Origin of the sequence: Paenibacillus sp. P32E, assembly GCF_001909085.1 — a bacterium.
Classification (GTDB): domain Bacteria; phylum Bacillota; class Bacilli; order Paenibacillales; family Paenibacillaceae; genus Paenibacillus_AQ; species Paenibacillus_AQ helianthi.
Genome location: NZ_LVYY01000012.1, coordinates 1 through 55,208, shown reverse-complemented (window position 1 = coordinate 55,208; position 55,208 = coordinate 1). Strand labels below are relative to the sequence as shown.

Genomic DNA, 55,208 nt, shown 5'->3' with positions numbered 1-55,208 from the left:
TATTGCCGAGGGACTGGAAGTACACCCCTCCTCTGTGACCAAGATGATCCAAAAACTGGATAAGGACGAATATCTCATCTATGAGAAATATCGTGGGCTTGTCCTAACAAGCAAAGGGAAAAAAGTGGGAAAACGTCTCGTTGACCGTCACCAGCTGCTGGAGGAATTTCTCGGCCTCATCGGAGTGCAGCAGGAGCATATTTATAAGGATGTCGAAGGAATCGAGCATCATTTGAGCTGGGACTCCATTACGCGTATTGAGACGCTAGTGGAGTATTTTCGCCGTGATGAAGCGCGCCTGCAGACCTTATACGATATTCATCTTGAACTCGTCAGCGACTCATAAATGATGCAGTTTTTGTATGTATACCGCAACCTTTCCAGTTTTTTTACGTCATAACGGGTAACGTTCTTTTTTTGTTTTCAGGACTCCGTTTGACAAGTGAAACGGCCGTCTCCCTTTAACAAGGACGAGAGGGCCGTTTTCTTTTGTTTATACCACAATCTTATATTATACCGGGGAGGAAATATGAACTACCGTAAATGGATGCTAGGAGTGTTAGTGTTGTTGTTGTGCCTGCCTATAGGGATGACCGGCGTTAGAGCAGCGGCCCTGCAAATCACGATTGAGCTGGATGGTGAGACGCTAAGCCCTGATGTGCCGCCTTATATTACATCATCGAATGTAACTATGGTGCCTGCAGGTGTAGTCAGCAAGGGGCTGGGTGCAGCAGTAGAATGGGATCAGAACACCAGGACGGCGACGATCAGCAAAGGGGAGAACGTACTTAAACTGACCAGCGGCTTAAAGACTGCACTTGTCAATGATAACGCAGTAGGCCTGGATACCTCGGTACAAATTGTGCAAGGACGGGTGATGGTTCCTCTGCGCTTCGTGAGTGAACAGCTTGGGCTGCAGGTGGTATGGAATCAGGCAGCTAAACATATCGCGCTATATTCTAACGCCGAGATTGGCGGACCCTCCACACCGTCAGTGCCTGCAGTGCCAACACCAAGCGTACCAACTCCGACCATGCCGAAACCGACGGTACCACCAACACCGACGGTTCCTTCAATTCCTGGGGCGAAGACGTCCAAAGAAATGAAGGGTGCCTGGATCTCCACAGTGTTCAATCTGGACTGGCCGTCTACATCTTCAGCAGGCAATGAGACCAAGCAGAAGAAGGAGTTCGACACTTTGCTGGACAAGCTGCAAAGTGCCGGATTTAACGCTGTATTCGTACAGGTCAGACCCTCTGGCGACAGCCTGTATCCTTCTGTGCTCGTTCCCTGGTCCAAGGTGCTGACCGGGACGCAGGGTAAGAATCCGGGTTATGATCCACTGGAATATATGGTCAGTGCCACCCACAACCGAGGCATGCAGTTCCATGCCTGGTTCAATCCGTTCCGTGCGACTACAGATGCCAGCACGTCAGGCCTGGCCAGTAATCATGTGGCGAAAGCCCATCCGGAGTGGGTCGTCTCAGCAGAGAACAAGCTCTACATCAATCCAGGTATTCCTGAAGCGCGTCAGCATATCATCGATACCGTAATGGAAGTGGTAAAAGGATATGACATTGATGGCGTTCATCTGGATGATTATTTTTATCCATCCGGTGTATCTTTTGCCGACGACGAGGCATTCAAGGCCTATAATCCCAAAGCGATCAGCTCCAAAGGGGATTGGCGAAGGGATAATATCAACGATTTCATCAGCCGGCTGGGTCAAGCGATTCATGGAGTGAAGTCCAATGTCTCTTTTGGTGTCAGCCCGTTTGGGGTCTGGCGCAACAAGAAAGCCGACAGTACCGGTTCCGACACCACGGCAGGTGTATCTGCTTATGATGACATGTATGCAGATACGCGGACCTGGATACGCAGCGGCTGGATCGACTATATTGCACCGCAAATTTATTGGAGCCTGTCCTTCAGTGCCGCCCGTTATGATAAGCTGGTGGACTGGTGGGTGAATGAGGTGAAGGGTACGGGAGTCAAGCTGTACATAGGACAGGCCACCTACAAAGTAGGAACCGACAAAAGTGCCGAATGGCAAAGCGGAGAACAGATTATCAACCAGCTGAAATATAATGAGAAATATGATGAGGTAGCCGGCAGCATTATGTTCAGAGCGAATGATATTGTGACCCGTGATCCATTTGGATTAGCCAGTTTACTGACCTTTTATTTCAAGTCATGAAAATTCCCCCGTGCTCATAGATAAGCTATAGGATCTATGGAACGGGGGATTGCTGTCTATGGAGATCAATGCCGTGTTTGAAGGCGGGGGTGTCAAAGGGATCTCGCTCGCAGGAGCAGTTCAAGCTTCAGAGCGGGCGGGGGCGGTGTTTAAGCGGGTGGCGGGAACCTCTTCAGGCTCCATCATCGCCTCGCTGCTTGCGGCAGGTTATGACGGGGAGGCGATGAGCCGGATCATTAAGGGAACAAGCTTTTCCTCTTTTTTGAAACGGGGAGCGCTCTACAATACGGCTTATGTGGGCCCTGCAGTGCGCGTGTTGATCAAAAAAGGGCTGTATTCCGGAGAGGCACTGGAGTCGTGGATACGGGGGATTCTGAAGGAAAGGGGGCTTGTCACCTTTGGGGATTTGCCCCGCGGCAAGTTATCTATTATCGCTTCCGATATTACAAATGGGCGTCTTATTGTACTGCCTGATGACTTGGAACAGTATGGTATATCACCGGAAGGCTTCGAGGTATCCAAAGCTGTGCGGATGAGCTGCAGTATTCCGTATTTTTTTGATCCGGTGAGGCTGCGGCTGAGCGGAGAGGCAGCCAAGGGTAAGCCATTTGCCGACCAATTTGTCTATATGGTGGACGGGGGCCTGCTCAGTAACTTTCCGCTGTGGCTGTTCGATGAGAAAGAAGAAGGCTTCAAGAGCCCTGGACGCAGAGTTCCAACCGTAGGCTATCAGCTGATCGGCAGAACAGAACCGCAGCCCCATCGGATTACGGGACCATTCAGCATGCTGCAGGCGATGGTAGGCACCATGTTATCCGCCCATGATGAACGATACATTGAAACTGAGAAATTTGTGCGTACGGTCAAAATCCCCACCTTGGGCATCTCGATGACTCAATTTAATATCTCAACAGAGAAAAGTGACGAGCTTTATACCGCAGGGTACAAGGCTGGGGAGGATTTTTTCAAAAATTGGCGGCCGATTCCGAAGCCAACGATTTTCTAATAGGCTTATTAGTATAAAAAAAGGCCTTTCCACATTAGCTATAACGTGGAAAGGCCTTTTGAAATCTATCTTTTAGAGGACGGAGAAGCTTCTAATGATATTTGGGAAGCTGCTCGTCGTTCTTCCCCTTGCTGCCTTCAATCACCTGAAACGGATAGGTCTTGCGTTTCCCCGTTGTAACTGGCTGCGTCTTGCGAAGACCGGCGACCTTGGCCATGGTTTTTTGCGAAGGTTTTACTTTGGTTTTGGATCTGCCAGAACCCTGTCCATAGCCCGTCTTAGCTGACCGGTAAGCATAAAACACAATCCCTAAAAGCAGTAACGGTATAATCAAAGACGTCAGTGCCCGGAACCCAAACATCATAAACTGTGATACTAGACCCAATACCGCAAGTGATACTGTTATCCAAAAAATCAAAGCATGTTTGATCATAGACCACTCATCCTTTCGCAGGATCCAAAATTCCGCCTGACACACTTGCTTCCGAATAAGCCCCTGCTTCGATTGCGGCATCCAGCTCCCGCATCCGGTTGAACGAGGCGATGGAGACCTCTACCATTTCATCTTTGGGTTCTTTGGTAGTGAGCAACTGCAGCCACAGTCCGGGATAGCCCAGGTACTTCAGTCCCGGAATATCTCTCACGGCATTGGTCCCTTTCAGAACCTCAAAGGAGATGCCGATTACGACCGGCAGCAGTACAATACGCTGCACTACACGTTCCACCAGGCTATCCCAAGGGAACACCGAGTAGATGATGACACCCAGGATGATCGTCAGCATCATGAAGCTGCTTCCGCAGCGGTAATGCAGACGACTGTATTTCTGGACATTCGCTACAGTGAGCTCTTCACCGGCTTCAAAAGCGCTGATGACCTTGTGCTCGGCACCATGGTACTGGAACAACCGCTTGACCACAGGAGTCTGGGAAATAGCCCAGAGATAGACGAGCAATAGAATCAGCTTAATTCCGCCTTCTACGAGGTTGTGCAGAATGTAGTTATCAAATGCATCCTTAAACAAAAAAGTTTCTACAAAGACAGGAACAAGGGTGAAGATCAGCTTGCCGAAGAGGAATGATAAAATACCCATAACTGCTACGCCAAAAATCATCCCCAGGCTCCAGCCCTCTTCCTTCTTCTTGGCTTTCTCCTGCTGTTTGGCTAGATCTTCAGGCTCTGCAGAATCCTCTGCATAGGATTCTGCAGAGTAATTCAAGTGTTTGGAGCCTTTGGCGCTGGAATCTATAATACTGACAAGGCCGCGGAGAAGCGGAATCTTGCGCAGCTTGACAACCCAGCTCTTATCGCTTCTCGGCACCTCCAAAAATGTGATTTCCTGATTCTTCCTTCTTACGGCTGTTACGTTAATATGCTTGCCGCCGAACATAACGCCTTCAATGACGGCCTGCCCGCCGTAACTTGGAGTTTCTTGGGACAACCAATTCACCTTCCCGTGTATTAATGTGATTTATATAATACATTGTAACTAATTTATGCTGACATTGCTAGTTGGATTGCCTTTTGCTGTACATACTAGGAACAGGGAGCAGAGAGACAGCAAAAGCATTCCATCCATTGAAAGTGAGGCAGCAGAATGAGCAAACCCTATACACAAAAATCGGAGCATACCAACCTATGGACTTTCTCCTTGGAACTGGGTTATTTCGCCGGACTGATCTGGGGAGGAGCGCGCTGGCTGATGTATGCCATGCATTTTACAAAAGTGCTCCCCGGATTTTTGGCCGAGCCTTTTTTTAAACATGATTTTTTGAAGACTTCGGCGGGACATCTTATAGGATATCTATTTTTTATTGCCTGTTCGGTTATAGCCACCTTGCTCTATGTACTGCTCTTCCGCAAGCTGAAGGGGCCGTGGCCAGGAATGATATACGGGGTGCTGTGGTGGTCGGTGATCTTCCTTGCCGGATCATGGCTGTTCCTCCAACAGCGGCCATTTCGGCTGCCGTGGAACTCCGTAATCAGTGAGTTCTGCATCTTTTTACTCTGGGGATTATTTATTGGATATACGGCGGCAATCGAGTATACGGATGAACGAAAACGTGAACAGCAGACAAAGCTTGCCTGAACGCCCGAAAAAACTTCTCAAGGGCATGACCCTATGTTAAAATACAATGTGGCTATTTCGAGAGGAGAATGAAAATGGGCAACAAGCGTGTCTCCAAGCTGCGGAAGGTTTTGCAGGAACAGGGATTGGATGCAATCTTAATAACCAGCGGCATTAACCGCCGCTATTTGAGCGGATTCACCGGTTCTTCCGGTTATGTTCTGGTTACTGGCGATGACAGCTATCTGCTGACAGACTTCAGGTATATGACGCAGGCGGCGGAACAGGTAACAGGCATGAAGATTGTTCAGCATGGTTCGAAGTTTATTGACACTGTCCGCGAGCTGCTGCAGGGTGCGGATGTCCGTATCGGCTTCGAGCAGGATGATGTGACTTTCAGTGCCTATACAGCTTATGCGGCTGCATTGCAGCCGGCGGTGCTGGTGCCGGTCTCCAAGGCTGTAGAGAATCTGCGGGCGTTCAAGGATGAAGACGAACTGGCGGTTATGCAGCGTGCGGCCGATCTGGCGGATGCTACGTTCAGCCACATCCTGAATGTGATCAAGCCCGGCATGACTGAACGTGACGTGGATCTTGAAATGGAATTCTACATGCGCACCCACGGCGCAACCTGTTCTTCGTTCGATACGATTGTCGCTTCCGGTGAACGGTCGGCGATGCCGCATGGTGTGGCAAGCAGTAAGGTCATTCAGAACAATGAATTCGTAACCTTCGATTTCGGTGCACTGCTGGACGGCTACTGCTCGGACGTAACTCGTACCATAGCTTTGGGTTCTCCGGACCCCAAGCTGAAAGAAATTTACGATATTGTGCTTGAAGCTCAGCTCCATACGCTGGCAAATATCAAGCCGGGAATGACCGGACGGGAGTGCGATGCGTTGGCGCGTGATATTATCACCCGCTATGGCTATGGGGAATATTTCGGACACAGCACAGGGCATGGTTTGGGTATGGAGGTTCATGAATACCCTCGGTTGTCCAAGCTGGCTGATGAAATTATGCAACCGGGCATGGTCGTTACTGTGGAGCCGGGCATTTACTTGTCCGGACTTGGCGGTGTGCGGATCGAAGATGATATCGTAATCACCGAGAGCGGTATTTCGCTGCTGACTCATTCTTCAAAGGATTATTTGGTACTGTAAGACTGCTTTAATCAGGTAAATTATTGATTCCAGGAGGGATTTTTAGTGATTTCAGTTAACGATTTCAAAACAGGCTTGACCGTAGAAGTAGAGGGTGATATTTTTACTGTCATCGATTTCCAGCATGTGAAGCCAGGTAAAGGTGCCGCATTCGTGCGCTCCAAGCTTAAGAACCTGCGCAACGGCAACACCGTTGAGCGTACCTTCCGTGCAGGTGAAACCATTGGCCGCGCCATCATCGAAAACCGTGGAGTACAATATCTGTATGCAAGCGGATCGGAGCATGTATTCATGGACAATGAAACCTACGATCAATTCGAGCTGTCCGCCAAACAATTGGAATGGGAGCTTAACTTCCTCAAAGAAAATATGACCGTAAATATCGTCAGCTTCAAAGGTGAGATCCTAGGTATTAACCTGCCTACCAGCGTTGAACTGAAGGTTACCGAAACAGAACCGGGCGTTAAAGGGAACACGGCGCAAGGCGCAACCAAAGCGGCTGTACTGGAAACAGGCCATACGGTTCAGGTTCCGCTGTTCATCAATGAAAACGATGTTCTGCTGGTTGATACACGTGAAGGTAAATACATTTCCCGCGCGTAGGAACTTCCCAGAGCAGAGATGCCATTTTTTCTACACCAGCCTCCCCGCATATGCGGAGGGGCTTTTTTGGTACTATTCGGTTAGGCAGAAACTGTGTTGAGATTAGAATTTTTCTGAAACCATTAACGCATGAGGTGTTTTTCGTATTATACTGGTTTAAAGCACGAAATTAATTCTAGGCTGTTACATAGACCGAAATAGGGAGTGAAATGGACTTTGTCACTTTATGTCATGAAATTCGGAGGCAGCTCCGTCGGCGACATTGAACGAATGAAACGCGTTGCGGGGCGCATCGCAGCCAAGCAGGATGAGGGTCACCGCTGTGTTGTGGTTGTATCCGCTATGGGAGATACTACGGATGAATTGATCGATCAGGCCAAGCAGCTGAACGGGCAGCCGCCTGCACGCGAAATGGATATGCTAATGACCACCGGAGAACAAATCTCAGTGGCACTGCTCTCCATTGCCCTGCATGGGATTGGCCGCAGCGCTGTATCCTATACAGGATGGCAGGCAGGCTTTCGGACGGACGAGACACATGGCCGGGCACGGATCAATGAAATCGTTCCACGTCGCGTCCTAGAGTCACTGGAGCGTGAACAGATTGTAATTGTGGCCGGTTTTCAGGGGATGACCCTGGACGGTGAGATTACCACACTGGGCCGTGGAGGCTCGGATACCACAGCAGTAGCGTTGGCCGCTGCCATCAAAGCGGATGTCTGTGAAATCTACACGGATGTGGACGGCATTTATTCAACGGATCCGCGTATTGTAAAGACAGCGCGCAAGCTGAAGGAAATCTCTTACGATGAGATGCTGGAGCTGGCTAATCTGGGAGCAGCTGTGCTGCATCCACGGGCTGTAGAATATGCGAAGCGATATCAAGTGAAGCTGGTCGTCAGATCGAGCTTTAATCATAATGAAGGTACTGTTGTGAAGGAGGAAGCAAGCATGGAGCAGGGTGTAGTAGTTAGCGGAATTGCTTATGACAAGAATGTGGCGCGGATTAGTATTTTGGGCGTGCCCGATGAGCCGGGTGTGCTGGCCCAGGTCTTCGGCAAGCTTGCCGAAGAGGGGGTTGACGTCGATATTATCGTACAGAGCGGTGTTCAGAACGAGAAGGCTGACTTCTCCTTTACCGTCGCACTGAGCGAGCTGGCGCATGCCAAAGAAGTGATCGAGGGGCTCCATAGCGCGCTTCCTTACCGCGAAGTCACTTCCGAGGATAATCTGGTCAAGGTATCCATTGTCGGCGCGGGGATGGTCAGCCATCCTGGTGTAGCGGCTCAAATGTTCGAAGTGATCTCCAAGGAAGGTGTGAGCATCAAGATGGTCAGCACCTCCGAGATCAAAGTGTCGTGTGTCATTGAGTCCAGCAATCTGCAAAAGATCATCCAGGCGCTTCACACCGCCTACAATCTGGATACAGAAGAGCAGGCATTTGTGGGTGGACCCAAAGACCGCCGCTAGAAGCCTTACTCATATGAAATGCCCCGAAGCCTTAATTGGCCTCGGGGCATTTTTTTATCCCAATCTTCTGAACCGGCCAACAATCTCCACAGTCTCCAATACGTTGACGAACGATTTGGGGTCTGTCTCAAGGATTGTCTTGCGCAGCTCTGCCAGTTCGTAGCGGGTGGTTACGGTCATGAGCATGGTATTGCCCTCGTGGCTGTATCCGCCTTCCGCATTGACTACAGTGACGCCATGGGGCAGACAAGTAAGACGGCTCAGCATCTTTTCGCGCTCCTTGGTGACAATGAAGCAGGTCAGCTTGATATGACGGATATGGATCATATCGACTACACGGCTTTTGACGAAAATACAGAGCATGGCGTACAGGGCGGAGTCCCAGCTTTTGAAGAAGCCCAGGCTCAGTATGACCAGTCCATCCATTACAAACAGTACTGTGCCCATCGGAATATCGCGTTTGCGGGTAATGATGGAGCCCAGGATATCAAATCCCCCGGAAGATCCTCCGGCACGAAGTGAGAAGCCTACCCCCCCTGCGATGATAACTCCGCCAAAGATACTTGCCAGAATAGGGTCTTTGGTCAGCTTGATTAACGGAATAATGTTGAGAAACCATGTGGTCGACACGACCGACAGCAGACTATAGCAGATGTATTTTTTTCCCACAGCGACAAAACCCCAAATCAGGATGGGCAGATTGATGGCGAAATAATACAGTGAAATGTACTTTGGATGGGTTAGATAACCGATGACGGATGCCGTTCCCGCAACTCCGCCGCTCAGTAGCTGATGCGGAATGAGGAACAGGCGCAGCCCGCTCGCTAACAGAAAGGCCGAGAAAATAATGATAGCGACTTCTTTGACTTGTTTGGCTACGGGCCCTGAAACGAGCGGCACTACAACATTGCGAACTTGCATGACATGAATCCCCTCTTCTTCCGATGTCTAAATAGTCTGTCCAACAACGAACACTTATATTTTCCAAATCAACTTATTTGAAACGTGCAAAATTTATTTTATCATACTGATGATATTTTTTTATAGAGGGGGGCACTATGATTTCTTTCACACTTTGATTGGTATAATCGTTCATTTCTTCTTGTCTAAAGCGAGCCCGTCCCGCATATCTATGGATAACAGCACGAAATATCGTGAGAATCCTAGGATAAGATTTTTGGAAAGGAGTGAAAAGGATTGGACAAGTATGTGAGCTGGATGGCAGCGCTGCGGTTGCTCTCGGGCAGTGTGGAAATAGCGGCGGCCCTGATCATGTTGAAGCTGAACCAGGTGGACAAGGCACTGGCGGTTAATTCCGGACTGGCTCTCGTAGGACCGACTATTCTGATTTTGACTACGGCGGTCGGTCTGACGGGGATGGCGCAGGAGCTGTCATGGGGCAAGCTTGGCTGGATTGGCTGCGGGGTAGCCTTTCTCTTAATCGGAATTCTAAAAAAATGATAGATGATAGTCATAAAGCACGCGTACAAGCATAAGTATGGATTAAAGCTATTAAAGAAGAGGACAACTTGGGGGTACTCTGCATGGCTAATGAATGGCTGCTATTGTTTCCTGAAAAAGTTAGGGCGCTGCTGAGAGGCTTACCGGCTCCGCTGCTCGAAAAAGTGGAAGAGATCCGCGTCCGCGAAGGACGTCCGCTGGAAATTAATTATTCCGGGGGCAAATACCATTTTCTCGGCCCAAGTGGAAGTCTGACGCTGAACCCTGAAGAAGCGTACAAGCCGGACCGGGAAGATGCGCACCGGCTGCTGGACCTGATCAGCAATCATTCGCTCTATACAATGGAAGAGGAGCTTCGCAAGGGGTTCATTACGATCCCCGGGGGGCACCGGATTGGATTGGCCGGGCGGACTGTGCTGAGCGGCGGGGGCGTGGAGCATCTACGGGACATTACCGGTTTCAATGTGCGAATTGCACGGGAGGTGCCGGGCATTGCCGACGGCGTTCTGCCTTACCTGCTCGACAAGGGCCGGCAGCGGATCATGCATACGCTGATTCTCTCGCCGCCGCAGCATGGCAAAACCACTTTGCTGCGCGATCTTGCCAGACAGATCTCAGCAGGTGGAAAGAACGTGCGAGAGGGCAGCCGGCCCGGTCTGAAGGTCGGCATCGTTGACGAACGCTCTGAAATCGCCGGCAGCCGCCGCGGCATTCCCGCTTTTGATGTCGGACCCCGGACAGATATCCTCGACGGGTGCCCCAAAGCCGAAGGCATGATGATGATGATCCGTTCGCTCTCGCCCGATGTGCTGATCGCCGATGAGATCGGCCGCCTTGAGGATGCCGAAGCGGTGACCGAAGCGCTGCACGCGGGCATCTCGGTCGTAGCTTCGGCTCACGGCAAGGAAGTATCCGAGCTGGCCCGGCGGCCCGGCCTGGGCGCACTCTTGGAGCATCGGATGTTCGAGCGCTATGTCATCCTGCACCGGGCAGAAGCGGGATTGACCTTCCGGATATTGGACGGGCAGAAGCGCAGCCTGCTGCTGGTCTCGCCTGGGGAAGCGCTGGGCGGTGAACGCCATGCTTAAGCTCTTCGGAGCGGTGCTTATCGTCCTGGCAGGCACGCTGGCCGGCTTCAAGCGGGCTGCACAGTATGCAGACAGGCCGCGGCATATCAGAGGCCTGATTGCAGCCCTGCAGCGGCTGGAGACCGAGATTCAGTACGGCTATACCCCGCTGCCGGAAGCGCTGCGCCGCATCGGGATGCAGTCGAAGGAGCCGCTGAAAGCTTTTTTCACCACTGCGGCCGTGGAGATGAGCCCCCCGCTGGACCGGAGCGCCGAAGAAGCGATCTCGAAGGCGATGGAGGAGCACTGGAAGGCGGCTTCGTTGAAAGGCACGGAGAAGGAGATACTCCGTCAGCTCAGCTGCACGCTGGGCACAAGCGACAGATCGAATCAGAGCACTCACATCGCGCTGGCTTTGCAGCAGTTGAAACAGGAGGAGACAGTGGCCAGAGAAGATCAGGGCAAATATGAAAAAATGAGCAAAAGCCTGGGTCTGCTGCTTGGAGCATTGATCGTCATATTGATCTTTTAGCGAGGTGCCAGGAATGAATATTGAAGTCAACGCAATCTTCCAAATTGCCGGCATCGGCATCATTATCGCCATGATCCACACGGTGCTAAAGCAGATGGGCAAGGAAGACATCGCCCACTGGGTAACCATTGTCGGCTTTATCATCGTGTTGTTTATGGTCATCCGCATGCTGGACGGCCTGCTCCAGGAAATTAAAACGATTTTTCTTTTTCAATAGGCCAAGGCTATGGAAATCATTCAAGTGGTGGGAATTGGGCTCTTGTCGACGGTCCTGATACTCGTACTAAAGGAACAAAAGCCGATGTTCGCCTTCCTGCTGACCACTGCCGCAGGCATTCTGATCTTCCTGTTCCTGATCGGCAAGATCGGAACGATTCTGGGGACGCTGGAGCGGGTGGCGGAGTCCTCGGGAATGGAAATGATCTACATCAAAACCGTATTCAAAATTATCGGGATTTCCTACATCGCAGAGTTTGGAGCGCAGATTGTGCGCGATGCCGGGCAGGAATCCATTGCTTCCAAGATAGAGCTGGCCGGCAAGGTGCTGATTATGGTGCTGGCCGTGCCGATTATCAGCATTATTATCGAGACGGTGATGAAGCTTCTGCCGGCATGAGCTAGCCACTTGACGGCAGAAGAAGTTAGAAGCAGAGCGGGGGAAAGGGTATGTGCGTGCGCAATGTTTTTCGGCCACCAAAACTAAAAACAATCCTGCTCCTTCTGCCCTTCCTCTTGTTGCTGCTGTGGGGCTCAGGAACGGCCTTTGCAGCCCCCACTACACCACCTACACCTTCACCGCAGCCCTCAGCTCAGGGAGGTTCTTCCGCAGTAGACCACTGGGTGAAGGGGCAGGTGCAGAATCTGCCTACAGGCGAGGTAGAGTCATACTGGAATCAGCTGATGAAGGACTACGGGGGATTTTTTCCGGAAGGCAAAACACCTTCGCTGATGGATATGCTGCTTCCGGGAGACAACGGCCTAAGCTTCAAAAGCGTAATGTCCGGCCTGACCTCCTACATGTGGCATGAGGTGCTATTCAATGGCAAGCTGCTGGTAACGATCGTTATGATCAGTGTGCTCAGCATGATTCTTGAGACCCTGCAGACCGCTTTTGAACGCAAATCGGTTAGCAAAATCGCCTATATGCTCTGTTACATGGTTGTGCTGGTCATTGCCGTGAACAGTTTTAATGTAGCTATAGGATATGCAAAGGATGCCATCGACCATATGTCTGACTTCATGATGGCCATGATCCCGCTGCTGTTCGCGCTGCTGGCATCCATGGGGAATATCGTGACAGTCTCCGTCACCCATCCGCTGATTGTATTCATGATCCATACCGTGAGCACGCTCATTCATACCGTGATTTTCCCGCTGTTCTTCTTCTCGGCGGTGCTGCATCTGGTGAGCGCGATGTCGGAGAAATACAAGTTAACCCAGCTCGCCAATCTGCTGCGAAATGTCGGTGCCGGACTGCTGGGTGTACTGCTGACCGTGTTTCTTGGAGTCATCTCCGTCAGGGGAATTACCAGTTCGGTGACGGATGGAGTAACCCTCCGCGCCGCCAAATATATTACAGGAAACTTTGTGCCGGTCATCGGCAAAATGTTCGCGGATGCCACCGATACGGTGATTTCTGCATCGCTTCTGGTGAAGAACGCCATCGGGCTTTCAGGTGTCATTATCATTTTGTTCCTTTGCGCATTTCCGGCCATTAAAATACTCGTGCTCGCCCTCATCTACAACGTGGCTGCAGCCGTAATGCAGCCCTTGGGCGAGACGCCGATTGTTACTTGTCTGCAGACGATCGGCAAGAGCATGATCTACGTGTTCGCGGCACTGGCCGCCGTATCGCTCATGTTCTTCCTGGCCGTCACGATTATGCTGACCGCCGGAAATGTCACCGTCATGATGAGGTGAGGCACAAACTGTAGGGAGGAAAGACAATGACCTGGTTGGGCGGTTGGCTTAGGGAACTTATTCTGGTGGTGCTGCTGGCCGCTTTTGTGGAAATGCTGCTGCCTAGCAAATCCATGGAGCGGTATGCCAGGCTGGTGCTTAGCCTTCTGGTGCTGCTGACCCTGCTTAGCCCGATTGTGGCCCTGCTGAAGGGGGATGTCACCGGAGAGCTTAGCCTGGCTATGAATCAGCAGGAGAAGAAAGGCGGAGTGTTCTCGGGAGCAGGGAAAGGAGCCGGTTCTCTGGAGAAGATTCTGGCAGACGGCCGGGTGCTGGCGGCAGGAGCGCAGGAGCAGAGCCTGAAGCTAGCTGCTGAAGAGGTTGCCGGGCAGATGCGTAACCAGATTGCCGGGATCACTGGGGTGCAGGGTGCCAAGGTTACGGTGACACTGGGGATGGGAAAAGCCTCTGATACCACTCAGGGTGAAGCAGTGCCGGTGATAGCTTCGGTGAAGGTTTCTTTTCCACCAGCAGTCTCTGCCTCAGGCAGCGGCAGCGGGCCGGCGGCGGGCACAACAACAGGCTCCCCCTCAGAGTCAATTGGTATTACACCAGTAGAGCCGGTACAGGTTAATCTGGGCTCTGATACCGATGAGGATTCCGCTGCAGCATCCGCAACATCCTCACCTGACATACCGGAGGGCAGCAGTGCCACACCTGGAAAAGGGATGGACCAAGACCAAACCGAGTCGATCATCAAGCTGCTGGAGCAGAACTGGAATCTGAGCCGGGAAGTCATTCAGGTGCAGAAGAGCACTGCCGGAGAAGCAAAGCTGTAAACCTGACCAATCACGTAAATGCAGGGAGGATAAGAGATGGGCAACTGGCTGAAAAAACTGGAGCAATGGGCAGGAGGCGGCGGTTCCGGCAGTCCGAAGAGGAGTCATACCTTCCGCTGGCTGATCATTCTCGGGCTGCTCGGCGCTGCGATTATGCTGTTCAACTCCTTCGTGAATGTGAAGAAGCTGGACAGCGAGAATACGGGGCGTGAGCCACCGCCAATCGAAAGTTCACAGGCGACCCTGCAGCAGGGGGATGGAGCAGCCTCTAATTCTTTTGGCACCATTGAACAGGCGATGGAGAACCGCACCAAAGAGATTCTGGAGAAAATCGTCGGCGTCGGCACAGTGGACATCATGGTTACTGTGGATTCTACAGAGGAAATCGTAGTACAGCGCAATATGAACGATTCCCAGCAGCAGAGCGAAGAGACGGATGCCAGCGGCGGTAAACGTCATACCACACAGTACACAAGGGATGGCGAAATCGTCACCTACAGCCAGTCAGGCGATGAAACTCCGATTATTACCAAGCGGATCAAACCCCAGGTGCGCGGTGTACTGGTTGTCGCCAAAGGGGCAGAGAACAAAATTGTCAGGGGTCTGATTGAAGAGGCGATAGAGAAAGGCCTGAACGTGCCAAGCTACCGTATTTCCGTAGTTCCGCGCAAGCAGGAATAGCCGATTCATAAGTACTGAAGTGCATGCTAACAAAACTAAGCGAATGCTTCCGGAGTGAGTTTTGTACGAAGTGAATCCAGGGAGTAGATGCTAACAAAACTTTTAGGAGGAATTAAAAATGAAGGGCAAACGACAGACAATTTGGTTGGTTTCCATGCTCAGTTTGATGGTGGTTCTCTCCGCATACTATTTATTCACGGAAGACTCGGGCGTCTCTCTCCCCAAAGAAACGGCTGGCAGTATGCAGGTGGATAATATTAAAAGCGGAGCTGACGGAGCCCAGTCTCCTGCTCTGGACAGCGGACTGGTTATCAACGAAGTATCTACCCAAGGGGTTGCCGGGGATGCAGGCAATGCCACAGTGAAGAAAGACAGCAGCACAACTGCCGCTACAGATGACAGTAGTAAGGCGGCCACATCGAATGATAAAGACAAGGCTGCCAATGCAGTAACCGATGAGGCTAGCACAGCCGCTGATGCCGGCAATTCCGCAGAAAAAGCGATTACAGCAGAAGCCGATAAGACACCGGCTCCGACTTCAGACCCTACTGCAAGTCCCTCCAAAACAGACAAAAATAACACGAAAACAGGCAAAGACAGCGCAGCCGCCAATACGGAGAAGAATCCAGCTAAAGGCGACGCTGCAATCCTGGACGAAGTAGCTTCACAAAGTGTTTCAGCCAGCAGCCTATTTACCAACTATCTGTACGAACGCGAGCAGAAGAATCTGAAAGACCAGAACGATCTGCTCGCCACAATCAATAACATGGATAAGACCCCTGCCGAGAATGCGGCAGCCAATGAGCAACTGAATAAGCTGGAGGAAAAGGAATCCAAAATCACCAGCGTTGAGGATCAGCTGCAGCAGAAGTACGGTGAAGCCATTGTCAAAGAGGAATCCGGCGATACCTATACTGTTGTTGTCCTCAGCGACAAGCTCGATGTGAAGCAGGCGGTTGGAATTGTAGACCTCGTTATGAAGGAACTGAGTGTTCCACAGGATAAGATCAGAGTCCAATATGTATCCGAGCAATAATATCCATTTGAGAAAAATAACAGAAAATGCCGAAAGAGCTCGGGTTATCCCGGGCTCTTTCCATTTCTAGCGTTTGTGATATAATACATAAAGTTATCTTGGAATATAAGAAGAATAAGTGACACATTGTTTTTCTTTTTTATATTTCTTGCAAGAAGCGGGTATCTGAAAGCGTTTCGGGTAAAACTGCATGTCATTTGAAGCATACGCTTCCTGAGAAGAACGGAGAAGCCTTTTTTGCTTGTGGCTTCGAGAGAAAGCTGAAGGAGTGAACTATTGAATGTTCAAGTTAAGCGAAATTAAGGAATTGATTAAATTGCTGGACCAAACCTCCTCCGTACACGAACTGGAGATTGAAAGCGAAGGAATGAAGCTTGCTATCCGCAAACCGGATCGCTCTGAAGCGGATGCAATGGCGATTCAGGCGACTCCCTATGCCTATCCTTATACGCCAGCCCCTCAGCCGCAAAGCCAGCAGTATGCTGCACCTGCGGCAGTGACCGAAATTCCGGCAGCAGCTCAGCAGCCGGTCTCTACGGAAGGCACACTGCATAAAATTGTCTCGCCGATGGTAGGGACCTTTTATAGTGCCGCTTCTCCAGAAACCCCATCCTTTGTCAATGTGGGCGACCGGGTTAGTGAAAAGTCAACGGTCTGCATCATTGAAGCCATGAAGCTGATGAATGAGCTGGAGGCGGAAGTCAGAGGCGAAATCGTGTCCGTACTCGCGGAGAATGGCCAGCTTGTTGAATATGGCCAGCCGCTGTTCCTGGTCAAACCGGAATAACAGCCGCGAGAATCATGAGGAGCTAGCTAGCTTCGTTAAACTTTGGGAGGAAACGCATGAACATTCAAAAAGTGTTGATTGCCAACCGCGGTGAAATCGCGGTCCGCATTATCAGAGCTTGCCGTGAACTGGGCATATCCACCGTTGCGGTTTACTCGGAGCCTGACCGGGATTCATTGCACGTCCGGCTGGCTGATGAAGCGTACTGCATTGGCCCGATGCCAGCCAAGGACAGCTATCTGAACTTTACCAATATTATGAGTGTAGCTACATTGACGGAATGCGACGCCATTCATCCCGGTTACGGATTTTTGGCCGAGAATGCGGATTTCGCAGAGATTTGTGAATCCTGCAACATCACTTTTATCGGACCTTCGCCGGATGCCATCACCCGCATGGGTGACAAGGCTGTGGCCAAGGAAACGATGAAGCTGGCAGGTGTTCCGATTATTCCGGGCTCTGACGGGCTTGTGGGCGATGTGGAGGAGGCAGTCATGCTGGGCCGCGATATCGGCTACCCGATTATCGTCAAGGCTACTGCAGGCGGCGGAGGCAAGGGCATCCGCATAGCCGAGGATGAGGAATCCCTGGTGAAGCAGATCACAGCTGCCCAGCAGGAAGCGCAAAAGGCCTTCGGCAATGCCGGGGTTTACCTGGAGAAATTCCTGACGGGTATGAAGCATGTGGAGATTCAGATTATTGCCGACAACCATGGCAATGTGGTGCATCTGGGGGAACGGGACTGTTCTGTGCAGCGCCGGCGTCAGAAGCTGATTGAAGAAGCACCTTGCTCGGTTCTGACTCAGGATATCCGCGATGCCATGGGCCAGGCTGCCGTACGTGCGGCACAAGCCGTGAATTACTCGGGTGCGGGTACACTCGAATTCCTGCTTGGACCGGATGGCCAATTTTATTTCATGGAAATGAACACCCGGATTCAGGTTGAGCATCCGGTAACAGAAATGGTCACGGGTGTCGACCTGATCAAAGAGATGATTTCTGTTGCGGAAGGCAACCCTTTATCCTTTACCCAGGAAGACATTCATATTAATGGCTGGTCCATGGAATGCCGGATCAATGCGGAAGATCCGGAGAAGAACTTCATGCCTTCACCGGGCAAAATCGGCTTTTATCTGCCGCCGGGAGGTTTAGGTGTACGGGTGGACAGCGCAGCATATCCGGGGTATACGATCTCCCCTTTTTATGACTCGATGATTGCCAAGCTAATTGTATGGGCTCCGACCCGCCAGGAAGCCATCGCCAAGATGAAGCGGGCGCTCTCCGAATTTGCTGTGGAAGGCATACATACAACGATTTCATTCCACCAGAAATTGCTGGAGCATCCGGTGTTTTTGGACGGTAATTTTGATATTAAATTCCTGGAGGATTATGAAATTTAGGACGGCTTTGCTTTGTTTGTCATAAAGTTCGCCAAATGATATAGTATGTTTAATAAGAGACGTGCTTTGCGCTTGAAATATTGAACAACTTTTTCTTTGAAAGGTGTGAGTCCACAATGAGTACATTGCCGACAGAATACGAACGTACGGAAATCGGTGAAATCCAGATCGCTCCAGAAGTGATTGAGGTAATCGCAGGTTTGGCAACCGTGGAAGTTAAAGGCGTGGCAGGCATGAGCGGCGGTTTTGCCGGAGGCATTGTTGAGCTTCTTGGCCGTAAGAACCTCTCCAAAGGTGTAAAGGTAGAGGTTGGGCAACGCGAAGCTGCAGTGGATGTGTCCGTGATTATCGAGTACGGCAACCGTCTCCCGGAAGTGGCTGCTGAAATTCAGCGCAACGTGAAGCGTTCCATTGAGACCATGACTGGTCTGACCGTAGTTGAAGTGAATGTGCATATTCATGATGTTCAGTTCCGCAGCAATACCGCTGTAGACAAGAACGAAGAAACGGACGCGGTTCTCCGCGTGAAATAAAGCCAGCTTTCTTCCATAAACCCCCGACAGCACCGTCGAGGGTTTACTCTAATTTAAGGAGGTTATGAGACTCGTGGCAAAAATTTTGGACAGGCTCCTGCTGTTCCTCTACAGCTTATGCATCGGAATATTATCTGTAATTGCCATCCTCCTGTTAAGCGGTGCCATTCCGGACTCCTTTGAAATGCTGGACAGACCTGAGGCATATATAGCTGCCATAGCTGTTGCTGTGATTTTGTTCCTGCTGAGCATCCGTTTCTTCTACATTTCACTGCGGCGTGACCGGGCATCCTTGCCTTCGGTCGATCAGCGCACAGAGTATGGTGACATTCAAATCTCCATGGAAACGATTGAGAACCTGAGCCTGAAGGCTGCCGGCAAAGTCAAGGGCATCAGAGATCTGAAGTCGCGAATCCGGGTTTCGCAGGCGGGTCTTGAGATTATGATCCGCGCAGTGGTGGACGGGGAGCATTCCCTTCCGCTTCTGACTACCGAGGTTCAGCGTCAGGTGCATGATTTTGTGCAGGAAACGACCGGTATTCCGGTAGCGGACGTCTCGGTATACATTGCTAACCTCACACAGTCTCCAAGCTTCAAAAGTCGAGTGGAATAGAGGTGAGTTTCCCTTATGTTGTGGAAAGCAGTATGGGAAAGTCACGGGGGTAGAATTGCCGGAGTCACCTTCGGTGTCGTTCTCGGGTTGATTTATTTGATTAGCGGTTTTTGGGATATGCTGTTCTTTGCACTGGTTGTGTTCATAGGATATACGCTTGGCAAAAGAAAGGACACCGCTCAGCCCCCGCTGTTTCAGTGGCAGGAGCTGGTTGGGCGGTTGTCCGGACGCTGGCGTCCTTTCAAATGAACCGCGATAGTTTTTCTTCCGGAGCCTGGAACCCGTACGTATGAGTTGCCTGATGCCGGAGGAAGGGCTGCGCGGTTTTTTTTGCAGTTGGTGCTCTCTTAGAGGATAGAACCTGCTCCATTAAGCTTACAATAGTTGCAGGAAGAAACAATGATACACCCAATATAAGCAAACAAGATATGTTTGTAGGAGGAACACATGAAAAGACGTTTAGCAAGAGAAATTATTGTCCAAAGCCTGTATCAGATGGAAATGAATGAAGTGGAAAGTTCGGAAGCGGTGGAAATGCTGATAGCCGAAGCTTCGGAAGAAAATGAGACCGAGCGTGTAATTACAGACGAAATCGAGCTGAAAGCATATGTTGTAGCGCATGTGAACGGTGTGTGGGAACATAAGATGGCCATTGATGATATGCTGGAGCATTACCTGAAGGGCTGGCAGATGAGCCGGCTCTCACGGGTGGACCGCCAGATTCTCCGTCTCGCTACTTATGAGATGGTCTTTGCGAATGATGTGCCAGCCAAGGTTTCTGTCAATGAAGCCATTGATCTGGCCAAACATTTTGGCACTGATGATTCCGGAAAGTTCGTTAACGGTGTGCTTGGGAAGATGATTCAGGAGATTGATACGCTTAAGACGGATCTGTAAAAGCTGTTTTTTTCGAAATATAAGAATGTACAGGTTTCACGCTTCATCCAAACTTTCAAAGCAGATAAAAGGGGAGAGAATTACATGACAGCAGCAATTATCAGCGGTAAACAAGTATCTGACGAAATTCGTATCGACATTGCCCGGGAAGTTGCCTCATTAGCCGAACGGGGCGTAAAGCCTGGTCTTGCTGTTGTGCTCGTTGGCGAAGACGCTGCATCTCAGGTCTATGTGCGCAATAAAGAAAAATCCAGTACTGAACTGGGGTTCCATTCCGAAGTGCACAGACTGGATGCTGCGACAAGTCAGGAAGAGTTGCTGGCGCTTGTAGCTGAACTGAACCGCAGGGATGAAATTGACGGTATTCTGGTTCAGCTTCCGCTTCCAAATCACATTGACGAGAAGGCTGTAATTAATGCCATTGCTGTGGAAAAAGATGTGGACGGCTTCCATCCGATTAACGTCGGCAATCTGGTTATCGGGGATGACAGCCTCTTGCCCTGCACGCCTGCGGGTGTGATCGAGCTGATCAAACGCACAGGCACCGGAATGTCCGGCAAGCATGCAGTCGTAATCGGACGGAGCAACATTGTCGGCAAACCGGTATCCCTGCTGCTTCAGCGCGAGAATGCTACGGTAACGATGTGTCATTCGCGGACTGCGAACATGGCTGAACTTAGCCGTCAGGCAGATATTCTAGTTGTTGCTATTGGCCGGGCCAACTTCATTGACGGCTCTTTTGTGAAGCCGGGCGCGGTAGTTATCGATGTTGGAATGAACCGTCTGGATAACGGCAAGCTGGCTGGAGATGTGGACTATGAAAGCGCGAGGGAAGTTGCCGGATACATTACTCCGGTACCTGGTGGCGTAGGACCGATGACCATTACCATGCTGATGGCTAATACACTGACTGCAGCCAAACGCCGCCGCGGCCTGGATAAGGAATAGGTAGCGCCCATGGCGGCAGATCGGCAGGTTTATTCAATTAAAGAGCTTAACCGTTATATTCGCATGAAGCTCGATTCGGATATAGTACTCTCCGATGTATGGGTTCGCGGGGAAATCTCGAATTTCACCCACCATGGCAGCGGTCATATGTATTTTACCCTTAAGGATGAGAGCAGCCGGATCAAGTCCATCATGTTCGCTTCCCATAACCAGCGGTTGCCCTTTGTGCCGAAGGAAGGGACTAAGGTGATCGCAAGAGGCAATGTGACCGTTTACGAACGGGACGGGCAGTACCAGTTTTATGCCACGCATATGCAGCCCGATGGTATCGGGAGTTTGTACCTGGCCTATGAACAGCTGAAGAATAAGCTGGAGCTGGAAGGCCTGTTCGCGGCGGCACGCAAACGGCCGCTCCCTCGGTTTCCCCGCTGCATCGGGGTAGTCACTTCCCCGACAGGTGCGGCTGTGCGGGACATTATCATCACGCTGCAGCGGCGGTTTCCGCAGGTTGCAGTTGTGCTGTATCCAGTCCTGGTACAGGGGAAAGGTGCAGGGCCTTCCATTGTGAAGGCGATTGAGAATCTAAACGCTATGGGCGAAGCCGATGTACTCATTGTCGGACGAGGGGGCGGCTCCCTGGAAGAACTGTGGGCCTTCAATGAGGAGGTCGTAGCCCGCGCAATTGCGGCGTCCCGTATTCCGGTCATCTCGGCCGTAGGCCACGAGACCGACTTCACGATCGCCGACTTCGCCGCCGATCTTCGGGCGGCAACCCCGACGGCGGCGGCCGAGCTGGCCGTGCCGCATGCCGCGGAGTTGGCGGCGCAGCTCCGCACGGCGCAGCAGCGCCTGCGCCAGGGGCTGCTGCGCCGCTCGCAGCGTGGCGGCGAGCGCCTGGCCTCGCTGCAGCGCTCGCTGGCGCTGGTCGGCCCACGCCGCCAGCTGGCCCAGCACGCGCAGCGGCTGGACATGCTGCGCGGGGGGCTGCTCCGCGCAGCGAGAGACCGGCACGGCCGAGCGCGGGAGCGCCAGGCCGTGCTGCATCACAGCCTGCAGCGCTTCCACCCGCAGGCGAGTGTCAGCGCGGCGCGGCGGCGCACCGAGAGCATCACCCGCGAGCTTGCGGGTGCTATGCAGGTGCGCCTGCAGGAGAAGCGCTCGCGCTTTGCTGCCGAGCTGCGCCATCTCGATGCGCTCAGTCCGCTTAAGGTGATGTCGCGGGGGTACAGTCTCGTCTATGACGAGCAGGAAGAGCACTTAATCAAATCGCTGAACGAAGTAGAACTTGGCGATATGGTCAACATAAAGCTGAATGACGGACAGCTAAGCTGCCAGGTATGGGGAATGAAGGAGGATGGCATAACGAATGGCGAAGGAAGCTGAATTGGACTTTGAAGGAGCCATGGAGCGGCTGGAAGAAATCGTGCGTGAGCTGGAGCACGGCGACGTTCCCCTGGAAAAGGCAATCGATTTGTTTCAGCAGGGCATGAAGCTCTCGCAGCTGTGCGGAAGTAAGCTGGAGCAGGTGGAGCGCAAAATCGAAATGATCACCGAGATGGACGGAGAACTGCGTAAGAAACCATTCGGTGCCCGGCTGGAAGGTGACGGCGATGAGTCGCTTTGAGCCCAAACAGGCGGCAGAGCTTACGGGTAATCTGCAGCGTCAGCCGCTGAGTGAATATATTACGGAGATCAGCGGCCTGGTTGTGAAGGAGCTGGAGGCGGCCTTACCTGAGCATTGGAAGGTACCCGGCAGTCTGAAGGATGCGATGAACTATTCCCTGCAAGCCGGGGGCAAGCGTCTCCGCCCGCTGCTGGTGATCGCCGCCTGCGAGGCACTGGGAGGCAGCCGTGAAGCGGCTCTGCCGGTAGCAGCTGCAATCGAAATGGTACATACCTATTCGCTGATCCACGATGATCTGCCCGCTATGGATAATGATGATTACCGGCGCGGCAAACTGACGAATCACAAGGTGTTTGGCGAGGCTACGGCGATTCTGGCCGGAGATGCGCTGCTGACACATGCCTTTTACAGCGTTGTCCAGGCTTCACGGAGACATGGCATTTCAGCGGACAGGGCCCTTTCCGTTGTTGAGGATCTGGCAGAAATGGCAGGCCCGCGGGGCATGGTTGGAGGACAAATCGCCGATATGGAGGGCGAACAGGGGCTTACCGATCTCCAGCAGCTTCAGTACATCCACCAACATAAGACAGGGGATTTGATCATCTTCTCCCTTGTGGCAGGCGGACGAATTGCAGGGGCAGACAGCAGACAGCTTGAAGCATTGCGTGATTTCGGAACCCATATCGGACTGGCCTTTCAGATTCAGGATGATATTCTTGATCTGGTCGGGGACGAAGGCAAGCTCGGCAAAAAAACAGGCAGCGACGTTAAGCAGCAGAAGGTGACTTACCCGTACTTTATCGGGCTGGACGCCTCCCGCGAAGAAGTCCAGCGGCTGACAGCGGCCGCCCGCAGTGCAGTACTTGAAGGCGGTTTTCACGACAGTACCCGCCTCTTGGACATCGCGGAATACCTGATGAAGCGTGATCACTAGCATGAATTCCGGGACGGCTGTATTTCGACAGCCGTTTCGTTTGTGTTATAATGGGGTTTATATATATTTTACAACATCTAGGAAAGCGGGGAATACTCGTGCTGCTTCCACAAATAAATGATCCTCAGCAACTTAAATCTTTGTCAGTCGAGGAGCTGGCTACCCTTGCGGAGGAGATCCGCAGGTTTCTGATCGAGAAGCTTACTGCAACCGGCGGGCACCTCGGCTCCAATCTGGGGGTAGTGGAGCTCACGCTGGCCCTGCACTACTGTTATGATAGTCCCCGGGACAAAATGATATATGACGTAGGGCACCAGGCATATGTCCATAAGATATTGACCGGCCGCCAGGACCGTTTTGACACGCTGCGCAAAAAAGACGGATTGTGCGGCTTTGTTAAGCGTTCGGAGAGTGAACATGATGTCTGGGAAGCCGGGCACAGCAGTACTTCGCTGTCAGCGGCAATGGGTATGGCCATGGCCCGTGATCTGAAAGGCGAAGACAACAAGGTTATCGCTGTAATCGGGGACGGAGCGCTGACCGGCGGGATGGCGTTTGAAGCACTTAACCATATCGGCCACGAACGCCGCAAGCTGATGGTTATCCTCAATGACAACGAAATGTCGATTGCGCCGAATGTGGGGGCAATGCACAACTATTTGAGCAAAATCCGTTCGGACCGCCACTACCTGCGTGCAAAGGATGAAGTCGAAGGACTGCTGAAGAAGATTCCTGCCATCGGTGGAAGGCTGGCCAAGACCGCCCAGAATGTGAAAGACAGTCTTAAATATATGATGGTTCCCGGCGTGTTGTTCGAGGAGCTTGGCTTCACATACCTTGGACCGGTCGACGGTCATGACATGGAGAAGCTGATTGACACCTTCCATCAAGCCGATAATGTATCCGGTCCTGTACTGGTGCATGTTCTGACTACTAAGGGCAAGGGGTACAAACCTGCTGAAACCGATTTCTACAAATCACATGCGATTTCTCCTTATAAAATTGAGTCCGGACAGTCCTTAAAAGCTGTCGGGAATCCTATGTATACTGAAGTGTTTGGTCAGACATTAATTGAACTGGGCCGTCAAGACAAGCGGCTGATCGCAGTGACTCCGGCGATGCCTGGCGGCTCAGGACTGTTCCCTTTCGCCAAGGAATTTCCCGACCGGATGATTGATGTCGGTATTGCTGAGCAGCATGCGGCAACTTTATGCGCAGCCTTGGCGATGGAGGGGATGAAACCTGTGTATGCAGTGTATTCTACCTTTATGCAGCGGGCCTATGATCAGATTGTGCATGATATCTGTCGTCATAACGCCAATGTTATGTTCGCTATCGACCGTGCAGGCTTTGTCGGTGCTGACGGCGAGACACATCAAGGGGTATATGATATAGCCTTTATGCGCCATATTCCGAATATGGTGATGATGATGCCGAAGGATGAGAACGAGCTGCGCCATATGATGAAGACAGCTCTTGAATATAATGATGGTCCGATCGCTTACCGGTATCCGCGGATTGACGGCACCGGTGTTGACATGGATACCGAGCTGCAGGTACTTCCAATCGGTTCCTGGGAGCGGCTGCGTCCAGGCGATGACTACGCTGTACTCGCCTGCGGACCTATGGTTCAGGTGGCTGAAGAAGCGGCAGAGCAGCTGAAGCGGGAAGGCATTCAGTTGAGTGTTGTCAACGCCCGCTTCCTGAAGCCCCTTGACAGCTCCATGCTATTGGATCTGGCCCATGCGGGCACCGGCATGATTGTACTGGAAGAAGCCAGCCAGGCGGGAAGTCTAGGCAGCGCGGTGCTTGAATTTTATGCGGAGCATGAAATTTATGATGCCCGTGTTCATTTGATGGGCGTGCCGGATATCTTTGTAGAGCATGGCTCAATCAAAGAACAGCGCCAGCAAACCGGATTGACTGTTGAAGCAGTAGTCAGCCGGATCAAGGTGATGAAGGCATCGAGCTCATTTGCCTATAAGACGACTTCAACCTCCTGAACAGGACAGTTGAAGCGGCAAGCCTAAGAACAATCAGGAGATGACCATGGAACACCCTAAGGAACGGATCGACGTATTGTTAGTGGAACAAGGATTTTACGAGAGCCGTGAGAAGGCCAAGGCTGCTATCATGGCTGGGTTGGTACTTGCGAATGAGGAGCGGATTGAGAAGGCCGGGATGAAGGTGCTGCGTTCCTCCGTCCTACGGGTAAAAGGTGCAGTGCACCCTTATGTCAGCCGTGGCGGGTTGAAGCTGGAGAAGGCGCTGCGGCAGTTTGGCATTGACCTGAACGGGCGCACCATGCTGGATATCGGTTCTTCAACAGGAGGCTTTACCGATTGCGCACTCCAGAACGGAGCAAGCCATGTCTACGCTATTGATGTAGGCTATAATCAGCTGGACTGGAGTCTACGCAATGATGAACGGGTAAGTGTGATGGAGCAGACGAATTTCCGTTATATGACCCCACCCGACCTTCAAGGCCCTGTTCCCGATTTTGCCAGTATAGATGTATCATTTATTTCTTTGAAGATTATTTTACCGCCGCTGATGGCGCTTCTTGAACGCCCTGCAGATATTGCCGCACTGATTAAGCCGCAGTTCGAAGCCGGCCGGGAAAAGGTCGGGAAATCCGGTGTGGTCCGCGAACCGGCTGTCCACAAAGAGGTGCTCATGAACGTTCTGGGCATGGCTGCAGAACTGGGCTACCAGCTGAAAGGCTTAACCTTCTCCCCCATCACTGGCGGTGAAGGCAATATCGAGTTTTTGGCCCACTGGAAGCTCCTGCCTGAGGCAGTGGAGTCCGGCGATGAACAGCCTTCAGGAGAACTACAGCCGGACAATTTCGCAGCACTTGCTGAGGCCGTGATCAAGGAAGCGGCAGCAACCTTCAAAGTCAGCAAATCTGGAAACTCATCCAAGTGATGAGTTTCTTTTTGACTGTACCAAAGCTTTTTTGCAATATACAGAGGAATAAGGTAGTCTAGCCTTATCTTTCCTCTATGTGGAATTGCTACAATCACTTTCAACTACGATTTCGGCTGCCAAAGCAGGATTTTAGCGGGGTTCACGCGAATTAATCACCGAGGTGATGAAGGTGGCGGGCTCTGATAAAGCCGTAATGGTGCTAATTGGACTGGCAGTCGCAATATTTATCATTTATCGGATTTACATATGGCTGCAAAGCTCCCCGCGTTCGTTCATTAAGGACAGGCTGCCGCTGAATAAAGTCATTTTGCCTCATCCTTCCATTGATTTGCTGGAAGCAGCGGGCTACGAAGTGATTGGAGGCAAACTGAAGATTCCGCTGTCTTTTAATGTAGACGGGGCTTCCATGTACAGCAGACTGTTCATTGATTATGTTGCGAGCAAGGAAGAGGACTCCTACTATTTAGTCATTCTATCCCGCCCGCGCAAAACGCTCGACTTTACCGGCAGCAGCCTCCGGGATTCACTTTTGCCGTACCTGCTGATTTATCCGGACTGCAGCGGAGTGCTATATGTCAATACCGTCACTTCCGTGATCCATGAGATCAGGCTTGGTAAAGATGACGGCGAATCCACTTAGAAAGTTAACTTAACCATACAGGAGGCAATAATGAAGGGTCACAGGCACATTAAGATACGTGAAATCATTACACAACAGGAAATTGAGACGCAAGACGATTTGGTGGAAGCACTGCGCGAGGCCGGTTTTCAGGTTACCCAGGCTACGGTGTCGCGGGATATTAAGGAGCTTTTGCTGATAAAAGTCCCTATGGACGACGGGAGATACAAATATTCGCTGCCTACAGATCAGCGGTACAACCCGACACAGAAGCTGAAACGTGTGCTGGTGGACAATTTTGTGCATATTGATTCCTCCGGGAACCTGGTGGTGATGAAATGTCTCCCGGGAACGGCTAACTCAGTCGCAGCCTTGATCGATAATATTGATTGGCCGCAGATTATGGGCACCATTTCTGGTGACGATACGATCCTGATTATCTGCCGCCAGCCAGAGAACAGCAAAGACGTAATTTCGCAAATTATGGGATATATATCCTAGAATCATAGATGTCGCAATCATCTTTTCGGAGGTGCTGTATTCGTGTTAGACACATTATCGATCCGTAATCTTGCCGTTGTTGAAGCGGTAGATGTGCATTTTTATCCCGGTTTTCATGTACTTACAGGGGAGACCGGTGCAGGGAAATCAATCATTATCGATGCGCTTGGGCTTGTGGTCGGAGGCCGTGGCTCAGCGGATTCCATCCGTTACGGCACGGACAAGGCGGAGATGGAAGCGCTCTTCAGCCTGCCTACTTCGCATCCCGTATGGGAGACGCTGGAGCGTCTTGGTATCACGGCGGACCCGGAGGAGCATCTGATTATCCGCCGTGAGATTACCTCTCAAGGCAAAAGCACTTCGCGTGTCAACGGACAGATGGTGAATCTCAGCATGCTGCGGGAAATCGGTGAACAGCTGGTTAATATTCACGGACAGCATGAGCATCAGAATCTGCTGAAGGCAGAGCGCCATCTGGGCCTGCTGGATACTTACGGCGAAGCTGTTATTGGACCGCTCAAGGCCGACTATCAAGAGAAATATACCGCCTTTGCCAAGGTGGAAAAAGAACTCCGTGAGTTGCAGGAAACCAGCCAGAAGGCCTATCAGATGCTGGATTTATACCGTTTTCAGCTGGAGGAAATTTCTTCCGCAGGACTAAAACCTGGGGAAGATGAATTACTTGCCGAAGAAAGGGTCAAACTATCCCACAGCGAGAAAATGATGGATTCCGTATCTGGCGCATACGAGCTACTGTATGACAGGCAGGGGCTGGAATCCATCGGAAATGTGATTTCCCGGCTGGAGGATGCGGTTCGGTACGATGAGAAGGGTCTGAAGGGTGTCCTGGACCAGCTTCAATCCTCGTATTACCAGCTGGAGGATGCCGCCTTTCAGCTGCGGGATTACCGTGAGGATATTGAGTTCAACCCGGCACGGCTCGAGGATATTGAGAACCGGTTGGATCAGATCTCTGGACTTCGGCGCAAATATGGAGATAGTGTAGAGCAGATTCTGGCTTATTATGAACAAATTAGCCGGGAGACCGATTTGCTGGAGAATAAGGACGAATATATTGAGAAGCTGACCGTAAAGCGCAACGGACTCCTGAACACACTAATGGAAGCAGCGGAAGCGCTCAGTGAAGCACGCCGGCAGTGTGCAGCAGATTTGGCTACCCAAGTTGAAAGTGAACTGAAGGACCTGCAGATGGAACGGACCTCGCTTCAGGTAAAAATGGATATTCTGGAAGACCCCCGCGGTGTGGAATACCAGGACCGCCGCTACCGGCTGACCCGCCAAGGCATCGACAGTGCAGAGTTCATGATCTCTCCAAATCCAGGTGAGCCGCTCCGCCCGTTGGGCAAAATCGCTTCAGGCGGTGAGCTGTCGCGGATTATGCTGGCGATGAAGAGTATTTTTGCCCGGCATGATGCGATCCCTGTACTCATTTTTGACGAAGTGGACACCGGGGTCAGCGGAAGGGCAGCCCAGTCGATCGCTGACAAGCTGTACAAGCTTTCAGCCACCTGTCAGGTGTTCTCCATTACCCATCTGCCTCAGGTAGCGTGCATGGCTGATCATCAGTATCTAATCCGCAAAAAAGTGGAAGACGGACGAACGATGACCGAAGTGGAGTCGCTGCCCTTGGAAGGCCGCGTCATGGAGCTGGCCCGAATGCTGGGCGGTGTGGAAATTACCGAAAAAACCTTGCACCACGCACAGGAAATGCTCGGTCTGGCTGAGGCCAGCAAGGCGGCTGCAGGGTAAGCGGGACAATGATTGACAGTAATAAAAGCCTGGGGGCAAGGTTATCTTATAGGTACGCAATTGGCGACCACCTTTTTCGTCAAGCGAAAGAAGCAAAAGGGAGCGTGACAGCCATTGAAGCCAAACCTCAGGAAGTTAATGCCCGGCCTTTTATTTGCCTTCTTTCTCAGCTTATCAGGAATAACGGGTCCTCATCAGAGCTATGCCGCAGCTCAGGATACCCAGCCTGGCAAGACCGTATTGGGGGAAACCCGTGACCTCAGGGTAATCCCGGGAGGGCAAACGATTGGTGTGAAAGTAAAGTCTGCAGGCGTGCTTGTTGTAGGACATCATTTAATTGAAGTGTCAAAGCAGTCCAAGCTTTCCCCTGGAGAGAACAGCGGTTTACTGCCCGGGGATTTGATGATCTCCATCAATGGGGTGAAGCTGGACGAGGTGTCCAAGGTTTCCAGGCTGGTGGAGCATGCAGGCAAATCCCATCAACCCCTTACCATTGTGTACAAACGTGCTGGCAAAGAGCATACAGCTCAGCTGACACCAGCGTATGACCGCAATGACAAGGTATGGCGCCTGGGCCTCTATATCCGCGATTCTGCGGCGGGTGTCGGGACTTTGACCTTTTATGCGCCGGAGCAGGGAGTGTATGGTGCACTGGGACATGTTATTACCGATATGAACACCGGGACGCCCATTGTCGTCGGCAGCGGACACATTGTGCAATCCAGCGTGACCTCCATTTCCAAGAGCCAGGATGGCGATCCAGGTGAGAAACGGGCACATTTTCTTAAGGAGAGTCAGGTCCTCGGGAATGTGGAGAGTAATACGGATTTCGGAATCTTCGGTAAAATGACCCGTAATCCGGAGCATAGCCTATACGAGAAACCGATCCCGGTGGCTATGAGCAATGAGGTGAAGGAAGGTCCGGCGCAAATTCTGACGGTTGTGGATGGACAGCAGGTGGAACGATTTAATGTAGAGATCATTCATGTAGCACGTCAGGATACACCAGCAACCAAAGGCATGGTGCTGCGTATTACCGATCCCCGTCTGATTGATAAGACTGGTGGCATAGTCCAAGGCATGAGCGGCAGTCCTATTGTACAGAATGGGCGTTTGGTCGGTGCGGTAACCCATGTATTCGTCAATGATCCGAAATCAGGCTATGGCTGTTTTATCGAATGGATGCTTCAGGATTCCGGTGCAGCCCTGCAAAAACATACTTTTCCCTATGATCTTAAGGCGGTTTAGCCTTAAGATTTTTTTGTCGAAGGCCAGCGAACAAGATCGAACCATGAAATAAAATAATTAATTATAATCCAACTCTAAAAAAAAATAAAGAAAAATAATTTTCGACAGAAGGATATTGAATCAGTATGTCGAAACTGTAAGGGAGCGAAGATAAATGATTATTTTCGAATAGCAGATATAAATAAGGAGGAAGCAGCCAGTGCAGAACATTGAAGTGTTGTTGGCCGATGACAACAGGGAGTTTACGAATTTGCTTGCCGAGTACATTACGGAACAAGAAGATATGACCGTGACGGGCATCGCCTATAATGGGGAAGAAGTACTTCAAATGCTGAGCGAAGCACGCAAAATTCCCGATGTCCTTATTCTTGATATCATCATGCCTCATTTGGACGGATTGGGTGTCCTGGAGCGCCTGCGCGATATGGATCTGAAGCCGGAACCAAAGGTCATTATGCTGACCGCCTTCGGTCAGGAGAACATCACTCAGCGTGCTGTGCAGTTAGGCGCATCTTATTATATTTTGAAGCCATTCGATATGGAGGTTCTCGCCAACCGTGTGCGGCAACTCGCCGGTACACAGGGCAGCATGAGCACTTCATCCAGCATGTCCAATTATTCGGGCTCCAGAGGAAGCAACGTAGTGCCGCTCTCCAAGGGCAAGAACCTGGATGCCAACATTACCTCGATCATTCATGAAATCGGCGTACCTGCGCATATCAAGGGTTATCAGTATCTGCGTGAAGCCATTACCATGGTCTATAATAACATTGAGATCCTGGGCGCCATCACCAAGACCTTGTACCCGGCAATAGCCGAAAAATTCAAGACAACGCCGTCTCGTGTAGAACGCGCCATCCGCCACGCCATCGAAGTGGCCTGGACCCGTGGTAACATCGACAGCATCTCCCACCTGTTCGGCTATACCATTAATATCTCCAAATCCAAGCCGACTAACTCGGAATTTATTGCCATGGTAGCCGACAAGCTACGGATTGAGCATAAGGTGTCTTGAAAGGGTAAGGATTAGGATATGTGAGGGGTTTTGAAATCTGATTATTTTTCATGACACACCCGATAAACCAAAAAGTTTATCGGGTTATTATTCGACCACGTCGACCGGTGATGTATTGATAGGTCGCATATAAAATCTAAGGAGGACAGAACGGAGAGAAACGTAACATACAACAAAAGGAGGTTGTGGATTTTCACCCACAACCTCCTTTTGTTAACACTCCCCATGTAGAGCCAGTCCTTCTGTTCTATACAAAATAAGGATCTGGTTTAAATAAAAGAATGAAGAAATCAACTAAAGCTCCGATTCCCATCAACCCTCCAGTAAATAGATAAAGGATCCCAGTCCCAATTTTGCCTTCATAAAATCTATGTACTCCAAAGACACCAAGGAAGAAACAGAGAAGAACGGAAACCCATTTGCTTTTTCTTCTACCAGACCCTGCATTGTTGTTTACATTAGTGTTCATATTAGAATTATTAATAACAATATGGGGTTGAGAGGCAGCTCCTTTCAACTCTTCTACTTGCAGTCCGCACTTATTACACACGACTGCTCTTAGAGGTATTTTCTCCCCGCAGTGTAAGCAAAATTTCATTTGAGTTGAATTCGTTGGTTGTGCTGTTCTTAGGTTAGAACCAGACATTTTATATTCCTCCAGCAAATAATAATATAGGTAATTTCACCTAGGAATATTCTATCATATATTGTTGAAATAGAGGGAAATTTATTAATAAATGGAATTATATTTAATTTAAAAATATTCAAATTTAAATATATGTATTTATTTTCCTAGTCCTAAGAGCCTAAACCCGAATATCGATCGACGGTGATCCAGAGGATTTATCATTTTGCTGACCCGATACGCCGGTGGCTGGGGCCTCAGCGGTGCCTGTTTTCTTTTGGCTTGCCGAAGAATGGTCCTGATCGTCTTTCTCTGCACCTTCGGGATGTAAAAGTGATCTGGGGAGATCTTTTCTTGTTGCTGCGGTGTTGTCGTTGTCTTTCAGTTCGGATACTACATCTCCAATCTTGCTGTCGATGCCGCGAACAGTAGATTTAATATCCTGCACCCTGTCTCTTTTGGCTTGAAGGACTGTGCGTTCCGCATTTTCCAGCATAGTGGCTCTTCCGGCATCATGGGTTGGGTTGTTGGATAATCGGACTTCCTCCAGCTTCACCTCACCCTCCAAAGGCTTGATTTCACCTTCCACCTTCTTGCTAAGGCCAACCAGCTTACCCAGACGGTCATAAGTGGTATGATTCTGCAGTAGGACATGCATGGATTCAGCGGTAATATCCGTTGCGGGGTCCGTTTCAGGCTTTTTAGTTTCGGTCTTATTGGGCTTGCTGTTCTCTATTTTTTCCTGCATTTCCTCGGCTTTAATCTGGGCGATCTGTGCATCAATTTCCTGTATGGATGTTTTCAGGGCCTGTACCCGTTCCTGCTTTAGTTTTTTATCCATGTTCTCATTGGATTTTACGGCTTCAATTTGCTCGTTGAGTCTGGATTTCTGGTCCATCAGGCCTTGAATTTCTTTGTCTCTGGAATTTGAAATGGCTTGATGGCTGGTATTTTGAATAGGACTGGTGTTATTAGATATAGATGAGATCAATGCCACGAGGATTTCCTCCTAAATGAAAGAATTATTTTCCATATAAAAGCTATATCGGTAATAGGACAAGGGAAAATAAGTAAACCCGGCTTCTCCGGCTAAAGTTTTTTAGGTATTAATTGTTATAATGAAACACAAAGTGTTATGTTGTGTTATGATATAGGTAGAGGTGACTCCTATGAACGATTTCGATAACTATCCCGATGAGCTGGGGAACTTCATCCGGCACTTCAGAAAAACCCGTGGGTTGACCTTAAGAGGGCTTGAGGAGAAGAGCGGTATCAGCTACTCCCAGCTCAGCAAGATTGAACGGGGCGAGAGTATTCCGCTAAAAGATAATCTGGATAAGATTATTGAGGCGCTTGGAGCAGATCTCAAGAACCGGATGTACCATCTGGCGGATTATATGCCTGACCTTGAATATATCAAGACCCTCAAGCAGGGATATAAGCACCCGCAGCACAATCAGTCGCAGGATTACATCTATGAGACAGCTTTCAACAAGCTGAAGGAATTCCGGGCGAAGGAAGGCAAGGAAACCTCCTATGTTTCGTTTGACTCGAACGAGGTGATCGTTTATGAAACGGAATATGGGGCAGGAATGGTAATAGAAAAAATTGAGAAATATAATCTTAACGATGTACTGAACGATAAATTTGAAGGCAGTCTGGACTCTCTGCGCAAGCAGCCCCGTAAAGGCAGACAGGCGTACATGTTCGGAGAGTGGCTTCGGGAATGTATCTACGAGCTGAAGGAAGACGAGCAGGATCAGGTCATTCAAGCCCTTAAGGAATTTACTCAATTTAAAGTGCAGCAGGTTAACGGAGCCTTCAAATAACAGCTGACCTCATCCGTTTTCAATAATGAATAATGTTGCCCTTTCTTGCAGCCATCTATTCATCTTGAACCATATAGCAACCAACAAAAAATGGTATGACAGAAAAGGGGAAATCCTAATGAGAGTTAATATGAAATTTACCAGCAAGGGAAAAGCCGCGATTGAGAATTTCAACAATGAAGAGCTGCTTGAGATCTTTGCCAGATATATCAAAACATTGACCAAGAAGTATGACATTGAAGTGGATGTACCTCTTGAAGTGAACCAGAATATTGTGAGTGATGGAACGGTTATAGCCATGGCACAGAACGTGAAGTGTGATGTGGATACTTTCTTCAAGGAGCTGGGCCGGGATATTAAGGTTCCCCTGAAAAAAAGACTGGGCGGTAAGCTGGAGAACGTCTTCAAAACGGAGTTTATTGAGTAGTCTTTTGCCATTGTTCCTCATAAAGAAGCCAGCTCCACTGAATAGTGAGGCTGGCTTCTTTGCTGTCTGTTGCAGATCATACATCATGTGTTCATAAGATATATGTAGGAGTGCTGAGAAATTAACGGTCAATCTTCGGAACGGTCAAAGTCACCCATGTTTCTCCCGGTCAGAACAGTTTCGATGATCTCAATGAAATCAAGTGAGGCTTTGGCCTCCACTGCCAATTCGTAGATGTTCAAAAGTTGTTCGTCAGATAATAGCTCCAGGGATGAGGGGCGCGGAGAAGGATGAAAATAATAATCCATTAGATTCCTCCATCGGTTATTTTGGTAGATTGAGAAAATACTGCGAATCTATTTAAATGGTACCATTTGGAAGGTAACCCGTCTCCTGTCATTCGCCCTGTGAATAGTTCTTTACAACTGATGCATCTTATGGGATAATATATAACTTTTTTCGGTGGAATTAAAAAACCATCTCGAAACCAGTGGTTGTCGGGATGGCTGATGATGCCTTATTGAGTATGATGTTATGATTCAGAGGTATCTTTGCGTGAGGCTAAAAATCGTTTGAGCCTTGTTTCATTTGGTTCTGATACTGTAGCGAATTGTTCTCCCTCTTGAAACGTAACAATTTTACGTTCCGAATCATAACTTTCAATATTACTTAGACTAACTACATTGCTGCGGTCAAGACGCTCGAAACCTTTGCCCTTATAAGCAGCCAAGAGATCGGAAAGTGTGGTAGGGAGAACAAACTCGCCTTCTTTCGTATGGACGAATATTGTATTCTTATAGCTGGAGAAATACAATATATCTTCTTCCCGGATATCCCGGGAGAACCCGTCATTTAACAAGACCCGCATGTTCTCCCCATCCTTGTAAATTACTTCCGCAATTCTTTAGGTGCTTCTGGACTGTGAAATCCAAGCTTCATAATAGATACAAAGAAACGGGCGGAAGCTTCAAGCGCTATAGAAGCGTGCTTGGCCACTGTTGCCTTCATAATTCTCCCCTACCTTTCCTCGAAATTACTGTTAAGGATTGGAGTAAAAAGGCCAATCCGATGACAGAAGAATTAATGAAAAAATTACAGCCAACTAATCCCATTGAAATCAATTTCAAAGCTGGAAACCATCTAAGAGGAATTTGCGCGTTTTGATCTGGATTAGGAGCGAAAAAAATCATTATAATTAAGCAAACAGCGTTAATTATCCAAAGATAATTTCCCGGAAAGCTAAGGAAATATGGAATGAGGGAGCAGGATAAAAATGTAACGATGTTGCAGGCTGCTGCGGTCTTTAAGTGCTTTCCGCCCGAACAGACACGCAGCAACGAAAAAGAAATATAGAATATTAGAGTGTCTGTCAAATTATTTAAAGTCCAGCCAATGATAAGGGTAGCTATAAAAGTGAAAAATGTATTGAGAAGAATATTCAAAGCGTATTGCATCACTTCAATAGAACAGGTTTCCTCAGGATTAGCGCGTTTAATAGCGAGAGATATTTTAATTGCTAAGCTGTTCAGAATTCCTCACCACGGTTCTTTTTATCAGATTGATATAAATATCCATATAAAAAAACGGCATAGATTAAAGGGATTATGAAGAAAAATCGATATAAATGTTCTGCAAAATATAGCATTAACATAATAAACAATATGGAGGGAAGGGTTAAAGCGAGCATGATTTTCTCGCGTTTAGAAATGATAACCTTTGCATCAGGCTTATCTGGTATGAAGTCAAATCCTTTTCGCTTCTTGCCGGTATAATGACCAACTATGAATGTAATTGTTGATGTAACGATCTGTAAGATATAGATACCTGTAGATGTGAATGGATACTGAAGATTATAGATACCCGTTGTATTCATAATAAAATATATAGCAGACTGAATTAATAAATAGGACTGATATGCCATAGCGGTCATAATAAAAGAATAAAAAATATGTATTCGAAAGAGAAGCCAAAGAAAGCAAATAATAAGTGTATACTGAACAAGGATATCAATCTCTGGCAACTGGTAATCATTACGAAGGATATAAGAAAAAAACGCCATTATTAGTCCCGCAAAGATGATTTCTTTCGGATATAGATCGATCTTAAATAATTTGAATCCCAGATAAAATAAAGCGGAGCTTTCCAGTACCGAAAACACCATATACAGCAAAAATTCCAGCATGCTTACACTCCCGGAGATCAGGTTCACTCAACTTCTATTCTTGCAAATATTATACATAATGTACTAAAATACAACAACAGCATTTGACACTTTTCGGTAAATATTTCTTCATGAGAGAGGGTTAATTATGAACCAGCGTCCTGAACAAAAGGAATACAGCGAATTTCCGGCCCGATACATTGCATTGGTGCCTCCAGAAGGGGATCTTGTGGCTATCTTAAGAGAACAATCCGGTTTGATCTATGAACTGCTGGAAGGGCTGAGCGAGGAGCAGGGGAACTACCGTTATGCAGAAGGAAAATGGAGCATCAAGCAGCTGCTTGGGCATCTGACCGACAACGACCGCATCATGTCCTACCGTCTGCTTGCTATTGCCAGGGGAGAAAAGGCTCCGCTGCCTGGGTATGAGGAGAATGATTATGCGGCGGCAGGGGAATTTGACCGGTTCACGTTGAGTGAAATGGTACAGCACTACAAGCTGGTTCGCATGTCTACCATTGCTCTGCTGGAGAGTCTGCCTGAGGAAGCCTGGACCCGGATAGGGACAGCCAGTAATCATCCGATTTCCGTCAGAGCAATAGCTTGTGTCATCATTGGGCATGAGCTTCATCATCTGAATGTTCTGAACGAACGCTACTTGAAGTAAGGCATAAGGTGCAACGAAGACCGTGTGAAAAGGGAGGAGGAAGCTGCGGGTGGGCTTATTTAAAGGTATACTGCATTTCTTCATTCCAAGAGAACGCACGCTGGTGTTCACGACTTTTGATCAGGCTCAATATTTTAGAGCCAAAGGCCGCCTTACTGAGGCTGGCATTCCCCATCGTTCCAAAATCAATGGAGGAATGCAGGCTACGGTCCAGCGCGTCCTATATGGCGGCAAAGCTTCCGTTCAGCATGATCTCTATGTCCGCAAGGAAGATGAGTACCTTGCAGCACAGGCAATCCATTAACACAAGGCTTCCGCTATCCATACAAAAAGCACACACTATGCGAAAGGTCGGCCATTGCCGCAGAGTGTGTGCTTTTTCGTTTCTTTTAGAGCGGCGGATTCTTGTGGCATTTACGGCATACCGGGTAGTAGGCTTCATTGCCGCCGATCTGGATTTGCTTGCCGCTGTATACAGGCTTGCCGTTCTCGACGCGCAGCGCCATCGTGGCTTTGCGTTCGCAGAACCAGCAGATTGTTTTCATTTCTTCGATTTTGTCTGCATAGATCAGCATGTATTTGCTGCCTTCGAACAAATTGTTCTGGAAATCATTTTTAAGCCCAAAAGCCATGACCGGAATATTCAGCTCGTCGACAATCCGTACCAGCTGGAGGATGCAATCCTTCGTCAAAAATTGGCATTCATCGATCAGTACACAATGGGGTTTGGGCAAATTGCTGCTGACAATGCTGTATATATCCGTATTCTCGTCGATCGCGATCGCTTGCTTGCGCAACCCGATACGGGAGGATATATATCCGACTTCGTCCCGGTCGTCAAGGGATGGAGTGAAAATGAGCACCGACTTGCCCTGCTCCTCGTAATTATGCGCAACCTTGAGTATCTCAATGGATTTGCCGCTGTTCATTGCTCCATACTTGAAAAACAACTGTGCCACTTCCATCTATCCTTTCGTTAATCAGCCTGATGAATCCTCATCTATAAAAATGCGACTTTATTAGATTAGCATATTCTCAGTAAATGTAGCCAGTGAAAACATTTACGGGTAATGGTTAAAGAATGTTATAATGATCGCGGTTATGTGTATTTATTCAGAAGAACGTTTATAGAAAGAAGGCTTACCATTGACGGACCATATGGAAGGTTACAAAGAGAAGATAGCCGCTTTGCAAGAAAACGGGGAGCTGTCACAGGAAACGTTAAGCTTGCTGACAGAGATGCTAGGCGAGCTGGTTGAAATGAACCGAAGCAACAAGGCGCTGCGCCGGGTAATTTTGAAGGGACAATCTTCATCGATGTCCACCCGCCTGCGTGAAGCGCTCTACGAATAGACAAATGGGGTAACGCTGATGAACATCATTTTTTCCTATCTCAACAAATACAGGGTAGCTGCAATCGCCGCGCTGGTGATGATGGTGATCGAACTGGCGGTGGAGCTGTCCCAGCCCCTGCTGATCTCCAAAATTATTGATGACGGAATCAGGGAACAGGACAACCGGGTCGTCTGGCTATGGGGCGGTGTGCTGGTAGTAAGCGCAGTTTTGGCGTTTATTGCGGGCGTGCTCAGCTCTTTTTTTGCGTCTCATGCCAGCCAGGGGTTTGCCTTTGATCTGCGGGATAAGTTATATGAGAAGGTTCAGTCCTTTGCCTATGCCGTATTCAGCCGTTTCCCCACTTCATCTCTAATCACCCGTCTTACGGCGGATGTTTCACAGCTGCAGGATACGATTTTTATGGGACTCCGCTTCATGACTCGTGTGCCGCTCGTTGTTGTGGGCAGTGTGGTGATGGCGTTAGTCGTACATGTGAAGCTGGGGCTGCTGCTGGCAGTTACCCTTCCGGTACTCATTGTGTTTCTGTTCTGGGTGATGAGAAAGGCGGCGGTATTGTTCCGTAGCGTGCAGATCCGGCTGGATGGAGTCAACAGTGTAATTCAGGAGAACCTTACCGGTATCCGGTTGATTCGGGTGTTTGTGCGTATGAGCCATGAGACTTACCGTTTTGCATCATTCAGCAGGGAACTGATGAACTCCACTATAGCTGCGCTGCGGCTGACGGAGACCTCGGCTCCACTTATTATGCTGATTGTGAATGCGGGTATTATGCTGGTGCTGTGGTTCGGACGTATCGAGATTTCCGCCGGAGACGCAACGCTTGGACAGACTGTAGCAGTAATTAACTATTCCCTGCGTACGATCGGAGCCTTGTCAGCGCTATCCTGGATTATGGCGACGTTTTCCCGGGCCAAGGCTTCTTCGCAGCGGATTCAGGAAGTTATGTCGGCAGATCACCTGGAAGCTAAGAATGAAGTGGCGGGAACTATAAGAAAGACAGCACCTATTCAGGGTGAAGTTGAGTTCCAGCATGTTAGCTTCCGTTATCCGGAGAGTGATATTGCTGTGCTGGAGGATATTTCGTTTACGGTGCAGCCGGGAGAACGGGTGGCAATTATGGGAGCTACCGGCTCAGGCAAATCATCTCTGGTAGGCTTGATTCCCCGTTTGTATGAGCAGAACAGCGGTGTCATCCGGATCGACGGGGCAGCAAGTTCAGAGATGGAAATGTCCAGACTGCGCGGCGCCATCGGATATGTTCCCCAGGAGGTCCTGCTGTTTACCGGATCGGTGCGGGAGAACATTATCTGGGGCAAGCCGGATGCCACCCAGGAGGAGATTGAACGGGCAGCTGCAGCCGCGCAAATACATGATACGGTAAAAGAATTGCCGCATGGCTATGACACCATGCTGGGACAGCGGGGAGTCAATCTCTCCGGGGGGCAGAAGCAGCGGCTGACGATTGCCAGAGTGCTGGTTAGAAAACCCGCGGTTCTAATTCTGGATGACAGCACCAGTGCACTGGATGCGGTTACCGAAGGCCGGCTGCTGGCAGAACTGAAAAACATGTCCTGTACCACATTTCTTATTACGCAAAAAATCAGCTCGACCGTCTCTGCTGACCTTATCTTACTGCTGGATGAAGGCCGACTGATTGCGAAGGGGACGCATGATGAGCTGATGAAGGATTCGGAGCTGTACCGGAAGATCAATGAATCCCAAGACAGGGAGGTGGCGCAGCATGTTCAAAGCTTTACTTGACCCTTTTCGCCACCCGAAGCTGAGTGTCGGACTTGGTGATGCTGCAAGCTTCGGTTCGCCGGGAGGACGTAAACCAAAGGCAAAAGCCAAGAACTGGTCGGCCACACTACAGAGAATCTGGAGCTACCTGGCGAAACGCAAGGCCAAGCTCGCGCTTGTACTGGTGATGGTGTTTCTCAGCTCCGGTCTTGCTCTGCTCGGACCTTATTTGATCAGCAGAGCGGTGGACCACTATCTGGAAGGAAATGGAGGCAGAACCTGGGGATTCTTCCTAATCACGCTTGCCGCCGTATATCTGTTCAATTCCCTGACCTCCTGGCTGCAGAACATCTGGATGATCGAGATTGCCCAGGAGACCGTATTCCGGATGCGTACCGATCTGTTCGCCCATCTGCACCGGTTACCGATTCCGTTCTTCAACCGCAGGCAGCAGGGTGAAATTATGAGCCGTCTGACCAATGATATTGAGAATATTAGTTCCACGCTGAACAGCTCGGCGATTCAGATTTTCTCAAGCGTGCTGACACTGCTCGGCACGGTGGGTGTGATGCTGTGGCTAAGCCCGTTGCTCACGTTGCTGACCTTCATCGTAGTACCGCTGATGATCCTCGGCATGCGCTGGATTACACGGCGGACCGGTCCGCTGTTCAAGGAACGCCAGCGCAATATGGGCGAGCTTAACGGATTTATTGAGGAGACGTTGTCCGGGCAGAGAATCATCAAGGCTTTTTCGCAGGAGGAGCGGGTTATTGCGGGCTTTCGTGAGCGCAATACGCGGATTATGCTGTCGGGCTACTGGGCTCAGGCGATTTCGGGCTTTATTCCCAAGCTGATGAACGGCCTGAACAATCTGAGCTTTGCCATTGTAGCCGGAGTCGGCGGTCTGCTGGCTATCCGGGATTTAGTTACCGTAGGCGTTATTATCGCATTCGTGGAATACACGCGCCAATTCACGCGGCCGCTGAATGATCTGGCGAACCAGTGGAACACGCTGCTGTCGGCGATTGCCGGTGCAGAACGGGTATTTGAGGTGCTGGATGAAGGAGCCGAAGCCAAGGATGAAGGAACAGCGGGAGCGCTGGATCATGTGGAGGGTGCGGTGAAATTCTCCGGAGTGTCCTTCTCGTATGATGACGGAACCGATACGCTGCAGGATATCAGCTTCGAGGCCAAGCCCGGCGAGATGATTGCACTAGTTGGGCCAACCGGGGCAGGCAAAACCACGTTGATCGGCTTGCTGTCTCGCTTCTATGATCCTGACAAGGGCAGCATTACGCTGGATGGCAGGGACCTGTCTTCGATCCGCCGTGAGAGCTTGCGCAGCCACATGGCCTTTGTGCTGCAGGATTCTTTCTTGTTCAAGGGAACGATCCGTGACAATATCCGCTACGGCCGGCTGGATGCCAGTGACGAGGAAGTGGAGGAAGCGGCGAAGCTGGCGAATGCCCATTCTTTTATTATGCGGATGAAAGGCGGCTACGAACGGATGCTGTCTGTGGACGGCACAGGGATCAGCCAGGGACAAAAGCAGCTGCTGGCTATAGCCCGAGCGATTCTTGCCAATCCGTCCATGCTGGTGCTGGATGAAGCGACAAGCAGCATCGACACTGTAACGGAGATCAAGATCCAGGAGGGACTGCAGGCGCTGATGAAAGGCCGGACCAGCTTCGTGATCGCCCACCGTCTGGGGACGATCCGTGCGGCAGACCGTATTCTGGTGCTTCAGGGCGGACGGATTCTGCAGCAGGGGGCGCATAAAGAACTGCTGCAGGAGGGCGGATTGTACAGTGAGTTGGTACGGGGGACTTCGGATTCAGCGACGGGGTAGGTTATAAAAAAAAGGCAGTCCGAAATTCTTCGGAACTGCCTTTGCTGTCTATAAGGGGAACGGCTATGCTAGTCTCGCCTGTGATTACTATCGCTTAGCTGGAGGCATCCGGTGAGGGAGGCTGCTGGGTCTTTTGCTTCTCCTTGAAACGGGGACCGACGTAATTGCGCTTCCGGTCACGGGTCAGAATCCAGCCCCCGAGGAAGCTCATTCCGGCCAGGAACAGCAGCAGCCCTCCGCCAAAATGCAGCCAGGCAAAAACAGGAGTTGCGTTATCGTCGCCATGCATGGAAATATAGTTGAAAATATCGTCTTTCATCATCAGGAAGCCTGTCATCGCGAGGAGGCCGGGAATCACCAGAATCAGGATGGCAATGAAGCGTGTGGTGAGCAGTTTCATGATTTCCTCCTTTTCCACTTGTATCCCATTGAATTCACCCATATGATAACGCTTCAACGGGTAAAAGTCCATGTATATATGACGTTTGTAAGCTTTGTTATGGGGATAAAAGAGAGTACAATGTAATAGGTTAATTTAGAACTTACGAGTGATGAATGGAGGATACATATATGACGATTTCATGTGACGTGGCCATTCTTGGCGGAGGTACCGGAGGTTATGTGGCGGCGATCCGCGCAGCTCAGCTCGGAAAATCTGTCGTTGTCATTGAAATGGACAAACTGGGCGGAACCTGTCTGCACCGCGGCTGCATTCCAAGCAAATCGCTGCTGCGCAGTGCCGAGGTATACGCTGAAATACAAGAGAGTGAGAGTTATGGCATCGAGACTGCGGGGGTGCAGCTGGTATTCCCGAAGGTGCAGGCCCGCAAGGAAGCTGTGGTCGAGCAGTTGCATCAGGGTGTGCAGTTTCTGATGCGTAAAAATAAAATCCAGGTGCTGAAGGGAAAAGGACGCATTATTGGCCCTTCGATTTTCTCTCCGCGCAGCGGGGCCGTGGCAGTGGAGCTGGAGAATGGCGAGATGGAGACTGTGGTTTCCGGCAATCTCATTGTGGCAACCGGCTCGCGTCCACGCGTGCTGCCCGGTCTGAAGCCGGACGGCAAGGTTATACTGAGCAGCGAAGAAGCGTTGACACTGGAAGAACTGCCAGCCTCGATCATTATTGTGGGCGGCGGAGTCATCGGTGTGGAATGGGCTTCGATGCTGGCTGATTTTGGCGTGCAGGTCACTGTGGTCGAAGCGGCAGGACAATTACTGCCTCTCGAAGACGAGGAGATCGCCCGCGAACTGCTGCGGCTGTTGAAGAAACGCGGCGTGAAGGTGCTAACCGGGACAACTGTAGATGCTGAGACCTGTGTAATTTCAGAATCGGGAGTTACTATTGAAGCCCGTAAGGGTGAACAGGTCCAGACCCTGACGGCGGAGAAGCTTCTGGTATCTGTAGGCAGAGTGGCCAATATTGAGAATATTGGTATGGAGAATACTGATATTCATTTTGATAAAGGTGTAATTGAAGTTAATGGCAACATGCAGACTAATGAACCGCATATCTATGCGATCGGCGATTGCATCGGCGGACTCCAGCTGGCCCATGCTGCAAGTCATGAGGGAATACGTGCAGTGAACCATTTGGCGGGGGAGAAGCTTCATCCCTATCACCCGCACCTGGTTCCGCGCTGTGTCTACACGCGTCCTGAAGTGGCGAGCGTAGGGTATACGGAAAAAGAGGCCAAGGCGATTGGAGCGGATGTGGTCACTGGTAAGTTCCCGTTTTCGGCCATCGGAAAAGCGATTGTCTACGGAATGAAGGATGGCTTCGTCAAAGTCGTTGCCGACCGGAGCAGCGGAGATATTCTCGGTGTGCAGATGATCGGTCCCCATGTTACGGATCTAATCGGGGAAGCGGCACTGGCACAGCTGCTGGATGCCACACCTTGGGAAGTCGGGGAAGCGATTCATGCCCATCCTACACTTTCCGAGATCATTGGCGAAGCTATGCTCGCTGTGGATGGAAGAGCAATCGGATTCTAAGAAACGATGAATGCCCCCACGGGAATGCCGGGCGGAGCTGAAGGCGCCATATGCGTCAAAACAGCTCCAAACCGGCTTTTCGTGGCTTTTCTTTTTAGAGGAAAAGGGATTATAATGGACTGGAGTACGATTTAGTACCTGGTTTTAAGATCAGGCACAGATTAGCTTGAGTGTATGCCGCTTGATGCAAGTTGTACGAAGAAAATCAAGGAAGCATCGCTTAACAAACTTTTAGGAGGTACCTCATATGGAATCCCAAGGTACTGTAGAAACCGTTAACAGACATAAGCCGCTTGGACTCAGTGACGGCCAGGTCATCGATATGTACAGATATATGCAGCTCGGGCGGAAGTACGATGAACGCAGCCTGCTGCTTCAGCGCGCCGGGAAGATCAACTTTCATGTCTCCGGGATCGGCCAGGAGGCGGCCCAGGTAGCAGCAGCTTTTGCGCTGGACCGGGAAAATGACTATTTTTTACCTTATTACCGTGACTATGCCTTTGTGCTGACTGTGGGTATGACAACGCGTGAACTGATGCTGTCTGTGTTCGCCAAAGCCGAAGACCCTAATAGCGGAGGCCGGCAGATGCCGGGCCATTTCGGAAGTAAACGCCTGCGGATTGTGACCGGGTCAAGTCCGGTGACCACACAGGTGCCGCATGCCGTGGGCTTTGCCCTGGCAGCCAAAATGCAGAAGAAGAAATTCGTTTCATTTGTCACCTTCGGGGAAGGCTCCAGCAACCAGGGGGATTTCCATGAAGCGTGCAATTTCGCCGGGGTGAATAAGCTGCCGGTCATCATTTTTTGCCAGAACAACCAGTATGCAATTTCGGTTCCGGCCCACAAGCAGCTTGGGGGTAAAGTCAGCGACCGTGCACTGGGCTACGGCTTCCCGGGTATCCAGGTAGACGGCAATGATCCGCTGGAGGTGTACCGCGTGGTGAAGGAAGCGCGTGAGCGTGCGCTAGCCGGTGAAGGCCCGACCCTGATTGAGGCGATGATGTACCGCTTATCTCCGCACTCCACCTCGGATAATGATCTGGCTTACCGGACGAAGGAGGAAGTGGATGCCAACTGGAAAAAAGACGGCATTGCCGCCTTCCGCACCTACTTGATTGAACTTGGACTCTGGAGTGACGAGCAGGAACGTGATCTGGCTGCAGAATACAATCTGGAGCTGAAGGCAGCCATTGAATACGCTGAAAATGCGCCGTTTCCGAAACCGGAAGATACGCTGCTGCATGTATACAGTGAATCTGACCTCAAGGGAGGAGCCTAACCCATGGCGATTATGGAATATATCGATGCCATCCGGCTGGCAATGAAGGAAGAACTGGAGCGCGATGAATCGGTGTTCGTGCTCGGCGAGGATGTCGGCGTTAAGGGTGGAGTCTTTACCACCACCAAAGGGCTGCAGGAGCAGTTCGGGGAAGAACGCGTCATGGATACGCCGCTGGCAGAATCCGCCATAGCCGGCGTGGCTATCGGTGCAGCGATGTACGGGATGAAGCCGATTGCTGAAATGCAGTATTCTGACTTCATGCTTCCGGCGACTAACCAGATCATCAGCGAAGCTGCCAAAATCCGCTACCGCTCCAATAACGACTGGAGCTGTCCGGTGGTGATCCGTGCTCCTATTGGCGGGGGGATCTTCGGCGGACTGTACCATTCGCAATGCCCGGAATCGATTTTCTTCGGGACGCCAGGGCTTAAGATAGTAGCACCGTACTCGGCTTATGACGCCAAAGGGCTGTTGAAGGCAGCTGTGCGTGATCCTGATCCGGTCCTCTTCTTCGAGAACAAAAAGTGCTATAAGCTGATTAAGGAAGATGTGCCTGAAGGGGATTACACCGTTCCGATCGGTGAAGCAAATCTGCTACGTGAAGGCAGCGATATTACAGTAATCGGGTACAGTCTGCCGCTGCATTTTGCCATGCAGGCTGCGGAAGAGCTGGAGCGCGAGGAAGGCATTACTGCACATATCCTTGATCTGCGCACCTTGCAGCCGCTGGACCGCGAGGCCATTATTGCCGCTGCCCGCCAGACCGGGAAGGTCCTGATTGTTCACGAGGACAACAAGACCGGTGGCATCGGCGGAGAAGTGGCGGCAATTATCGCAGAACACTGCCTGTTCGAGCTGGATGCGCCGATCTTCCGTCTCTGCGGACCGGACGTGCCGGCGATGCCCATCAGCCCGCCGATGGAGAAGTTCTTCATGCTGAGCAAGGATAAAGTGAAAGCGGAAATGCTGCGCCTTGCACAGTACTAAGTTTCATACCAGTTGGACCGAACTTGAAAAAACAAAAGGCAGTCATCGTTAGTGGAAAAAGTATCATGAATTGGACTCATTCAGCTTGTGGAGTAACCAAGTGGGAAAAAGTACCACTAATCCGGCTGAAAAACCCAGTATGTAATGAATAGGCATGAATTAGATGTACAAAATCCCACTAAAACCTTATCTAGCCAGGATTACAGCAAATTAGTTTTACTTTTTCCACTTAATATAGAGTGAACTTAAGAATCTAACCTGATTTCTTGTTGAATCTTATAGCTCTCAGAGAATTCGCCGAGTTTTGTACGAAGAACTATCTGTAAGCATATGCTTACAAAACTTAAGCGAATGCTTCCGAAGTGAGTTTTGTACGAAGTACTATCTGTAAGCATATGCTTACAAAACTTTAAGGAGTGACATTATGTCTGACAACACAATGCTGACCGATGTGATTATGCCGCAGCTGGCGGAGTCGCTGGTGTCGGCGACGATCGGTAAATGGCTGAAGCAGCCAGGGGATTCCATCGAGCAGTACGAACCGCTCTGTGATCTGATTACGGATAAAGTCAATGCGGAGTTGCCTGCCACCGTAGATGGCACACTGGTGGAGCTGCTGGCGGAAGAAGGACAGACCGTGAGCGTAGGAGAGGTGATTGCACGCATAGCCGTAGCTGCACCTGCCGCATCAAGCGCACCGGCTGCTCCAGCGGCCGCTCCTACTGCGAATGCTGCGCCGCAAGCGCAATCCGTGACCCGTCCGGCGCCCAATCAAGCGCCAGCAGCGGGCAGACCACCGGTGCCGGCTGCTGCGTTTGACGCATCCGCACCGATGCGCTCCCGGTATTCACCGGCGGTGCAGACCCTTGCCGCGGAGCACGGCATTGATCTCACGGCGGTGCCGGGGACCGGCCTTGGCGGGCGCATTACGCGCAAGGACGTGCTGACGTTCCTTGATAACGGCGGCGCATCCGCCGCTGGCTTGTCTGTTACCCCAGCAGCCTCTGCTGGACAGCAGGCACCGGAAGTTTCGCAGCAGCCTGCGATCCAGGGGATTCAGGAAGAAGTACAGGATGCAATGGTACCAGTCCGCCATTCAGGGCTTCATCTAAGTGAAACACCGCGTATTCCTACAATTGAGGTAGAGGGGGGACGGGGCAGCAGTTCGGAGTATCTGATCGACGTAACCCCAATCCGCAACACGATTGCAACAAGAATGCGTCAGAGTGTCTCCGAGATTCCGCATGCCTGGACGATGATCGAAGTGGATGTGACCAATCTGGTCATGCTGCGTAACAAGCTGAAGGATGAGTTCAAACGCAAAGAAGGTATTAACCTGACTTATCTGGCCTTCTTGATGAAAGCTGTCGTAAGTGCCATTAAGGATTACCCGATCATGAACTCGGTATGGGCTGTTGATAAAATTATCGTCAAACGCGACATCAACATCTCGCTGGCTGTCGGTACTGAGGATTCAGTGATGACGCCGGTTATCAAAAAAGCCGATCAGAAGAATGTTGCGGGACTTGCCCGCGAAATCGACGAGCTGGCTATGAAGACCCGTGAAGGCAAGCTGCGTCTGGAGGATATGCAGGGCGGCACATTTACAGTGAACAATACCGGTTCATTCGGCTCGATTCTGTCCTATCCGATCATCAATTACCCGCAGGCAGCTATACTTACCTTCGAATCCATTGTGAAAAAACCTGTTGTGATCAACGATATGATCGCCGTACGTTCCATGGCTAATATCTGTCTGTCACTGGATCACCGGATTCTGGACGGCGTTATTTCTGGACGGTTCCTGCAGCGTGTCAAGGAGAATGTGGAGGGTTATACACCGGATACGAAGGTGTATTAATTAATGAATGAATGGTATAACCCTGTAACAGGAGACTGTAATACAAAGGGGACCTGAGAGCATGAGCAGCACGGATCTAAGTTTACTGGAAGTTTCATATCTTCCGCTGATGGAATACGGGGCGGCCTGGGAGCTGCAAAAGGAGGCTGTTCAGGCAATTGATGCCGGTACAGGGCCGGAGCGGCTGATTCTTTTGCAGCATCCGCCAACCTATACCATCGGCTCCCAGCATCATCCTGAACATCTTCTCCTCAGTGCCGAACAGCTTAAGCAAAAAGGCATTTCGCTGTTTGAAATCGACCGGGGAGGAGATATTACATATCATGGTCCCGGCCAGCTGGTTGGATACCCGCTGCTGAAGCTTGGGGTGGATGGCAAGGTGGATTTGCACGGCTATCTGCGCCGTCTGGAGTCTGTAATTATTGATTTTTTGGCTTCTTACGGCATTGAAGGCAGCCGCAAACCGGAATATACGGGTGTGTGGGTTGGCGATGAGAAAATCTGTGCCATTGGAGTCAAATTCAATAAAAGTAAATTCCGCAAAGGCTTTATCACCAGCCACGGGTTCGCGTTCAATATTACAGCGGGAATCGGGGAACAGGGATTTCAGGGGATCATTCCTTGCGGGATTACCGAGTATGGAGTCACCTCACTGGAGGAATGCGCCGGGCGTCCGTTTGAACTCCGGGAGGTAGCCGGAGAATTGATTCCCTATTTCCTGAAGTATTTTCCTTATGAGATGTCTGATGCTGTACTTCAGGCGGATTCGCTGCAGACCGATTAAGCCGACGAGCATTCTCAGGTACGCTCAAGTCAAATAGCGCCCGGAGCATCCGGACGCTATTATTAACGGGCCAAGGGGATGATCAGCCGGCCAGGAAGGGCTCAAGGACGAAGAGTACGGTAGAGGCGATCATGGCGATCAGCATAACATAGATAACGATGCGGAACCATTTTTGACGTTGCATGAGTGACTCCTTTGAAATTAGTTTAAGTTAGAAGCGTATGGAAGGTTTAGCACAATACTGTTATTGTAACGTATCCGTGAAAGAGAGGGAAGTCCAATGATCTCACAAGACCGCTTGATTCAGGAATTCATGGAGCTTGTCCGTGTAGATAGTGAAACAGGAAACGAACGGCAGATTGCCGATGTGCTCACAGAAAAATTCAGCGCCCTGGGCCTTACCGCCATTGAAGATGATTCCAAAGAACGCACGGGTCATGGAGCAGGCAATTTATTCGTGACCTGGCCAGCCGAGGAGGGGACTTCTGCCCCTAAGATGCTGTTCACCTGCCATATGGATACCGTGGTTCCGGGTAAAAATATTAAGCCTTCCTTGGGCGCAGACGGCTGGATTACCAGCGATGGCAGCACAATTCTTGGCTCGGATGACAAGGCTGGACTCGCTGCTGTGTTCGAAGCCATTCGCGTGATTCAGGAGCAAAAACTGCCTCATGGACAGATTCAGTTTGTCATTACCGCAGGTGAAGAGTCAGGGCTGCTGGGTGCCCGGAACATGGACCCGAGCCATTTGGATGCCGAGTTCGGCTTTGCCCTGGACTCCAACGGTGAAGTGGGAGCGATAGCAGTCGCTGCACCGACCCAGGCGAAGGTGACCATGCAGATTTTTGGCAAATCCGCTCATGCTGGCGTGAATCCGGAGGATGGAATCAGCGCGATTCAAGTCGCCAGCAAAGCTATCTCGGCGATGAAGCTTGGACGCATCGACAAGGAGACAACAGCCAATATCGGCAAATTTGCCGGAGGCGGCCCAACAAATGTGGTCTGTGACCATGTGCAGCTGGATGCCGAAGCGCGCAGTATTGTGCAGGAAAAGGTAGAGCGGCAGATTGCTTCCATGCGTGAAGCGCTGGAGACTACGGCCCGCGAATACGGTGCGGAAAGTGAGTTCCGCAGTGAAATTATCTATCCGGCATTCAGCTTCAATGAGCATGATCCGGTAGTGAAGCTGGCGGAACGTGCGATTACATCACTTGGGCTGTCCCCAAGATTGTTCGCGTCGGGCGGCGGCAGCGATGCCAATGTGTTCAACGGATTGAAGGTTCCAACGGTAAACCTGGCGGTCGGCTATCAAAATATCCATACGACCAAAGAGCGGATCAAAGCCGAGGATATCGCGAAGGTGGCCGAACTCGTTGTTGCTATTGTGAAGGAAAGTGTAAAAGGCTGATCCAGCCACGGGCAGCTTAGGTTGCTGCGTGACATACATGAAGGAGCTGTCTCCGGTCCATCCCCGGGAACAGCTCCTTATGTTTACTCACCCTGATGAACACCAAGAGATTATCCGGCCTTGTTCGCATTATGGTTCCGTTCTTCAGAATGCAGCAGCAGGATATAGGCCAGCGGCATATCACGTCCATATTGCTGTATCCACCCGGCTATCACAGCCTTAATTTGCTCCGGTCTGCCTACCATTGCGACGGCGGATGAGCTTGTATGGACAAGGATATCATTCATGCCTGCATTCCTTCTTCCCTCTTAAGTTTGCTATAATACACCCTATGCAGATTGAAGCCAAAGGAGACCATTAACCTATGAAAAATGATGAAATCAAACGCAATCCCGCACTGGACGAAGAAACTTTATCCACACAGCCGATTTTTGAAGGTAAAATCATTTCGCTGCAGGTGGATACTGTCAAACTGCCTGATGGCAATACCGCAACGCGCGAGGTCGTGAAGCATCCGGGGGCTGTAGCCGTACTGGCGCTGAACAAGGGTAAAATGCTGGTGGTTGAGCAGTACCGTCAGCCGATGCACCGCACCGAAGTGGAAATTCCAGCAGGCAAGCTGGATATAGGTGAAGATCCGCTGGTGGCAGCCGAGCGGGAGCTTCAGGAAGAAACGGGTTTTCATAGCGGTGAGCTAAAGCTGCTGAAGTCGTTCTATACTTCTCCCGGTTTTGCGGATGAAATCATCCACTTGTATGTCACGGACAATGCCCAGACGGGAGATATGTCGCTGGATGATGATGAGTTTCTGGAGGTCTCGGAGCTGACACTGGAGGAAGCGTATCAATACATCGCGGATGGGCGAATTGCCGACGCCAAAACCATGATGGCCGTCTACGCCTGGCATTTATATACGCTTACAGGCCAATGGCACTAGGAGCTAAGCTTCAAGGCTTTTATTGCGACCTTCATGTGCATATCGGGCGGACATCGGAAGGGCAAGCTGTCAAAATCAGCGGAAGCAGCAGCCTTACTTTTGCTAACATCGCCAAAGAGGCGGCGCAGCGCAAAGGAATGGAGCTGATCGGCATTATCGACAGCCATGCGCCGGGAGTTCAGGCGGATATCCGTACACTGCTGGCCTCAGGTGAGATGAGCGAAGCAGAAGGAGGCGGGATCGCTTACCAGGGAACGACGATTGTACTGGGAACGGAAATCGAAATCCGTGAGCCCGGGCGTAAAGAGTGTCATGTCCTGGCTTTCCTGCCGGATCTTACGGCGATGGAGGCATTCAGCAACTGGATGAGCAAGCATATGCGCAACATTAACCTGAGCTCCCAGCGGCTGTATGTTCCGGCCCGGCAGCTGCAGGATGAGATCTGCGGGCGGGGCGGGATACTCATTCCGGCACATATTTTCACCCCCCATAAAGGACTGTATGGGTGTGCCGCTGAACGAATGGCCGAACTATTTGACCTGGAGAGGATTGCTGCGGTGGAGCTAGGGCTGAGCGCCGATTCGGGAATGGCAGGTTATATATCCGAGCTTGACCCTTACACCTTCCTGACCAACTCCGATGCCCATTCACTTGGTAAAATCGGCCGCGAGTATAATGTGATTGAGATGGAAAAGCCCTCTTTCGCTGAGTTGCGGCTCGCGCTGGCGCGTCAGGAAGGGCGCAGGGTCAGCGCCAACTATGGGTTGAATCCGCGGCTCGGCAAGTATCACCGTACCTATTGTGCGGGCTGTGGCAGTATCGTTGACGAGGCATATGCCACTTCGGAGCGTTGTCCGTATTGCGGTAGCCCAAAGCTGGTGCAAGGTGTGTTAGACCGGATTCTGGCGATTGCAGACCGCGAAGAGCCTTTAATTCCTCCACATCGGCCAGCGTACCATTATCAGGTGCCGCTGGAGTTTATTCCGGGGCTGGGCAAGCGCAAGCTGGAGCTGTTGCTGCAGGCTTTTGGCACCGAGATGAGAATCCTGCACTCTGCCGGTGAGGCGGAATTGGCCGCTGTTGCCGGAGCAGATCTGGCATCGCAGATTGTGAGAGCCCGTTCCGGCACGCTTGCGCTGTCGTCGGGCGGCGGAGGGACCTACGGCAAGGTAGTGAAAAGCTAACGGCAGCGGACAAGTCATAGAGTGGGACGTTTCTTCATATGGTGTAACATATGACCGGAAAGGAGAACGTCCCGATGCGCAGTTTACGGCTGATGATGAAGGAACAGACGCCTCTTTATATTTTTGTCGCGGTATTGTTTTTGGTTGGGGTCGTTTTCGGGGCTTTGATTGTGAGTGCACTGACGCTGGATCAGCAGCAGGAGCTTGGGGATTACCTGGGGAATTTCTTCGTCACCGTTGATCAGCAGGGGCTTCCTACAGCACCGGATTCTTACTGGGACATTGCTGCGCTGAATCTGAAGTGGATCGGTCTGATTTGGATTCTGGGGTTGTCTGTGATCGGACTGCCCGGCATTCTGATTCTTGATTTTCTCAAAGGTGTGCTTATCGGCTTTACCGTCGGCACTCTGGTCAGCGAGTATTCCTGGCATGGCATGCTGTTCGCGCTGGTCTCGGTTGCGCCGCATAATCTCGTGCTGATTCCGGTACTGCTGGTAGGCAGCGCGGCAGCGATTGCTTTTTCCCTGCTGATGATCCGCAGCCGGGTGCTGGGTCAGCGGCGCTCTCCGGTAACCCGGCCATTCGCCATGTACACCCTGCTTTCCCTTGGACTGGCGGTGCTGGTGCTGGGCGTCTCCGGTTTTGAAGCCTGGGTGACGCCATCGATGATGCGCTGGGTGACGCCGATGCTTGTTAGTAATGCCTGAAAACACTGGCGTATTGCGAGTTGAGGTGTTTATCTGATTAACAAAAATCACGCAAAAATCACATTTCCGGCGATTTCTTAGGATTAATGATGTTATCAAAGTGTATCTTCACTTTATTCGATGCATCACTGGTTATGACAGCTGTAACGTGCGTATAAATTTTTAACGTGGTTTTTGAATCATCGTGTCCTACCCGCTGCATGATAACCGCTAGGTCAACCTTTGCCTCAGCGAGCATACTGATGTGTGTGTGTCGAAATATATAGGGTGTAGCATGTTTAGTAATAGTTGTCCGTTTCAGTAATCGATCCATACGATTTAACAAAAACTTTTGGTTTAAGGGTCTGCCGTTTGGACGAGAAAACATATATTTTTCATCATAGAAATCGTCGTTCACTTGCTTATAGCGCTTTTGGCGTTCTTCTTGGTCTGCTTTATATGCCTTTAGCATCTTAATAATTACATCATCCAAATCAAAATTTCGTATTGCAGCATTTGTTTTGGGTGGTGTGATTTCAATCTTGTACATATTGCTTTCGGGACTGTATAGCGTTTTGCTAATACGTAACATCCCTGTGCTAAAATTGAGGTCTGACCACTTCAATGCACACAACTCACCAGACGAAGGCCGAGTAAATTAGCAAATAGAAGGCTTCTAAATCACCGTACAATCCTCTTTTACGTACCTCTGCTAAAAACTCCTGGATTTCATTCTTCTCCAGAAATTTCTCGGTGATCAAACTATTTTCAATATCATCCACTGTCTGTACACGTTGTGGTATTTTTGCGCCTTTACACGGATTATCATCTCGTAGATTATTTAGGATTGCCCATTCGAAGATCATATTCGCACAAACGTGTATGCTTTTCAAATAAGATTTTGAGTATCCTTCATCAAACAGATCGTTTAGTATTTTTTTATATTGCCGATGTGTAACTTGATCAATGTTGATCTTAGAAATATGTTTTTCCAGCACTTTCAATGTTTTTGTTCTTAGACGAATGGAGCTTGACTTAACTTCGGTTCTGGAGTAGTCTGCAAGCCATTCCTGGGCAGCATCACTGAAAGATGTCTGTTTGCCTTCCCGCGTTGCCTGGCGGCATGGCAAAGGCGTGACACGGCTGATTCTGCCTATGGAGGCGGTTGACGATGCTATTAATTTTTAAATGTCGCCTCATACAAAATCACAAAACTACCCGCCACTGTTCATCTCACAAGATTCTCCGAATTCGGCGAGGTCCTTTCCCTGGAACTCCTGTTCTTCTTGGTGCTCTGCCGCTTCAATGTCAGCAAACAGAGCGTGTACCTTCTCCTGTAATTTCGCTTTGTGTTTGCTGACCGCTTTGCCCCAAACAAAGGTGTAGCGATTGGCATTCGCCTCGATCTTAGTGCCGTCCACAAAATAATGCTCCAGAGACACGTATTTTTCGTCAGCCAGAAACTGAAGCACGGCGGTAAATACCGTTTCGAGGACATTCCTCATCCGCTGGGAACGGAAGCGATTAAGAGTTCGAAAGTTGGGGCGCTGCCGTCCGGCCAGCCACATGAAAGGAATATTCTCTCGCACGGCT

The 55,208-nt window shown here is 50.4% G+C and carries 64 protein-coding genes and 1 pseudogene (1 of these 65 running past the window's edge); 49 read left to right on the top strand and 16 right to left on the bottom strand.

All coding sequences use genetic code 11. The annotated features are described in order from the left end of the window. The 3 genes from mntR to A3848_RS12655 form a co-directional block, all read left to right on the top strand. A protein-coding gene (gene mntR / locus A3848_RS12665) for a transcriptional regulator MntR (protein ID WP_019909637.1) crosses the window boundary here: on the top strand, positions 1-346 show its 3' portion. It extends 80 nt beyond the left edge of the window; the window shows 346 of its 426 coding nt (coding positions 81-426); its start codon lies beyond the left edge, outside the window; its stop codon occupies positions 344-346. Positions 347-529: 183 nt separating this feature from the next. Further along, complete coding sequence (locus A3848_RS12660) at positions 530-2,197, top strand: family 10 glycosylhydrolase (protein ID WP_074085304.1); 1,668 nt, start codon at positions 530-532, stop codon at positions 2,195-2,197. A gap of 58 nt (positions 2,198-2,255) precedes the next feature. Further along, positions 2,256-3,203: a patatin-like phospholipase family protein gene (locus A3848_RS12655; protein WP_074085303.1), complete on the top strand. Its 948-nt coding sequence runs from the start codon at positions 2,256-2,258 to the stop codon at positions 3,201-3,203. A gap of 91 nt (positions 3,204-3,294) precedes the next feature. Here the strand turns inward: A3848_RS12655 and A3848_RS12650 are convergent, their stop codons facing one another. Both A3848_RS12650 and A3848_RS12645 read right to left on the bottom strand, forming a co-directional pair. Further along, positions 3,295-3,636, bottom strand: a complete 342-nt coding sequence (locus A3848_RS12650; RefSeq protein WP_074085302.1) for a hypothetical protein — start codon at positions 3,634-3,636, stop codon at positions 3,295-3,297. 7 nt (positions 3,637-3,643) lie between these two features. Beyond that, positions 3,644-4,591, bottom strand: coding sequence for a DUF1385 domain-containing protein (locus tag A3848_RS12645; protein ID WP_143186213.1), 948 nt, complete (start codon positions 4,589-4,591; stop codon positions 3,644-3,646). Positions 4,592-4,798: 207 nt separating this feature from the next. On the opposite strand from A3848_RS12645, the gene A3848_RS12640 reads away from it, so the two are divergent. The 4 genes from A3848_RS12640 to A3848_RS12625 all read left to right on the top strand — a co-directional run bounded on the left by A3848_RS12640 (position 4,799) and on the right by A3848_RS12625 (position 8,505). Next, complete coding sequence (locus A3848_RS12640; protein ID WP_074085300.1) at positions 4,799-5,290, top strand: YqhR family membrane protein; 492 nt, start codon at positions 4,799-4,801, stop codon at positions 5,288-5,290. 74 nt (positions 5,291-5,364) lie between these two features. Beyond that, positions 5,365-6,432, top strand: coding sequence for a M24 family metallopeptidase (locus A3848_RS12635; RefSeq protein WP_074085299.1), 1,068 nt, complete (start codon positions 5,365-5,367; stop codon positions 6,430-6,432). A gap of 45 nt (positions 6,433-6,477) precedes the next feature. Continuing rightward, the gene (gene efp / locus A3848_RS12630; protein ID WP_074085298.1) at positions 6,478-7,035 is read left to right on the top strand and encodes an elongation factor P; all 558 of its coding nucleotides are present in this window, start codon (positions 6,478-6,480) and stop codon (positions 7,033-7,035) included. A gap of 216 nt (positions 7,036-7,251) precedes the next feature. Then, complete coding sequence (locus A3848_RS12625; protein ID WP_074085297.1) at positions 7,252-8,505, top strand: aspartate kinase; 1,254 nt, start codon at positions 7,252-7,254, stop codon at positions 8,503-8,505. 54 nt (positions 8,506-8,559) lie between these two features. Here the strand turns inward: A3848_RS12625 and A3848_RS12620 are convergent, their stop codons facing one another. Beyond that, positions 8,560-9,426: a YitT family protein gene (locus tag A3848_RS12620; protein WP_074085296.1), complete on the bottom strand. Its 867-nt coding sequence runs from the start codon at positions 9,424-9,426 to the stop codon at positions 8,560-8,562. Positions 9,427-9,702: 276 nt separating this feature from the next. Here A3848_RS12620 and A3848_RS12615 point away from each other — a divergent pair, with 276 nt between their 5' ends. The 26 genes from A3848_RS12615 (at position 9,703) to spo0A (ending at position 31,840) form a co-directional block, all read left to right on the top strand. Continuing rightward, on the top strand, positions 9,703-9,966 hold the full coding sequence (locus tag A3848_RS12615) for a YqhV family protein (protein ID WP_371915991.1): 264 nt from the start codon (positions 9,703-9,705) through the stop codon (positions 9,964-9,966). A gap of 83 nt (positions 9,967-10,049) precedes the next feature. Then, complete coding sequence (gene spoIIIAA, locus A3848_RS12610; protein ID WP_074085295.1) at positions 10,050-11,054, top strand: stage III sporulation protein AA; 1,005 nt, start codon at positions 10,050-10,052, stop codon at positions 11,052-11,054. Then, a complete protein-coding gene (spoIIIAB, locus tag A3848_RS12605) occupies positions 11,047-11,565 on the top strand; it encodes a stage III sporulation protein SpoIIIAB (protein WP_074085294.1) in 519 nt (172 codons plus the stop codon). Before spoIIIAA ends, spoIIIAB begins: the two co-directional genes overlap by 8 nt. A 13-nt stretch (positions 11,566-11,578) precedes the next feature. Beyond that, on the top strand, positions 11,579-11,782 hold the full coding sequence (gene spoIIIAC, locus A3848_RS12600) for a stage III sporulation protein AC (RefSeq protein WP_020426549.1): 204 nt from the start codon (positions 11,579-11,581) through the stop codon (positions 11,780-11,782). Between the two features lie 9 nt (positions 11,783-11,791). After that, the gene (gene spoIIIAD, locus A3848_RS12595; RefSeq protein ID WP_039875230.1) at positions 11,792-12,181 is read left to right on the top strand and encodes a stage III sporulation protein AD; all 390 of its coding nucleotides are present in this window, start codon (positions 11,792-11,794) and stop codon (positions 12,179-12,181) included. A 50-nt stretch (positions 12,182-12,231) separates the two neighbouring features. Beyond that, positions 12,232-13,485: a stage III sporulation protein AE gene (spoIIIAE, locus tag A3848_RS12590; protein ID WP_074085293.1), complete on the top strand. Its 1,254-nt coding sequence runs from the start codon at positions 12,232-12,234 to the stop codon at positions 13,483-13,485. A gap of 26 nt (positions 13,486-13,511) precedes the next feature. Then, positions 13,512-14,303 carry a stage III sporulation protein AF gene (gene spoIIIAF, locus A3848_RS12585; RefSeq protein WP_074085292.1) on the top strand — a complete coding sequence of 264 codons (792 nt, stop codon included), beginning with the start codon at positions 13,512-13,514 and terminating at the stop codon, positions 14,301-14,303. Positions 14,304-14,339: 36 nt separating this feature from the next. Further along, on the top strand, positions 14,340-14,984 hold the full coding sequence (gene spoIIIAG / locus A3848_RS12580) for a stage III sporulation protein AG (protein WP_074085291.1): 645 nt from the start codon (positions 14,340-14,342) through the stop codon (positions 14,982-14,984). Between the two features lie 118 nt (positions 14,985-15,102). After that, the gene (locus A3848_RS12575; RefSeq protein ID WP_074085290.1) at positions 15,103-16,020 is read left to right on the top strand and encodes a SpoIIIAH-like family protein; all 918 of its coding nucleotides are present in this window, start codon (positions 15,103-15,105) and stop codon (positions 16,018-16,020) included. A 280-nt stretch (positions 16,021-16,300) separates the two neighbouring features. Beyond that, positions 16,301-16,807 (top strand): acetyl-CoA carboxylase biotin carboxyl carrier protein, encoded by a 507-nt coding sequence (gene accB / locus A3848_RS12570; RefSeq protein WP_074085289.1) that lies wholly within the window; start codon positions 16,301-16,303, stop codon positions 16,805-16,807. Between the two features lie 56 nt (positions 16,808-16,863). Continuing rightward, complete coding sequence (gene accC, locus A3848_RS12565) at positions 16,864-18,207, top strand: acetyl-CoA carboxylase biotin carboxylase subunit (RefSeq protein WP_074085288.1); 1,344 nt, start codon at positions 16,864-16,866, stop codon at positions 18,205-18,207. A gap of 116 nt (positions 18,208-18,323) precedes the next feature. Further along, positions 18,324-18,740: an Asp23/Gls24 family envelope stress response protein gene (locus A3848_RS12560; RefSeq protein WP_074085287.1), complete on the top strand. Its 417-nt coding sequence runs from the start codon at positions 18,324-18,326 to the stop codon at positions 18,738-18,740. A 73-nt stretch (positions 18,741-18,813) separates the two neighbouring features. Continuing rightward, positions 18,814-19,353, top strand: a complete 540-nt coding sequence (gene amaP / locus A3848_RS12555) for an alkaline shock response membrane anchor protein AmaP (RefSeq protein WP_074085286.1) — start codon at positions 18,814-18,816, stop codon at positions 19,351-19,353. A gap of 15 nt (positions 19,354-19,368) precedes the next feature. Continuing rightward, the gene (locus tag A3848_RS12550) at positions 19,369-19,602 is read left to right on the top strand and encodes a DUF2273 domain-containing protein (RefSeq protein ID WP_074085285.1); all 234 of its coding nucleotides are present in this window, start codon (positions 19,369-19,371) and stop codon (positions 19,600-19,602) included. 198 nt (positions 19,603-19,800) lie between these two features. Beyond that, positions 19,801-20,250: a transcription antitermination factor NusB gene (gene nusB, locus A3848_RS12545; protein WP_074085284.1), complete on the top strand. Its 450-nt coding sequence runs from the start codon at positions 19,801-19,803 to the stop codon at positions 20,248-20,250. Between the two features lie 84 nt (positions 20,251-20,334). Next, on the top strand, positions 20,335-21,198 hold the full coding sequence (gene folD / locus A3848_RS12540; RefSeq protein WP_074085283.1) for a bifunctional methylenetetrahydrofolate dehydrogenase/methenyltetrahydrofolate cyclohydrolase FolD: 864 nt from the start codon (positions 20,335-20,337) through the stop codon (positions 21,196-21,198). A 9-nt stretch (positions 21,199-21,207) separates the two neighbouring features. Beyond that, the gene (xseA, locus tag A3848_RS12535; RefSeq protein WP_074085282.1) at positions 21,208-22,581 is read left to right on the top strand and encodes an exodeoxyribonuclease VII large subunit; all 1,374 of its coding nucleotides are present in this window, start codon (positions 21,208-21,210) and stop codon (positions 22,579-22,581) included. After that, the gene (xseB, locus tag A3848_RS12530) at positions 22,565-22,822 is read left to right on the top strand and encodes an exodeoxyribonuclease VII small subunit (protein ID WP_074085281.1); all 258 of its coding nucleotides are present in this window, start codon (positions 22,565-22,567) and stop codon (positions 22,820-22,822) included. The genes xseA and xseB overlap by 17 nt, the downstream gene beginning before the upstream one ends. Further along, positions 22,809-23,756 (top strand): polyprenyl synthetase family protein, encoded by a 948-nt coding sequence (locus tag A3848_RS12525; protein WP_074085280.1) that lies wholly within the window; start codon positions 22,809-22,811, stop codon positions 23,754-23,756. The genes xseB and A3848_RS12525 overlap by 14 nt, the downstream gene beginning before the upstream one ends. 98 nt (positions 23,757-23,854) lie before the next feature. Further along, positions 23,855-25,759, top strand: coding sequence for a 1-deoxy-D-xylulose-5-phosphate synthase (gene dxs, locus A3848_RS12520; protein ID WP_074085279.1), 1,905 nt, complete (start codon positions 23,855-23,857; stop codon positions 25,757-25,759). A gap of 46 nt (positions 25,760-25,805) precedes the next feature. Next, positions 25,806-26,684, top strand: a complete 879-nt coding sequence (locus A3848_RS12515; protein ID WP_074085278.1) for a TlyA family RNA methyltransferase — start codon at positions 25,806-25,808, stop codon at positions 26,682-26,684. Between the two features lie 163 nt (positions 26,685-26,847). Then, entirely contained in the window at positions 26,848-27,327 is a 480-nt protein-coding gene (locus A3848_RS12510; protein ID WP_178381988.1) for a hypothetical protein, read from the top strand. Positions 27,328-27,357: 30 nt separating this feature from the next. Beyond that, positions 27,358-27,807, top strand: a complete 450-nt coding sequence (gene ahrC / locus A3848_RS12505) for a transcriptional regulator AhrC/ArgR (RefSeq protein ID WP_074085276.1) — start codon at positions 27,358-27,360, stop codon at positions 27,805-27,807. A gap of 42 nt (positions 27,808-27,849) precedes the next feature. After that, positions 27,850-29,577: a DNA repair protein RecN gene (recN, locus tag A3848_RS12500; RefSeq protein ID WP_074085275.1), complete on the top strand. Its 1,728-nt coding sequence runs from the start codon at positions 27,850-27,852 to the stop codon at positions 29,575-29,577. Positions 29,578-29,715: 138 nt separating this feature from the next. Further along, on the top strand, positions 29,716-30,825 hold the full coding sequence (gene spoIVB, locus A3848_RS12495) for a SpoIVB peptidase (protein WP_256702338.1): 1,110 nt from the start codon (positions 29,716-29,718) through the stop codon (positions 30,823-30,825). A 199-nt stretch (positions 30,826-31,024) separates the two neighbouring features. Then, entirely contained in the window at positions 31,025-31,840 is an 816-nt protein-coding gene (gene spo0A / locus A3848_RS12490) for a sporulation transcription factor Spo0A (protein ID WP_074085273.1), read from the top strand. 247 nt (positions 31,841-32,087) lie between these two features. On the opposite strand, the gene A3848_RS12485 is transcribed toward spo0A, so the two are convergent. Together A3848_RS12485 and A3848_RS12480 are read right to left on the bottom strand one after the other, a co-directional pair. Continuing rightward, positions 32,088-32,486 (bottom strand): TM2 domain-containing protein, encoded by a 399-nt coding sequence (locus tag A3848_RS12485; RefSeq protein ID WP_074085272.1) that lies wholly within the window; start codon positions 32,484-32,486, stop codon positions 32,088-32,090. 160 nt (positions 32,487-32,646) lie between these two features. Then, entirely contained in the window at positions 32,647-33,462 is an 816-nt protein-coding gene (locus A3848_RS12480; protein WP_074085271.1) for a FlxA-like family protein, read from the bottom strand. Between the two features lie 172 nt (positions 33,463-33,634). Here A3848_RS12480 and A3848_RS12475 point away from each other — a divergent pair, with 172 nt between their 5' ends. Together A3848_RS12475 and A3848_RS12470 are read left to right on the top strand one after the other, a co-directional pair. Further along, positions 33,635-34,294 (top strand): helix-turn-helix domain-containing protein, encoded by a 660-nt coding sequence (locus tag A3848_RS12475; protein ID WP_074085270.1) that lies wholly within the window; start codon positions 33,635-33,637, stop codon positions 34,292-34,294. Between the two features lie 118 nt (positions 34,295-34,412). Continuing rightward, entirely contained in the window at positions 34,413-34,721 is a 309-nt protein-coding gene (locus A3848_RS12470; RefSeq protein ID WP_074085269.1) for a hypothetical protein, read from the top strand. 128 nt (positions 34,722-34,849) lie between these two features. Here A3848_RS12470 and sda read toward each other — a convergent pair whose 3' ends face one another. The 4 genes from sda to A3848_RS12450 form a co-directional block, all read right to left on the bottom strand. After that, positions 34,850-35,029, bottom strand: coding sequence for a sporulation histidine kinase inhibitor Sda (gene sda / locus A3848_RS12465; protein ID WP_074085268.1), 180 nt, complete (start codon positions 35,027-35,029; stop codon positions 34,850-34,852). Positions 35,030-35,253: 224 nt separating this feature from the next. Continuing rightward, the gene (locus A3848_RS12460) at positions 35,254-35,589 is read right to left on the bottom strand and encodes a LytTR family DNA-binding domain-containing protein (RefSeq protein WP_074085267.1); all 336 of its coding nucleotides are present in this window, start codon (positions 35,587-35,589) and stop codon (positions 35,254-35,256) included. A 136-nt stretch (positions 35,590-35,725) separates the two neighbouring features. Continuing rightward, on the bottom strand, positions 35,726-36,175 hold the full coding sequence (locus A3848_RS33555; protein WP_083606904.1) for an accessory gene regulator B family protein: 450 nt from the start codon (positions 36,173-36,175) through the stop codon (positions 35,726-35,728). Between the two features lie 71 nt (positions 36,176-36,246). Next, a complete protein-coding gene (locus A3848_RS12450; protein ID WP_074085265.1) occupies positions 36,247-36,903 on the bottom strand; it encodes a hypothetical protein in 657 nt (218 codons plus the stop codon). A 127-nt stretch (positions 36,904-37,030) separates the two neighbouring features. Between A3848_RS12450 and A3848_RS12445 the strand changes: the two genes are divergently transcribed. Together A3848_RS12445 and A3848_RS12440 are read left to right on the top strand one after the other, a co-directional pair. Next, positions 37,031-37,549 (top strand): DinB family protein, encoded by a 519-nt coding sequence (locus A3848_RS12445; RefSeq protein WP_074085264.1) that lies wholly within the window; start codon positions 37,031-37,033, stop codon positions 37,547-37,549. Between the two features lie 49 nt (positions 37,550-37,598). Further along, complete coding sequence (locus A3848_RS12440) at positions 37,599-37,853, top strand: hypothetical protein (protein WP_074085263.1); 255 nt, start codon at positions 37,599-37,601, stop codon at positions 37,851-37,853. An 85-nt stretch (positions 37,854-37,938) separates the two neighbouring features. Here A3848_RS12440 and A3848_RS12435 read toward each other — a convergent pair whose 3' ends face one another. Then, positions 37,939-38,508, bottom strand: coding sequence for a thymidine kinase (locus A3848_RS12435; protein WP_074085406.1), 570 nt, complete (start codon positions 38,506-38,508; stop codon positions 37,939-37,941). A gap of 187 nt (positions 38,509-38,695) precedes the next feature. On the opposite strand from A3848_RS12435, the gene A3848_RS12430 reads away from it, so the two are divergent. Genes A3848_RS12430 through A3848_RS12420 form a run of 3 tightly spaced genes read left to right on the top strand, consistent with a single transcriptional unit; the run spans position 38,696 to position 42,494 of the window. Then, on the top strand, positions 38,696-38,902 hold the full coding sequence (locus tag A3848_RS12430; protein WP_074085262.1) for a hypothetical protein: 207 nt from the start codon (positions 38,696-38,698) through the stop codon (positions 38,900-38,902). Positions 38,903-38,920: 18 nt separating this feature from the next. After that, positions 38,921-40,666, top strand: a complete 1,746-nt coding sequence (locus tag A3848_RS12425; protein ID WP_074085261.1) for an ABC transporter ATP-binding protein — start codon at positions 38,921-38,923, stop codon at positions 40,664-40,666. After that, the gene (locus A3848_RS12420; RefSeq protein WP_074085260.1) at positions 40,647-42,494 is read left to right on the top strand and encodes an ABC transporter ATP-binding protein; all 1,848 of its coding nucleotides are present in this window, start codon (positions 40,647-40,649) and stop codon (positions 42,492-42,494) included. Before A3848_RS12425 ends, A3848_RS12420 begins: the two co-directional genes overlap by 20 nt. A 94-nt stretch (positions 42,495-42,588) precedes the next feature. Here A3848_RS12420 and A3848_RS12415 read toward each other — a convergent pair whose 3' ends face one another. Beyond that, entirely contained in the window at positions 42,589-42,894 is a 306-nt protein-coding gene (locus tag A3848_RS12415) for a DUF2627 domain-containing protein (RefSeq protein WP_074085259.1), read from the bottom strand. 170 nt (positions 42,895-43,064) lie between these two features. Here A3848_RS12415 and lpdA point away from each other — a divergent pair, with 170 nt between their 5' ends. The 5 genes from lpdA (at position 43,065) to lipB (ending at position 49,400) form a co-directional block, all read left to right on the top strand. Then, positions 43,065-44,486 (top strand): dihydrolipoyl dehydrogenase, encoded by a 1,422-nt coding sequence (gene lpdA / locus A3848_RS12410; protein WP_074085258.1) that lies wholly within the window; start codon positions 43,065-43,067, stop codon positions 44,484-44,486. A gap of 247 nt (positions 44,487-44,733) precedes the next feature. Continuing rightward, positions 44,734-45,765: a thiamine pyrophosphate-dependent dehydrogenase E1 component subunit alpha gene (locus tag A3848_RS12405; RefSeq protein WP_074085257.1), complete on the top strand. Its 1,032-nt coding sequence runs from the start codon at positions 44,734-44,736 to the stop codon at positions 45,763-45,765. A 3-nt stretch (positions 45,766-45,768) separates the two neighbouring features. Then, complete coding sequence (locus A3848_RS12400) at positions 45,769-46,755, top strand: alpha-ketoacid dehydrogenase subunit beta (RefSeq protein ID WP_074085256.1); 987 nt, start codon at positions 45,769-45,771, stop codon at positions 46,753-46,755. A gap of 424 nt (positions 46,756-47,179) precedes the next feature. Beyond that, positions 47,180-48,616, top strand: coding sequence for a dihydrolipoamide acetyltransferase family protein (locus tag A3848_RS12395; protein WP_074085255.1), 1,437 nt, complete (start codon positions 47,180-47,182; stop codon positions 48,614-48,616). 61 nt (positions 48,617-48,677) lie between these two features. Continuing rightward, positions 48,678-49,400, top strand: a complete 723-nt coding sequence (gene lipB / locus A3848_RS12390; protein ID WP_074085254.1) for a lipoyl(octanoyl) transferase LipB — start codon at positions 48,678-48,680, stop codon at positions 49,398-49,400. A gap of 82 nt (positions 49,401-49,482) precedes the next feature. Here the strand turns inward: lipB and prli42 are convergent, their stop codons facing one another. After that, complete coding sequence (gene prli42 / locus A3848_RS31720) at positions 49,483-49,584, bottom strand: stressosome-associated protein Prli42 (protein ID WP_143186211.1); 102 nt, start codon at positions 49,582-49,584, stop codon at positions 49,483-49,485. Positions 49,585-49,680: 96 nt separating this feature from the next. On the opposite strand from prli42, the gene A3848_RS12385 reads away from it, so the two are divergent. After that, the gene (locus A3848_RS12385) at positions 49,681-50,808 is read left to right on the top strand and encodes a tripeptidase T (RefSeq protein WP_074085253.1); all 1,128 of its coding nucleotides are present in this window, start codon (positions 49,681-49,683) and stop codon (positions 50,806-50,808) included. A gap of 110 nt (positions 50,809-50,918) precedes the next feature. Here A3848_RS12385 and A3848_RS32295 read toward each other — a convergent pair whose 3' ends face one another. After that, positions 50,919-51,095, bottom strand: a complete 177-nt coding sequence (locus A3848_RS32295) for a hypothetical protein (RefSeq protein ID WP_178381987.1) — start codon at positions 51,093-51,095, stop codon at positions 50,919-50,921. A 77-nt stretch (positions 51,096-51,172) separates the two neighbouring features. On the opposite strand from A3848_RS32295, the gene A3848_RS12380 reads away from it, so the two are divergent. The 3 genes from A3848_RS12380 to spoIIM all read left to right on the top strand — a co-directional run bounded on the left by A3848_RS12380 (position 51,173) and on the right by spoIIM (position 53,636). Beyond that, positions 51,173-51,745 (top strand): NUDIX domain-containing protein, encoded by a 573-nt coding sequence (locus A3848_RS12380; RefSeq protein ID WP_074085252.1) that lies wholly within the window; start codon positions 51,173-51,175, stop codon positions 51,743-51,745. Next, positions 51,736-52,929 (top strand): endonuclease Q family protein, encoded by a 1,194-nt coding sequence (locus A3848_RS12375; RefSeq protein WP_074085251.1) that lies wholly within the window; start codon positions 51,736-51,738, stop codon positions 52,927-52,929. The genes A3848_RS12380 and A3848_RS12375 overlap by 10 nt, the downstream gene beginning before the upstream one ends. A gap of 74 nt (positions 52,930-53,003) precedes the next feature. Continuing rightward, complete coding sequence (spoIIM, locus tag A3848_RS12370; RefSeq protein ID WP_074085250.1) at positions 53,004-53,636, top strand: stage II sporulation protein M; 633 nt, start codon at positions 53,004-53,006, stop codon at positions 53,634-53,636. A gap of 58 nt (positions 53,637-53,694) precedes the next feature. On the opposite strand, the gene A3848_RS12365 is transcribed toward spoIIM, so the two are convergent. The 3 genes and pseudogenes from A3848_RS12365 to A3848_RS12355 form a co-directional block, all read right to left on the bottom strand. Further along, on the bottom strand, positions 53,695-54,207 hold the full coding sequence (locus A3848_RS12365; protein WP_256702357.1) for a site-specific integrase: 513 nt from the start codon (positions 54,205-54,207) through the stop codon (positions 53,695-53,697). Positions 54,208-54,250: 43 nt separating this feature from the next. Further along, entirely contained in the window at positions 54,251-54,745 is a 495-nt protein-coding gene (locus tag A3848_RS12360; protein ID WP_167374691.1) for a phage integrase central domain-containing protein, read from the bottom strand. Positions 54,746-54,838: 93 nt separating this feature from the next. Then, positions 54,839-55,208: pseudogene (locus tag A3848_RS12355) on the bottom strand (transposase); the annotation flags it as partial.

What these genes read in the sequence shown, in the direction of transcription:
- A3848_RS12375 (WP_074085251.1), top strand. Translation starts at nt 51,736, where the DNA reads ATGGCACTAGGAGCTAAGCTTCAAGGCTTTTATTGCGACCTTCATGTG.
- A3848_RS12640 (WP_074085300.1), top strand. Translation starts at nt 4,799, where the DNA reads ATGAGCAAACCCTATACACAAAAATCGGAGCATACCAACCTATGGACT.
- accC (WP_074085288.1), top strand. Translation starts at nt 16,864, where the DNA reads ATGAACATTCAAAAAGTGTTGATTGCCAACCGCGGTGAAATCGCGGTC.
- A3848_RS12620 (WP_074085296.1), bottom strand. Translation starts at nt 9,426, where the DNA reads ATGCAAGTTCGCAATGTTGTAGTGCCGCTCGTTTCAGGGCCCGTAGCC.
- A3848_RS12385 (WP_074085253.1), top strand. Translation starts at nt 49,681, where the DNA reads ATGATCTCACAAGACCGCTTGATTCAGGAATTCATGGAGCTTGTCCGT.
- spoIIIAC (WP_020426549.1), top strand. Translation starts at nt 11,579, where the DNA reads ATGAATATTGAAGTCAACGCAATCTTCCAAATTGCCGGCATCGGCATC.
- A3848_RS12460 (WP_074085267.1), bottom strand. Translation starts at nt 35,589, where the DNA reads ATGCGGGTCTTGTTAAATGACGGGTTCTCCCGGGATATCCGGGAAGAA.
- A3848_RS12450 (WP_074085265.1), bottom strand. Translation starts at nt 36,903, where the DNA reads ATGCTGGAATTTTTGCTGTATATGGTGTTTTCGGTACTGGAAAGCTCC.
- A3848_RS12660 (WP_074085304.1), top strand. Translation starts at nt 530, where the DNA reads ATGAACTACCGTAAATGGATGCTAGGAGTGTTAGTGTTGTTGTTGTGC.
- nusB (WP_074085284.1), top strand. Translation starts at nt 19,801, where the DNA reads ATGAAAAGACGTTTAGCAAGAGAAATTATTGTCCAAAGCCTGTATCAG.
- A3848_RS12400 (WP_074085256.1), top strand. Translation starts at nt 45,769, where the DNA reads ATGGCGATTATGGAATATATCGATGCCATCCGGCTGGCAATGAAGGAA.
- A3848_RS12470 (WP_074085269.1), top strand. Translation starts at nt 34,413, where the DNA reads ATGAGAGTTAATATGAAATTTACCAGCAAGGGAAAAGCCGCGATTGAG.
- spoIIIAD (WP_039875230.1), top strand. Translation starts at nt 11,792, where the DNA reads ATGGAAATCATTCAAGTGGTGGGAATTGGGCTCTTGTCGACGGTCCTG.
- A3848_RS12415 (WP_074085259.1), bottom strand. Translation starts at nt 42,894, where the DNA reads ATGAAACTGCTCACCACACGCTTCATTGCCATCCTGATTCTGGTGATT.
- spoIVB (WP_256702338.1), top strand. Translation starts at nt 29,716, where the DNA reads ATGCCCGGCCTTTTATTTGCCTTCTTTCTCAGCTTATCAGGAATAACG.
- sda (WP_074085268.1), bottom strand. Translation starts at nt 35,029, where the DNA reads ATGGATTATTATTTTCATCCTTCTCCGCGCCCCTCATCCCTGGAGCTA.
- A3848_RS12445 (WP_074085264.1), top strand. Translation starts at nt 37,031, where the DNA reads ATGAACCAGCGTCCTGAACAAAAGGAATACAGCGAATTTCCGGCCCGA.
- A3848_RS12395 (WP_074085255.1), top strand. Translation starts at nt 47,180, where the DNA reads ATGTCTGACAACACAATGCTGACCGATGTGATTATGCCGCAGCTGGCG.
- A3848_RS12635 (WP_074085299.1), top strand. Translation starts at nt 5,365, where the DNA reads ATGGGCAACAAGCGTGTCTCCAAGCTGCGGAAGGTTTTGCAGGAACAG.
- spoIIM (WP_074085250.1), top strand. Translation starts at nt 53,004, where the DNA reads ATGCGCAGTTTACGGCTGATGATGAAGGAACAGACGCCTCTTTATATT.
- A3848_RS12560 (WP_074085287.1), top strand. Translation starts at nt 18,324, where the DNA reads ATGAGTACATTGCCGACAGAATACGAACGTACGGAAATCGGTGAAATC.
- A3848_RS12515 (WP_074085278.1), top strand. Translation starts at nt 25,806, where the DNA reads ATGGAACACCCTAAGGAACGGATCGACGTATTGTTAGTGGAACAAGGA.
- ahrC (WP_074085276.1), top strand. Translation starts at nt 27,358, where the DNA reads ATGAAGGGTCACAGGCACATTAAGATACGTGAAATCATTACACAACAG.
- A3848_RS12550 (WP_074085285.1), top strand. Translation starts at nt 19,369, where the DNA reads ATGTTGTGGAAAGCAGTATGGGAAAGTCACGGGGGTAGAATTGCCGGA.
- A3848_RS33555 (WP_083606904.1), bottom strand. Translation starts at nt 36,175, where the DNA reads ATGCAATACGCTTTGAATATTCTTCTCAATACATTTTTCACTTTTATA.
- A3848_RS12645 (WP_143186213.1), bottom strand. Translation starts at nt 4,591, where the DNA reads ATGTTCGGCGGCAAGCATATTAACGTAACAGCCGTAAGAAGGAAGAAT.
- A3848_RS12475 (WP_074085270.1), top strand. Translation starts at nt 33,635, where the DNA reads ATGAACGATTTCGATAACTATCCCGATGAGCTGGGGAACTTCATCCGG.
- accB (WP_074085289.1), top strand. Translation starts at nt 16,301, where the DNA reads ATGTTCAAGTTAAGCGAAATTAAGGAATTGATTAAATTGCTGGACCAA.
- prli42 (WP_143186211.1), bottom strand. Translation starts at nt 49,584, where the DNA reads ATGCAACGTCAAAAATGGTTCCGCATCGTTATCTATGTTATGCTGATC.
- lpdA (WP_074085258.1), top strand. Translation starts at nt 43,065, where the DNA reads ATGACGATTTCATGTGACGTGGCCATTCTTGGCGGAGGTACCGGAGGT.
- spoIIIAB (WP_074085294.1), top strand. Translation starts at nt 11,047, where the DNA reads ATGCTTAAGCTCTTCGGAGCGGTGCTTATCGTCCTGGCAGGCACGCTG.
- folD (WP_074085283.1), top strand. Translation starts at nt 20,335, where the DNA reads ATGACAGCAGCAATTATCAGCGGTAAACAAGTATCTGACGAAATTCGT.
- A3848_RS12380 (WP_074085252.1), top strand. Translation starts at nt 51,173, where the DNA reads ATGAAAAATGATGAAATCAAACGCAATCCCGCACTGGACGAAGAAACT.
- A3848_RS12365 (WP_256702357.1), bottom strand. Translation starts at nt 54,207, where the DNA reads ATGTTACGTATTAGCAAAACGCTATACAGTCCCGAAAGCAATATGTAC.
- lipB (WP_074085254.1), top strand. Translation starts at nt 48,678, where the DNA reads ATGAGCAGCACGGATCTAAGTTTACTGGAAGTTTCATATCTTCCGCTG.
- A3848_RS32295 (WP_178381987.1), bottom strand. Translation starts at nt 51,095, where the DNA reads ATGAATGATATCCTTGTCCATACAAGCTCATCCGCCGTCGCAATGGTA.
- spoIIIAE (WP_074085293.1), top strand. Translation starts at nt 12,232, where the DNA reads ATGTGCGTGCGCAATGTTTTTCGGCCACCAAAACTAAAAACAATCCTG.
- A3848_RS12650 (WP_074085302.1), bottom strand. Translation starts at nt 3,636, where the DNA reads ATGATCAAACATGCTTTGATTTTTTGGATAACAGTATCACTTGCGGTA.
- A3848_RS12405 (WP_074085257.1), top strand. Translation starts at nt 44,734, where the DNA reads ATGGAATCCCAAGGTACTGTAGAAACCGTTAACAGACATAAGCCGCTT.
- spoIIIAA (WP_074085295.1), top strand. Translation starts at nt 10,050, where the DNA reads ATGGCTAATGAATGGCTGCTATTGTTTCCTGAAAAAGTTAGGGCGCTG.
- A3848_RS12655 (WP_074085303.1), top strand. Translation starts at nt 2,256, where the DNA reads ATGGAGATCAATGCCGTGTTTGAAGGCGGGGGTGTCAAAGGGATCTCG.
- A3848_RS12420 (WP_074085260.1), top strand. Translation starts at nt 40,647, where the DNA reads ATGTTCAAAGCTTTACTTGACCCTTTTCGCCACCCGAAGCTGAGTGTC.
- A3848_RS12575 (WP_074085290.1), top strand. Translation starts at nt 15,103, where the DNA reads ATGAAGGGCAAACGACAGACAATTTGGTTGGTTTCCATGCTCAGTTTG.
- xseB (WP_074085281.1), top strand. Translation starts at nt 22,565, where the DNA reads ATGGCGAAGGAAGCTGAATTGGACTTTGAAGGAGCCATGGAGCGGCTG.
- A3848_RS12525 (WP_074085280.1), top strand. Translation starts at nt 22,809, where the DNA reads ATGAGTCGCTTTGAGCCCAAACAGGCGGCAGAGCTTACGGGTAATCTG.
- xseA (WP_074085282.1), top strand. Translation starts at nt 21,208, where the DNA reads ATGGCGGCAGATCGGCAGGTTTATTCAATTAAAGAGCTTAACCGTTAT.
- spoIIIAF (WP_074085292.1), top strand. Translation starts at nt 13,512, where the DNA reads ATGACCTGGTTGGGCGGTTGGCTTAGGGAACTTATTCTGGTGGTGCTG.
- A3848_RS12425 (WP_074085261.1), top strand. Translation starts at nt 38,921, where the DNA reads ATGAACATCATTTTTTCCTATCTCAACAAATACAGGGTAGCTGCAATC.
- A3848_RS12485 (WP_074085272.1), bottom strand. Translation starts at nt 32,486, where the DNA reads ATGTCTGGTTCTAACCTAAGAACAGCACAACCAACGAATTCAACTCAA.
- spoIIIAG (WP_074085291.1), top strand. Translation starts at nt 14,340, where the DNA reads ATGGGCAACTGGCTGAAAAAACTGGAGCAATGGGCAGGAGGCGGCGGT.